Source organism: Metamycoplasma hominis ATCC 23114, assembly GCF_000085865.1.
Lineage (GTDB): Bacteria > Bacillota_I > Bacilli_A > Mycoplasmatales > Metamycoplasmataceae > Metamycoplasma > Metamycoplasma hominis.
On sequence record NC_013511.1, the window covers coordinates 173015 to 230685 of the forward strand.

Annotated in this window: 47 protein-coding genes, 2 tRNA genes, 1 other RNA gene and 1 pseudogene (2 of these 51 running past the window's edge); 37 read left to right on the top strand and 14 right to left on the bottom strand. The window is 26.1% G+C overall.

Going from position 1 to position 57671, the window contains the following annotated elements:
* From fusA to MHO_RS00850, 3 genes are all read left to right on the top strand, one after another.
* On the top strand, positions 1-1621 hold the 3' portion of the coding sequence (gene fusA, locus MHO_RS00840; RefSeq protein ID WP_012855424.1) for an elongation factor G. 473 nt of this gene lie to the left of the window's left edge; only the last 1621 of its 2094 coding nucleotides appear in the window; its start codon lies beyond the left edge, outside the window; it ends in the stop codon at positions 1619-1621.
* A gap of 75 nt (positions 1622-1696) precedes the next feature.
* Positions 1697-2644 (top strand): MAGa3780 family membrane protein, encoded by a 948-nt coding sequence (locus MHO_RS05280; protein ID WP_012855425.1) that lies wholly within the window; start codon positions 1697-1699, stop codon positions 2642-2644.
* 11 nt (positions 2645-2655) lie between these two features.
* On the top strand, positions 2656-4134 hold the full coding sequence (locus MHO_RS00850) for a DUF1846 domain-containing protein (protein WP_012855426.1): 1479 nt from the start codon (positions 2656-2658) through the stop codon (positions 4132-4134).
* Between the two features lie 53 nt (positions 4135-4187).
* On the opposite strand, the gene MHO_RS00855 is transcribed toward MHO_RS00850, so the two are convergent.
* Complete coding sequence (locus MHO_RS00855; RefSeq protein ID WP_044329468.1) at positions 4188-4733, bottom strand: deoxycytidylate deaminase; 546 nt, start codon at positions 4731-4733, stop codon at positions 4188-4190.
* An 879-nt stretch (positions 4734-5612) separates the two neighbouring features.
* Between MHO_RS00855 and MHO_RS05285 the strand changes: the two genes are divergently transcribed.
* From MHO_RS05285 to MHO_RS00880, 5 genes are read left to right on the top strand one after another with little or no spacing between them, the layout of a single operon-like run.
* Positions 5613-8498: an OppA family ABC transporter substrate-binding lipoprotein gene (locus MHO_RS05285; protein WP_012855428.1), complete on the top strand. Its 2886-nt coding sequence runs from the start codon at positions 5613-5615 to the stop codon at positions 8496-8498.
* 15 nt (positions 8499-8513) lie between these two features.
* Positions 8514-9659, top strand: a complete 1146-nt coding sequence (locus MHO_RS05290) for an ABC transporter permease (protein ID WP_012855429.1) — start codon at positions 8514-8516, stop codon at positions 9657-9659.
* A 1-nt stretch (position 9660) separates the two neighbouring features.
* The gene (locus tag MHO_RS00870; RefSeq protein ID WP_012855430.1) at positions 9661-10935 is read left to right on the top strand and encodes an ABC transporter permease; all 1275 of its coding nucleotides are present in this window, start codon (positions 9661-9663) and stop codon (positions 10933-10935) included.
* 1 nt (position 10936) lies between these two features.
* A complete protein-coding gene (locus MHO_RS00875) occupies positions 10937-12103 on the top strand; it encodes an ABC transporter ATP-binding protein (protein ID WP_012855431.1) in 1167 nt (388 codons plus the stop codon).
* Entirely contained in the window at positions 12096-14624 is a 2529-nt protein-coding gene (locus tag MHO_RS00880; RefSeq protein ID WP_012855432.1) for an ATP-binding cassette domain-containing protein, read from the top strand. Before MHO_RS00875 ends, MHO_RS00880 begins: the two co-directional genes overlap by 8 nt.
* Before the next feature lie 68 nt (positions 14625-14692).
* On the opposite strand, the gene MHO_RS00885 is transcribed toward MHO_RS00880, so the two are convergent.
* The gene (locus tag MHO_RS00885) at positions 14693-15415 is read right to left on the bottom strand and encodes a pseudouridine synthase (RefSeq protein WP_012855433.1); all 723 of its coding nucleotides are present in this window, start codon (positions 15413-15415) and stop codon (positions 14693-14695) included.
* 107 nt (positions 15416-15522) lie between these two features.
* Here MHO_RS00885 and MHO_RS00890 point away from each other — a divergent pair, with 107 nt between their 5' ends.
* From MHO_RS00890 to MHO_RS05310, 5 genes and pseudogenes are all read left to right on the top strand, one after another.
* Positions 15523-15861, top strand: a complete 339-nt coding sequence (locus MHO_RS00890) for a hypothetical protein (protein WP_012855434.1) — start codon at positions 15523-15525, stop codon at positions 15859-15861.
* A gap of 14 nt (positions 15862-15875) precedes the next feature.
* Positions 15876-17006, top strand: a pseudogene (locus tag MHO_RS05295) (MHO_1580 family protein).
* Between the two features lie 2 nt (positions 17007-17008).
* A complete protein-coding gene (locus MHO_RS05305) occupies positions 17009-17611 on the top strand; it encodes an MHO_1590 family protein (protein ID WP_012855436.1) in 603 nt (200 codons plus the stop codon).
* Between the two features lie 8 nt (positions 17612-17619).
* A complete protein-coding gene (locus MHO_RS00910; RefSeq protein ID WP_020002664.1) occupies positions 17620-17844 on the top strand; it encodes an acyl carrier protein in 225 nt (74 codons plus the stop codon).
* A 32-nt stretch (positions 17845-17876) separates the two neighbouring features.
* Positions 17877-17952 (top strand) — tRNA-Trp (locus tag MHO_RS05310).
* Between the two features lie 105 nt (positions 17953-18057).
* Here MHO_RS05310 and MHO_RS00920 read toward each other — a convergent pair.
* A tRNA-Thr gene (locus MHO_RS00920) sits at positions 18058-18132 on the bottom strand.
* Positions 18133-18241: 109 nt separating this feature from the next.
* On the opposite strand from MHO_RS00920, the gene prfA reads away from it, so the two are divergent.
* The 4 genes from prfA to topA all read left to right on the top strand — a co-directional run bounded on the left by prfA (position 18242) and on the right by topA (position 23202).
* The gene (gene prfA, locus MHO_RS00925; RefSeq protein WP_012855437.1) at positions 18242-19321 is read left to right on the top strand and encodes a peptide chain release factor 1; all 1080 of its coding nucleotides are present in this window, start codon (positions 18242-18244) and stop codon (positions 19319-19321) included.
* On the top strand, positions 19321-20028 hold the full coding sequence (gene prmC / locus MHO_RS05315) for a peptide chain release factor N(5)-glutamine methyltransferase (RefSeq protein WP_012855438.1): 708 nt from the start codon (positions 19321-19323) through the stop codon (positions 20026-20028). Before prfA ends, prmC begins: the two co-directional genes overlap by 1 nt.
* A gap of 34 nt (positions 20029-20062) precedes the next feature.
* Positions 20063-21196, top strand: coding sequence for a molecular chaperone DnaJ (gene dnaJ / locus MHO_RS00935; protein ID WP_012855439.1), 1134 nt, complete (start codon positions 20063-20065; stop codon positions 21194-21196).
* Between the two features lie 167 nt (positions 21197-21363).
* A complete protein-coding gene (gene topA, locus MHO_RS00940; RefSeq protein ID WP_012855440.1) occupies positions 21364-23202 on the top strand; it encodes a type I DNA topoisomerase in 1839 nt (612 codons plus the stop codon).
* 120 nt (positions 23203-23322) lie between these two features.
* On the opposite strand, the gene MHO_RS00945 is transcribed toward topA, so the two are convergent.
* Entirely contained in the window at positions 23323-28095 is a 4773-nt protein-coding gene (locus MHO_RS00945) for an Lmp3 protein (protein ID WP_012855441.1), read from the bottom strand.
* Positions 28096-28375: 280 nt separating this feature from the next.
* Between MHO_RS00945 and MHO_RS05320 the strand changes: the two genes are divergently transcribed.
* The 6 genes from MHO_RS05320 (at position 28376) to MHO_RS00975 (ending at position 33086) form a co-directional block, all read left to right on the top strand.
* A complete protein-coding gene (locus MHO_RS05320; RefSeq protein ID WP_012855442.1) occupies positions 28376-29407 on the top strand; it encodes a hypothetical protein in 1032 nt (343 codons plus the stop codon).
* 1 nt (position 29408) lies between these two features.
* On the top strand, positions 29409-29738 hold the full coding sequence (locus MHO_RS00955; RefSeq protein ID WP_012855443.1) for a hypothetical protein: 330 nt from the start codon (positions 29409-29411) through the stop codon (positions 29736-29738).
* 70 nt (positions 29739-29808) lie between these two features.
* On the top strand, positions 29809-30492 hold the full coding sequence (gene cmk / locus MHO_RS00960) for a (d)CMP kinase (RefSeq protein WP_012855444.1): 684 nt from the start codon (positions 29809-29811) through the stop codon (positions 30490-30492).
* Entirely contained in the window at positions 30479-31804 is a 1326-nt protein-coding gene (der, locus tag MHO_RS05325) for a ribosome biogenesis GTPase Der (protein WP_012855445.1), read from the top strand. Before cmk ends, der begins: the two co-directional genes overlap by 14 nt.
* A 2-nt stretch (positions 31805-31806) precedes the next feature.
* Positions 31807-32790 (top strand): NAD(P)H-dependent glycerol-3-phosphate dehydrogenase, encoded by a 984-nt coding sequence (locus MHO_RS05330; RefSeq protein ID WP_012855446.1) that lies wholly within the window; start codon positions 31807-31809, stop codon positions 32788-32790.
* A gap of 14 nt (positions 32791-32804) precedes the next feature.
* Positions 32805-33086: an HU family DNA-binding protein gene (locus MHO_RS00975; RefSeq protein ID WP_020002655.1), complete on the top strand. Its 282-nt coding sequence runs from the start codon at positions 32805-32807 to the stop codon at positions 33084-33086.
* A gap of 25 nt (positions 33087-33111) precedes the next feature.
* Here the strand turns inward: MHO_RS00975 and recU are convergent, their stop codons facing one another.
* Genes recU through MHO_RS05340 form a run of 3 tightly spaced genes read right to left on the bottom strand, consistent with a single transcriptional unit; the run spans position 33112 to position 36587 of the window.
* A complete protein-coding gene (recU, locus tag MHO_RS00980) occupies positions 33112-33615 on the bottom strand; it encodes a Holliday junction resolvase RecU (RefSeq protein WP_012855447.1) in 504 nt (167 codons plus the stop codon).
* Positions 33616-33652: 37 nt separating this feature from the next.
* On the bottom strand, positions 33653-35752 hold the full coding sequence (locus MHO_RS05335) for a UU173 family protein (protein ID WP_012855448.1): 2100 nt from the start codon (positions 35750-35752) through the stop codon (positions 33653-33655).
* Positions 35739-36587 carry an MAGa7180 family putative nuclease gene (locus MHO_RS05340; protein ID WP_012855449.1) on the bottom strand — a complete coding sequence of 283 codons (849 nt, stop codon included), beginning with the start codon at positions 36585-36587 and terminating at the stop codon, positions 35739-35741. Before MHO_RS05340 ends, MHO_RS05335 begins: the two co-directional genes overlap by 14 nt.
* A gap of 234 nt (positions 36588-36821) precedes the next feature.
* Here MHO_RS05340 and MHO_RS00995 point away from each other — a divergent pair, with 234 nt between their 5' ends.
* From MHO_RS00995 to MHO_RS01010, 4 genes are all read left to right on the top strand, one after another.
* Entirely contained in the window at positions 36822-37619 is a 798-nt protein-coding gene (locus MHO_RS00995) for a variable surface lipoprotein (RefSeq protein ID WP_012855450.1), read from the top strand.
* A gap of 22 nt (positions 37620-37641) precedes the next feature.
* Positions 37642-38607, top strand: coding sequence for an ABC transporter permease subunit (locus tag MHO_RS01000; protein ID WP_012855451.1), 966 nt, complete (start codon positions 37642-37644; stop codon positions 38605-38607).
* The gene (locus MHO_RS05345) at positions 38591-39781 is read left to right on the top strand and encodes an ABC transporter permease subunit (protein WP_012855452.1); all 1191 of its coding nucleotides are present in this window, start codon (positions 38591-38593) and stop codon (positions 39779-39781) included. Before MHO_RS01000 ends, MHO_RS05345 begins: the two co-directional genes overlap by 17 nt.
* 95 nt (positions 39782-39876) lie before the next feature.
* Entirely contained in the window at positions 39877-41040 is a 1164-nt protein-coding gene (locus tag MHO_RS01010; RefSeq protein ID WP_012855453.1) for an iron-containing alcohol dehydrogenase, read from the top strand.
* Between the two features lie 52 nt (positions 41041-41092).
* Here MHO_RS01010 and MHO_RS01015 read toward each other — a convergent pair whose 3' ends face one another.
* The 3 genes from MHO_RS01015 to efp are packed head-to-tail and all read right to left on the bottom strand — an operon-like array spanning position 41093 to position 43751.
* Positions 41093-42889 (bottom strand): transketolase family protein, encoded by a 1797-nt coding sequence (locus MHO_RS01015; protein WP_012855454.1) that lies wholly within the window; start codon positions 42887-42889, stop codon positions 41093-41095.
* Positions 42879-43190 (bottom strand): MMB_0454 family protein, encoded by a 312-nt coding sequence (locus MHO_RS01020; RefSeq protein ID WP_012855455.1) that lies wholly within the window; start codon positions 43188-43190, stop codon positions 42879-42881. The genes MHO_RS01015 and MHO_RS01020 overlap by 11 nt, the downstream gene beginning before the upstream one ends.
* 3 nt (positions 43191-43193) lie before the next feature.
* Entirely contained in the window at positions 43194-43751 is a 558-nt protein-coding gene (gene efp, locus MHO_RS01025; protein ID WP_012855456.1) for an elongation factor P, read from the bottom strand.
* Between the two features lie 132 nt (positions 43752-43883).
* On the opposite strand from efp, the gene nadE reads away from it, so the two are divergent.
* Positions 43884-44648: an NAD(+) synthase gene (nadE, locus tag MHO_RS01030; RefSeq protein ID WP_012855457.1), complete on the top strand. Its 765-nt coding sequence runs from the start codon at positions 43884-43886 to the stop codon at positions 44646-44648.
* A gap of 58 nt (positions 44649-44706) precedes the next feature.
* On the opposite strand, the gene MHO_RS05350 is transcribed toward nadE, so the two are convergent.
* From MHO_RS05350 to MHO_RS01045, 4 genes are all read right to left on the bottom strand, one after another.
* Positions 44707-45837 (bottom strand): MHO_1580 family protein, encoded by a 1131-nt coding sequence (locus tag MHO_RS05350; protein WP_012855458.1) that lies wholly within the window; start codon positions 45835-45837, stop codon positions 44707-44709.
* Positions 45825-46016: a hypothetical protein gene (locus MHO_RS05355; RefSeq protein WP_044329478.1), complete on the bottom strand. Its 192-nt coding sequence runs from the start codon at positions 46014-46016 to the stop codon at positions 45825-45827. The genes MHO_RS05350 and MHO_RS05355 overlap by 13 nt, the downstream gene beginning before the upstream one ends.
* Before the next feature lie 90 nt (positions 46017-46106).
* Positions 46107-46454 (bottom strand): hypothetical protein, encoded by a 348-nt coding sequence (locus tag MHO_RS01040; protein WP_012855459.1) that lies wholly within the window; start codon positions 46452-46454, stop codon positions 46107-46109.
* A 141-nt stretch (positions 46455-46595) separates the two neighbouring features.
* A complete protein-coding gene (locus MHO_RS01045) occupies positions 46596-47144 on the bottom strand; it encodes an inorganic diphosphatase (protein ID WP_012855460.1) in 549 nt (182 codons plus the stop codon).
* A gap of 128 nt (positions 47145-47272) precedes the next feature.
* On the opposite strand from MHO_RS01045, the gene ruvA reads away from it, so the two are divergent.
* The 9 genes from ruvA to ssrA all read left to right on the top strand — a co-directional run.
* Positions 47273-47893 (top strand): Holliday junction branch migration protein RuvA, encoded by a 621-nt coding sequence (gene ruvA / locus MHO_RS05360; RefSeq protein ID WP_012855461.1) that lies wholly within the window; start codon positions 47273-47275, stop codon positions 47891-47893.
* Complete coding sequence (gene ruvB / locus MHO_RS01055) at positions 47868-48821, top strand: Holliday junction branch migration DNA helicase RuvB (protein ID WP_012855462.1); 954 nt, start codon at positions 47868-47870, stop codon at positions 48819-48821. The genes ruvA and ruvB overlap by 26 nt, the downstream gene beginning before the upstream one ends.
* Before the next feature lie 59 nt (positions 48822-48880).
* Positions 48881-51577, top strand: coding sequence for a protein translocase subunit SecDF (secDF, locus tag MHO_RS05365; RefSeq protein ID WP_012855463.1), 2697 nt, complete (start codon positions 48881-48883; stop codon positions 51575-51577).
* A gap of 14 nt (positions 51578-51591) precedes the next feature.
* Positions 51592-52869, top strand: coding sequence for a histidine--tRNA ligase (gene hisS, locus MHO_RS01065; RefSeq protein ID WP_012855464.1), 1278 nt, complete (start codon positions 51592-51594; stop codon positions 52867-52869).
* Positions 52853-54547, top strand: coding sequence for an aspartate--tRNA ligase (aspS, locus tag MHO_RS05370; RefSeq protein WP_012855465.1), 1695 nt, complete (start codon positions 52853-52855; stop codon positions 54545-54547). The genes hisS and aspS overlap by 17 nt, the downstream gene beginning before the upstream one ends.
* A gap of 91 nt (positions 54548-54638) precedes the next feature.
* Positions 54639-54890, top strand: coding sequence for a preprotein translocase subunit SecG (gene secG, locus MHO_RS01075; protein WP_012855466.1), 252 nt, complete (start codon positions 54639-54641; stop codon positions 54888-54890).
* Between the two features lie 15 nt (positions 54891-54905).
* On the top strand, positions 54906-57059 hold the full coding sequence (gene rnr / locus MHO_RS05375; protein WP_012855467.1) for a ribonuclease R: 2154 nt from the start codon (positions 54906-54908) through the stop codon (positions 57057-57059).
* Between the two features lie 68 nt (positions 57060-57127).
* On the top strand, positions 57128-57559 hold the full coding sequence (gene smpB, locus MHO_RS05380) for an SsrA-binding protein SmpB (RefSeq protein WP_012855468.1): 432 nt from the start codon (positions 57128-57130) through the stop codon (positions 57557-57559).
* Positions 57560-57671: a transfer-messenger RNA gene (gene ssrA / locus MHO_RS03000) on the top strand (it continues 259 nt past the right edge of the window).

Below are 57671 nucleotides of genomic sequence, written 5' to 3' on the forward strand. Positions count from 1 at the left end.
TGCTCACGCTATTCAATTAAATATTGGTGAAGAAAACCATTTTGTTGGAATCATTGATTTAGTTGAAATGAAAGCATATTCATATGATGGCGAAGTTGATGAAAACGCTAAAGAAATTGCTATTCCAGAACATTTAAAAGATGAAGCTCATATTATGAGGGCTGAATTAGCTGAATCACTTGTTGATTATGATGAAGAACTTATGACTTTATTATTAGAAGAAAAAGAAGTTCCAGTTGACATTTTAAAAAGAGCAATTAGAACTGCTACAATTTCTTCTGAATATTTCCCAGTTGTTTGCGGAACATCATTTAAAAACAAAGGTGTTAAGTTAATGCTTGATGCAATTGTTGATTATTTACCAAGTCCTTTAGATATTCCTCCAATGAAGGCATATAAAGGCGAATCAGAAATTCATATCCCTGCCTCAGATGACGAATTTTTCTCAGCTTTAGCATTCAAAGTTATGAATGACCCATTTGTTGGAAACCTAACATACTTTAGAGTTTACTCAGGAATTGTTTCAAAAGGTTCTTATGTATTCAACTCAACAAAAGGTGAAAAAGAAAGACTAAGTAGAATTCTATTGATGCATGCTAATAGTCGTACAGACATTGACGAAGTTAGAACAGGAGATATTGCTGCAGCAGTTGGTTTAAAAGTAACAACTACTGGAGATACATTGATTGATGAAAAACAAAAAGATGTTGTATTGGAAAATATGAATTTCCCTGAACCAGTTATATCTCAAGCTATTGAACCAAAGACCAAAGATGCTTCTGAAAAATTATCATTAGCATTGCAAAGATTGGCTGCTGAAGACCCAACATTTAAATACTACACCGATGAAGAAACAGGACAAACAATTATTGCAGGTATGGGTGAACTTCACCTTGACATTATTGTTGACCGTCTAAGACGTGAATTTAAAGTTGAAGTAACAGTTGGCGCACCACAAGTTTCATATCGTGAAACCATTACAAAGACTGCCGATGTTGAAGGTATGCACAAAAAGCAATCTGGTGGTAAAGGTCAATATGGACACGTTTGAATTAAATATGAACCAAACCCAGATGGAGGATTTGTATTTATTGACAAAATCGTTGGTGGTAAGATTCCTAAAGAATATATAAAATCTATTGAAAAGGGACTACGCGAAAAAATGGCTATTGGTATTTTAGCAGGATACCCTATGATAGATATCAAAGCTACTTTATTTGATGGATCATACCACGAAGTTGACTCGTCTGAATTAGCATATAAAATTGCCGCTTCTAAATCACTTACAAAAGGCCGTGAAGCCTTGGGAACAGTATTACTAGAACCTATTATGGATGTTGCTGTTGTTGTTCCTGAAGACTTCTTTGGAGATGTTATGGGTGATATTTCTAGAAGAAGAGGACAAGTTAGAGATAACGAAACAAGAAACGATGGAGCTCATGTTATTAAAGCATATATTCCATTGAGTGAAATGTTTGGTTATGCAACTCAATTACGTTCAATGACTACAGGTCGTGGAACATACCAAATGTGATTCGATCACTATGAAAAATTACCACGTAATTTATCAGAAGAAATTATTAAAAAACGTGGTGGAAAATTAGTAGCTGACGAAGATTAATAATATTAAAAAAGATGCTGCATTTTGTAGTATCTTTTTTAATAACTAACTTTAAAAAATTTATATAATTGTTTTATGCCTTCAATTAAAAAAAATACTAATTTAAAAGATTATCAATTAAATAATAATAAAAAATTGCTAAAAGCAAGACACCGTCTAACTTTTTGATTTGGTGTAGTGATTTTATGTTTATTTGTTATAACTTTTGTATGTTCATGAATTAGCGATGGACATGAATTAAAAGTTGCTTTTTCTAAATTGAGTCAAGAAACTCGAGATAAATTAATCTTAGCTAATGCCTTGCCTTCTGTTTCGGGTGCAATGTTACAAGTTAGATTTACATTTACCTATATTAGTAACATTTTAATAGGTTTTGCATTAATATTTTATGGTTTACTTCCTAATTATCTATGGACAAAAAGAGGATTTTTTTTGGCAACTGTTTATATAAATATAACATTCTTTACTTTTTGAGGTTTAATAATACCTTTTGTATTCATTAATCCAAATATATGATATGAAATTCCTTGAAATTGAAAAGTTTTAACTGTTCCAGTTCATTTAATAAATCCCGTTATAGGAACAACATTTTTTATAATAAATAGACGAGAATTGGTAGTCTCTCATAAGACAATGCTTTTAAGTTCAATTTTTATGTTGGGATATTATTTATTTGCTGTCTTAATTTTTTGAATTGGTGTGCAAGTAACTAATTTATTTTTAATTGAACAATTTAATAAAAAAACAACTGGACTTGATATTTTTACAAAAACTAAGGTGGCAATCTATCCCTTTTTAAATTTAAAATATCCTCTTGGCTATCACGGCAATAATTTAGTTTATAAAATTTTATTAAATTTATTTATTCCAATATTTGGAATTATTGTATGTATATCTGTTGCTTATTTTTTAAAATTTATTTGTAAGATTCAAACGTATTCAAAAAAAGATTTTGAAAATCCTGTGTTTTTAAGAGAAAATAAGCTCTTAATAAAATCAATAAAATCACAAATTTTTAAGTAATAAGGAAAATCATGACGGCTTTTAATTTAAAAAAATATTTTGAGTTACAAACAATTGAAATTAAAAATAGAATTAAGCAATTTAACAATAAACTATATTTAGAATTTGGTGGCAAAATTTTTGACGATTTACATGCCTCAAGGGTTTTGCCTGGCTTTTTAAGTGATAGCAAATTACAATTATTGTTAAAATTAAAAAACGAAGCAGAAATTGTAGTTGTAATTTCTGCTAATGACATTGAAAACAATAAATTACGTGGTGATCTAGGAATCAAATATGAAGACGATGTATTGAGACTAATTGATAACTTTAAAAGTTACGATTTAATTGTAAATAATGTAGTTATTACCCAATATCAACCCACCTTTAGAGTTAATAAATTGCAAAATATTCTTGGCGAACATAATATCAATGTCGTTAAACACTATAAGATTGACGATTATCCTAATAATTTAGATTTAATAGTTTCAAAAAATGGATATGGTAAAAATGAAACTATAAAAACTCAAAAACCATTAATAGTAATTACTGCCCCTGGACCAGGTTCTGGAAAATTAGCAGTTGCATTAAGCGAACTTTATCATGATGCAATAAATAATATAGATTCTGGTTATGCAAAATTCGAGACATTTCCCGTTTGAAATTTAGCGGTTGATCATCCATTGAATTTAGCTTATGAAGCTGCAACAACAGATTTAAATGATCAAAACAAAATCGATCCTTATTATTTAAAAAGTCGCAATAAAATAGCAACAAATTATAATCGTGATATTCAAGCATTTCCAATTTTAAGTCAAATAATGAACAAAATTCAAAAGCGTAATATTTATGATTCACCAACATCAATGGGAGTTAATATGGTTGGATTTTGTTTTAATAATGAAGAGGAAATTAAACAAGCAGCAAATAAAGAAATAATCCGTCGCTACTATCAAAGTGCTGTTGCTTTTAAAAAAGGTATGATTTCTAAATCAGTATTAATAAGAAATGCAAACTTAATATCTAAAAATAATATTAATTTTTCAATTAGACCTTGCATTGAAATTGCTAACAAATTAGCAAATCAATTGAATATGAATATCACAACCTTTACCTTAAATGGCAATATAAATATTATAGGTAAAACATCAGCGCTTCTTGGCTCATCATCAGCTGCGCTATTAAATGCCTTAAAATATTTAGCAAATATTCCTAAAGAAATCCATTTGCTATCAAAAGAAGCAATTGAATTAGTTCAAAATCTTAAAGTAAATGTTTTTAAAAGCAAAAATCCCCGCTTACACATGAATGAAACTTTAATAATTTTAGCAATGTCTGCTAAGAGCAACCAATATGCAAAATTAGCCTATGATCAATTAAAAAATTTGGCAGGTATCGAAGCACATTGCAGCGCAATACTTTCTATGCAAGATATTGAAACATACAATCATTTAAATATTAACATTACCCAAGAACCAAAATACGATAATGACACCCTATATCATAAATAGAATATTTAAAAAACATCAAGTTGTATTGTTAACCGCTTGATGTTTTTTAAATATTATTTTATATGAAAATCTAAATCAAAATCGTTTTCTATTGCTTTACATTCGATATTAAATGCAGCAAAAATTTTATTTGAAGCTTTAAAATCATCTGAATCAGGCTTATATGCAACTGCATAAACAACTTTAGAAATCTTAGATTGGACAATTAGCTTAGCACAGTGGTAGCATGGTGAATGTGTTACGTATAATATAGATCCTGGTATAATCTTTGAATTTGTAATATTTGCATTTATTATTGCATTTGCTTCGGCATGGACAACGTAAGTATATTTGGAATTTAAGACATCGTTTTGGGTCGTAGGTCTATTCCAAGTGAATAAATCATCATTGTTAACTTCTTTATTTAAATAACTTGTTGGCATGCCATTATATCCTAGCGATATTACATAATTATCTGGACTTACAATACAAGCTCCCACCTTAGTTAAAGGATCTTTCGAACGTAATGCACTTAATTTGGCAAGTGACATAAAATAAATATCCCATTTTAAATTATCTTTATGGTTGTTAAAAATTAATTTTCTTGTTTTATTATTCATAATAAAATATTTTAACATAATAAAGACAAAAACAGGCCCCTCAAGTCCTGTTTTTAATTATTCAGTGAAATAAGCTATAAGCTCTGTTAAGACATTAACTATGTTAATCCAATTTACTTGAAATTGAATTGCTATAATTATAATAAAAAATTAAAAAAATTTTTATTTTTTGTAATATTTTGTTTTTAATGGCTAATTAATGCAAAAAATACACCTTAATGTTAAAAAAAGTATACAAATTTAAAAATAAAAACTTAAATTGTTGTAAAATAAGTCTATAAAAAAAAGAAGGAAAAAGAAAACATGAATCAGAGTTTGAAAAACCAAAGAAACTTAAAGAATATGTTTAAACCAGCTATGTCTGGCTTTTTCGCTATATCAATTATTAGCTTTATTATGAAGAATGTTATGAATTGCGTTATGTCTAGAAACATTAACTATATTATGACAAACATCATTTGAGGAGCGAATAATGACTATCAATTTTTCAACTATAAATAATTTTTTTAACAATCAATATATTAAGACAAAAAATAATCTTAAAAACTGAATAATGGCTTTTAGAGGTTCATAGCTTCGTTTAATATTTTTATATTTTGTATTTGATAATATAAAAATATTAAAAACATAAATTTATTAAACTAGCTAATATTAATATCAAAAGCCAAATATTTCAAATATTAAGTTTATTATTCAATTATTTAATAAAATTACTAACATTTTTAATTACTTAATGACCTTTAAAATTAAAAATGTTGGTATAAATTACAATAACATTCTTTAAACAATTATTGTTTAAATATTTACAAACAAGATATTTGTATATCAACAAAGATATGCAAAGCAAATATATAAAAATTTAAAATTTTAAGGATAAAAATGAAAACTAAATCAAAATTATGATTACTTGGTCTTGGATCCTTACTAGCAGTAGGAGTACCAGGATTAGTAGCCGCTTCATGTAAAATAGATCCGGCATATGAAAAAGGCGAATTCGTATATGAATTCAACGCAGTAAACAAAGAACCTATATTTGATGCAGACGTTTCAAATTCATATGGTCCATATATAAACTCATTGCCTGCAACATATACAGGTAGTGAACTTGTTAGAAAACAAGCCTTAACTCAAACAAAAACTATAACCATAACAGAAAAAGGCACTAAAAAAACCACTACCTATTTAGTAAAACCTACTTTTGCCAAATATAGATTAGAATTAGCAGAAGCTATTGTTTTAACTGAAAAAGAAACTAATAAACAATATGTATTTGATTCAGATGAAATTCCAAGTGAATCTGAATATCCACAACCAACTAAAACTGTAACAGACGATAAAGGCAATGAATACAAGGTTTATGAAAAAACAAACGTTTTTGTTAAAACAAAAGGTGACAAGAGCGTTGAATCAAGATCAATTAATAGTGCATTCTTTTTAGACAAATTAGCTAAAGCCTCAAAATTACAATTTGTAATTAGAAAAGGTGTTAAATGAGTTGATCACAACGGAAAAGACACTGGATATGAAGTTAAAGCAAAAGACTTCTGATATTCATGACTAAGAACATATTCAAGAAACTTAGACTATCGTTTAAGCACCGGTGGATCAGAAGAACTAGATAAAGCATTGAAATCAAAATTAGCTGAAGAAAATTCACCAGTTTATGGTGAACAATGATCATTTGGTAACATATATACTTATGCATTGTTCGGTATTGATGCTAATAAATTATTTGAAAAAGATAAATTTATTCAAAAAGTATCAGCTGAAGGCAATTTAAAAAATAGAGAAGCAATTACTTTCGAATCAATTACTGGAAAAGAAAATAATGCCAACATTTCAAGCTTCTTTGAAACTCAATTTGCATCAGGAACATATGAATTTATGCCAGCTCCATCTGACTACATTGATGCATTAAATGCTAAAAATGAACAAGTTGTTTTAAAATCAAATGGCATTGCTTTATCAAAATCAGAAACAGAAGCATATCGTAACGCTTTAAATTCAATGAATAAAGAAAGCTTACAATACAAAATTGGTCAATACTGATATGGAACATCTGCTAAATCTACATTGTACTCAGGCTACTACTACAACAAAGGTATAGAAAACCAAATCCAAAAATTACCAAAGAATACACTATACTGGGATAAGAAATGAGTTGAAGATAATTCAACAATCAAAACAATCGTTTTCAACTTCCAATCAAAAGCAGTTGAACCTGCATTGTACAACCAAACATCATTTAGAAAATATAGCCAAGGAACAATTAGCCAAATCGGTTTTAGTAGTTTAACAGAACCACAAAAGAAAGAAGTTTCTTCAGAACCAGAAAAATTTGGATTGAAATTAAATGAACGTTTGAATGTTCAAACTTCAATCTTTGGATTTGTTAGAACACCATTCATTTCTTCAAAATTAGGCAAAAATTACAAATTCAATGAAAACTTTGCTAAATTAGTATATGGATCTTCACTAGAAGATCTTGACAGTGGAAAAGCAGACACTTCAGAATCATATCTATTTGGTAAAGGTTTAAGCTTCAGAACACTTCTATATGCAGCAGTAAACTGAGATACATATGCAGCCCAAGCATCTTCTGGCCAAGCAACTCACTGACTTGCAAAAGTTCCAGAAGGTTCAAATTTAGGTGGTTCAGATCAAGGCACTGCAAAATTGAACACCGTTACAGACTTTAGAGACCAAGCTAACTCACTATTTGCAATTGACAAAGATGGAAACAAAGTTGATTTCGGTGCTGAACTAGGTAAGGAATTAAGTCCTTCTGAAAACGCTAAAGCTTCAGAAACTGAATCATCAATTTCTGACAAGATGAAATCAGCAGGATTTAAAGTTCTTCAAACAAAAATGAAAGAATTACTAGATGAATTCTTTAAAGAACAAAAAATTACCGATCCTGAAAAACAAACAATTGAATTTGAAGTAGGATTTAGATATTTAAATGCTCCACAACTATACATGAATGCATGAGAAAAAGTTAAAAACGTTGTTTCTGAACTAGATCCAAGAATTAAAGTTACAGTTAAGAGCTTTGATGATCCACGTGATCCAAACTTCAACGCATATAGATTTGATCGCTTGACAGGTGAAAACTTATTAGCATGATCAGCAGACTATAACGGTGCTGCTTCAACATACGACGGACTTTCATGAGGTGCTGCATTAGTTCCAACATTGGTAAAGATTGCACACAAAAATGGCACTGAAAAAACTAAATTCAAACAAGCCTTCCCAGAAATTACTAAATTGGCTGAAAAATTGTTAGAATATGCAAATACAAACAAACCAAATTTATCATTGGATTTTGAAAAAATTGATCAAATTGACAATAGATATTTAAATTCAAACTTGCCTGCAATTTTAGCATCATATAAATTAGAAAAAGATCCTAAAACTGGAAAATATGTAATTGCTAAAAAAGATGTTAGAGGTTCAAAACCAAAACCAATCGAATTCGATTTTGGAAAAGACAATTCAGGAAAATCAATAGAACCAACCGATCTATATCAATGATCTGCAATATTCTGAGCAAGCACATTTAAGAACTTTAAAAATGAAGAAATTTCTAAGATTGTAGAAGAATTTACAACATTTGTAACCTTAGGATATACTAGTGACGTGTTTGTTGGCCGTGATAAATTTGTTAAAACTTTAATAAACAAACACTACGTTTCACCAACTCTTGCAGGATCATTAGTTGATTCATACCAAGACTGAAGAATAATCAAAGATACTAAAAAATAATTAATTCAATAAAAAATGACAAAATATATTTTACAAAGAATAGCGTTTGCTATTCTTACTCTATTTATTATCTCTATTTTCGTTTATGTGCTAGTTGCTGCATTTGGAAACAATCCAGTTAATGACTTAGCACAAGCACAATTTCAAGCAAGCAAAAAATCAGGATTAACATATACTGAAATATTGCATAAACTTGAAATTGAAAACGGATTAAGATATAAAGATAACCCGGACATTTTAGTTCCTATAATTGTTAGATACGGCAATTATATGAAAAACATTTTTACGAAGGGCGATTTTGGATTTTTATATAATCCAGCTAACAACCCAAACTCTGCTTTATATACAAATATGGTAAAACTATTCTTTACCCCCTTACAATATTCATTAATAATCACTGTTCCAACATTCTTTATTAGTTCAATATTGGGTATTGCAATAGGTGTCATTGCTGGATATAAGCGTGGAAAATGATTTGATGTGTCTTCAAATGTTTTTGTATTAATATTTGTTGCTATACCATCATTTATATTGGCTCCTATTGTAATAACTATTTCGGTGGCATTAGGAATTTCTAGCGTTGTGCCTAGACCTGGTGAACAATCATTTGGAGTAATGTTTGTTTCTTATTTACCTCCTATATTTGTTATGTCAATAACCTCATTAGCAGGTTATGTAACATATACAAGAAATCAAGTTATTACAGTATTAACATCAAATTTCGTTTTAATAGCTAAAACAAAAGGATTGAGTTCTTCACAAATTTTCTTTAAATATGTTTTAAGAAATATTTCAATTCCTTTATTTAGCTTAGTTTTTGGGTCATTTATTGGTCTACTATCAGGATCAATAATTATTGAACAATATTGACAAGTACCAGGAACATCACAAATAATAGTTAATGCCTTCCCTACAGGAGAAATTAATGTTGTTATGTTCTCTACATTATTCTTTACATTTATATCGCTAATTGCCGATATTATTATTGACGTTTCATATGCAATATTAGATCCTAAGATTAAATATTCTACTAATAGCAAGAGAAACTATTGATTATTTTTCTTGGCATATAGAGAACGTTCTAAACTTGCAAAAGATTTGTTTAAATCACAATTAATAAACAAAGCAAGTCAAAATACAACTGTTAAAGGAGATAACTAATATGAATATAAATGAAGTTAAAGCCTTTAACAAAGAATATAAAATTAATACTGAATTAGAGAAAAAATTTAAATTTGTTGCACCAGAAGATAGAATAGTAATTTCTTCTGTTGCAGGTAAGCCTAAGAAATTAGGTATAGAAATTTTAAAGAGATTTTTTACTAAACCAGTAGTATTAATAGCACTAGCAGTATTTATAATTATTTTACTGTTATCTATATTAGTTCCTGCTAATGGAATTTCTTACTATAAACCAAACGATCCAATTTCAGATAATGCATTTGTAAAGAATTTACCTCCCGCATCTTCTCCAATTGTTACTCAAGCATTAGAATCAAATGATCCCGTATTCAAATTTTATCAATTTGTCTTAAATAGGTCAGAAACCGATCCTGTATATAAGGCTAGAATGGCATTTTTCTTAAATGGCTTTCAAGCAAAGGTTAATGATATTGGGATCTATGTTGCAAAATATAATGCTTATGATTTAGTAGTTGCTAATTACATAAATGGAATTATTTCTAAGAATCAAATAACAGATGCTGAATATTTAAAAATATTTAATGAACAAAAAAACTTCTATTCTCATGTTTTATTAGGAACATCATCAATAGGCTACGATATTTGAACTACTGCATGATATGCAACATGAAGGGCAATTAAAATTGCTTTAATAGTTGTAATATTGGAAGCAATTATTGGGATATCAATAGGAGCATTTTTAGGATTCTATGCTGGAAAATTAATTGATACCATTATAATGCGTGTTATTGAAATATTCCTAGCACCTCCTACATTAATATGAATCTTATTATTTGTTTCAATTATTGGAGCAAATGAATGGTCATTAGTTTTAACGTTAACAATAGTTGGATGACCAGGATTTGTTGGAATAACTAGAATGTTCATTATTACAGTAAAAGATGAAGAATTCATCATTGCTGCAAAAGCAATTGGAGTTGGTACACCAAGAAGAATTTTCGTTCATGCATTACCAACTATAATTGGAAAAATTGCAAATAATATAGTAAGATCAGTACCAGGTGTTATTCTATGAATAGCATCACTAGCATTCCTTGGATTCTTTAAAGAAAAGAAGGATACTAACTTAGGACAAATGTTAATTGAAGCTTCACAAGAAGTTGGCTCAAATATTTGGATTATTGCTTTGCCTACAATTATTTTATTGTTTTTATCATTATCATTGAATTTCATTGCTCTAGGTGTGCATGATGCACTTGACCCACGTGTAATGAACAAAGGAAAAGGTAAGTAAAATGGCAAAAATTATTAATAAACACGACAATTTAGACAAAAACAACTCAGATACTATAAAACATCAAAAAATTAATAAAAGTACCAGAGTTTTAGATTCAATTCGTGTTGAACCTCTAAAAAATAATCAAATATTAAAAGTTAGAAATTTGCATGTTAGTTTCCCTCAAGGTCATAAGAAAAGTATCCATATTGTTAGAGGTGTTGATTTAGATGTCCATAGAGGTGAAATAATTGGCCTCGTTGGAGAATCTGGTTCTGGCAAGTCAGTAACTTCAAAAACCTTAATTAATGTTAATGAATCAGGTATTATAAGTGCTGATCAAATTCAAATTGGCAAATATGAACTAACAAATATTAAAAAACAAAAATATTGACAATATATAAGGGGACAAAAAATTGGTTATATTCCACAAGACCCCTTAACTAGTTTAAATCCAACAAGAACAGTTGGAAAGCAATTATTAGATGCATTAAATAATAATGAAGATTGAAAAAACTCAACTTATACTGAAAAGAAAAATTATTTAATTGGTTTATTAAAAACATTTGGATTGCGTTCGGCTGAAAAAATATTTTATGCATACCCTCACACTCTATCAGGGGGTATGAAACAAAGAATTGTTATTACAATGGTTGTTGCTTTAAAGCCAGAATTAATAATTGCTGATGAACCAACAACAGCATTAGACCCAACAGTTCAAGCCAGCGTTTTGGCATTATTTGAAGATATTAGACAAAAAATGGGAATTTCAATAATTTTAATAAGTCACAATATATCTGTTATTGCAAAATTTTGTGATTACATTTATGTTATGTATGCTGGTAGAATTGTTGAAAAAGGAACCAAACAAGAAATCTTTACAAATCCTGCCCACCCATATACTTGAGCATTAATTTCGGCCATACCTGAATCAAAAGATGAAAAACTATACACCATTCAAGGAACCCCTCCTGATATGGCAAATTTACCTCTTGGTGATCCATTTGTATACCGTAATGACTACGCATTAGAAATAGACTATTTAAAAGAACCTCCTCTAATTCCAATTACTGAAACCCATGCTGCCGCAACATGATTATTATCTCCTGAAGCACCAAAAATTGAAAAATCAAAAGAATTACAAAAACGTTTAGACTTATTTAAGAAGGCATTTAACAATGAATAATAAAAATTTTAAAGATAAAAAAGTTATCTTATCGATAGATAATCTAAAAAAATACTTCGTTAATCAAGGAATGATAAATAAGGCTGTTGATGGAGTTTCTTTTGATGTACATGAAGGAGAAATAGTTGGTTTAATTGGAGAATCAGGTTCAGGTAAAACAACCGTTGGTTCAACAATACTTAGACTATATGATGATTACAATGGATTTGTAAGATTAGAAGACAAAATAATTTCAGGTAAGCGCATTAGTGAATCCTTAAATCGTTTTTTAAGAAAAAATGTACAAATGATTTTCCAAGATCCTCATGCTTCATTAAATAGTCAACAAAATATTTATTCAATTTTAAAAGAACCTTTATTAGTTAATGGAGTAATGAAGGACAAAATTAAAGATATTTTTAAAGATTGATTAAATGTTAAAAAGAATTTTAAATACACATTTCAAATCGAAGCAATGAGATTGGAATTACAAAATTATTTAGAAATTAACAAATTAGCTGAACCTTTATTTAAAAAGTGAACAGAAAACCTAAATAAGCTAGAATTCAATTTTGACATTTCTAGAGAAGATAACTTTAGCTTATTCTTTGGATATTTAGAAGAAAAGCAAAACGTTGAAAGCATTATTATTAATAATATGTATGCAAATGTTGATAGGTTAATTAAATTTTATTATGAAACACAACGTAAATATCGTAATAAAGAATTACCTGGCCCACAAATTGCTTTAAATGAAAAAGAAGAAAAATTAAAATACATTAAATGTTTAAGCAAGACTTCAAAGATTGCTTATGAAGCTTCACTTGAATTAAAAGAAGTTAAAAAACAAATATTTAATTTAAGACATAAAATTGAAAAAATATCTTCTGAAAGCAAGAATACATTTGCAAACTATATTCATGAATCAAAAAATGAAAAGAGTTTAATTGACATAGCAAGATTAATGTCATGTGATTTAGACTTTTATTCATATAATTTAAAAAGTGAATTGTTGATGAATAAAAGGGGTCAAGTATTAGCAAAAATAAAACCATTTAATAAATTCCTAGGATTTAATAATATAAAGAAGTTAATTAATGAACTAGATGAATATATTAATGAATTTTATAAAACAAAATTAGCCCCATTGCCATATTCAAAAACATTGAAATCTGACATTAAAAATGTTTTAGAAAAAGACTTTGATTTTAAATTCGATGAATATACTAAAATATCAGAATTAGAAAAACAAAAGTTAGATTCAGAATTAAAACAATTACTATCAAGAGAAGTTGAAATTAAAAAAGTAATAAAAGAAAATCCAAATCCTGAAATTACTTCAGAACAACTTCAAGAAGCCAAAAACGATCTAGAATTAGGAAAACAAGCATATCTTGAAGGCAGATCTAAATATTTAATTTCATATAAAGCTGAACTTGAAAGCTTGTATAAAAATCTTGAAGAACAAAAGAAATTCTATCTTGAATTGCGCAAGCAACAAGATTATTGCAATAACAAATATAAAGAATTGAAACAAAAATTCTTTGAATATGTTGAACAATTACGTCAAAAAGAAAAAGATAAGATTTTATTAAAAATAGCTGAATTAAAACAAAATCAAGACAAATCAAACAAAGATAAAAAGTCATTAGCAAAATTACAAAGCAAATTAAAATCAATTAAGGTTCAATACAATACAATATTAAAAATGTACCATTCAGATATTTCATTAAAAGAAGATACATTGAAATCATTTGATATTGAAAGAAAATATCTTGATAAAGATATAAATAATATTTATGTTTTATTAGGAATTGACCACAAGTGAGTAGAAACTAATTTAAAAACAGCTGATGCTATGGCTGGAGTTGACGCTAAACATATGAAGTGGGTATGACGTAAAAGATATTTTGATAGTAAAGTTTCATATCCTATTGCAAAATTATTAATTTCTTCAATATTGTATAAAACAATAATTTATAAAGCATTGGAAGATGTTGGATTATTAAAACAATTTGCTTATCGTTATCCTCATGAATTTAGTGGGGGTCAATTGCAAAGAATTGTTATTGCAAGAGCATTGATAGTTGAACCTCAAGTTATTGTGGCCGATGAACCTATTGCCTCACTAGATATATCAATTCAAGCACAAGTTGTTAACTTGCTAAAAGAATTATGTATTAAAAAGAACATCGGTCTTATATTCATAGCACACGACCTTTCAATGATTGAATATGTTGCTGATGAAGTTCAAATAATGCACCTTGGAAAAATTGTTGAAAGTGGAAAAACCGAAGCAATATATGCAAATCCAATTCACCCATATACAATAAACTTATTTAAAGCTATTCCTAAAATTTCTAATGCTAATGAAAAATTCCAAAATGTTTCATTTGCTTTAGATTACTTAGATGAACAAAAATTCCCTAATGTTCCTGAAACATTTAAAGTTGGCGAAGATCACTATGTTTATGGAACTGCTAGTCAACTTAAACAATGAACACATAATGCAAAATTAGAGAAAGAACATAAAGAATTATAAAAATAATTTACCATTAAACTAAATAAAAAAATTAGACTCTTGACTAAAAACTTAAGAGTCTAATTTTTTTATTTCTTTATATAAGCTAATAATTTATTAATTTCGCTTGAAGTTAAATTTCTATATTGACCTATTTTTAAATTACTATCATCAATGCATCCAAAAGATTTTCTATGTAATTTTTTAACATAATTATTTACTAACAAAAATAAATTTTTAACGTGATGGTTTCTGCCTTCATATAGCAGAACTTCATATTTAAAAGCACTTAATTTTGTAACTTTTTGTTTTGAAATTTTGCCATTTAATAATACGTGATTTGAATTTAATAAGTTTAATTCACCATCAAGCATTTCACGTTCTAATGTAGCAATATAAATTCTAGGAATTTCAGAAGAAGGATGGCTTAATAAATTAGCAAATTCTCCATCGTTTGTGATTAATATAATTCCTGTTGTATTAAAGTCTAATCTTCCTATTGAAAATAAGCGTTCTTTTGCTTTGAGATATTCGTAAATTGTTTTTCTATTTTGAGGATCACTTGCTGTACAAATTGTATTCATGGGTTTATTTAAAACAATGTATTTAAAATTATTTGCAATATTATTATTTAATTTGATAATTCTATTGTTTATTTTAATTTCGTCATTTATAGTTACACATTCGCCTAATTTTGCAATTTTATTATTTATTAAAATCTTCCCCGATAAAATTAATTCTTCTGCTTTTCTTCTAGAACAAATGCCTTGCTCACTTAAAATTTTTTGAATTCGTTTTGCTTTTTCTTCCATTTTTAAAACCTTACTAAAAAGATATTTATATATAAATATATCTATTGTCGAGTGCTAAAATTATAACTTTTTTTTGAATTTATTTTTTAATTGGAGTTGGAGGAAAAATGGAATATTTACAAAATATAGACTTAAGCAAAATAAGATCGCTTTGTTTACAAAAAAAGCGGGAATTTATCTTTAATTATTGCCTTTTTGAGCAGTTAAAAGATAAACAATTAAAACAAAAAAAATCACAAACAATCGATTATGAAGAAGATGATGATATTTCAAAATTAGAAAAATTTATTAAATTATTAAATTCTGATAATCAAAAAATATTTTTTAATAATTTTATTTATAACAATCCTGAATCTGAATGATATTTGGTATATTGATCAAAGAATGCATATTACAAAAAACTTAATTATATAGTTAATTTATTTATTGATTTTATTAACCAATAATGTTTCCTATCGTTATGCAGGCAATCAATGATCAAGAACCAACAAAATGGATTGAAAACATAAATGCTTATACAACCAAACAATTATATTTAGATAAATGAACAAATTCATTTCAAAAGGTTGATTTTAAATTACAAAGGTTAATTGAAAATAATAAATTTATAATTGAATTTAAATATTTGAATTACGACCAAGAAATAGATGATATAGATGTTAAATGTTCGATTAACAATCAATTATTAAAACTCCAAAAAGTCTTTGATTCAGATAAACATGAATATACATATACTCTTATTTCTGAATTTAATGAGGCAACAAAAACTAAAAAAGTTCGGGACATAAAAAATATTAATTTTGAAATTTTTTATAAGGTAAAAGGCTTATTGTATCAAGTAGAAAGATATACATATGAGATATATAGCAATAACAATTCAAACAGAGAACTAGTTTCAAATAAAAATGGCGTCGAATATGATTTATGAACTAATTTAAGAATTCTATCATTAGCAGATAGAGACATTCCAACAGATATGGAACATTATTCATTTGTTGAACAAGTTAAATACAAATTTATGCCAACTACTCTGGTGTTGGGAAAACATAATAAAAAATTATTTGATGTTGAAATATCAAAAAAAGAAATTTCTAACAAAAGTGGCATAATAAGCGATTTTTCTCAACTAATTCAAAGCGATATTAATGGTTTTAATGTATCTATTGATATTGATAAACAATTTATAAAAGGCAACTTGAATGCAAAAATTAATGATTTCAGTAAAAATGAGCATAAGCAAATTTCAATAGATTCTTATTCATATTATGACAAGGTTTCTAAGGCAATAATAGCAAATAATGATAGTATTGGCGCAGCTAAAGGCTTATTGTTGCCTCTTAATTATTAAGGAAATTATTCTTATTTACTAAATATTAATTTTGGTGAGGATTTGAAAGGTTTTAAAATTAGATACAATCAAGAAATTTCAAAACCATTTTTTAATGAAAAAAGTGGCTTAGTAAAATTAAATGTAAATAATATATTTAAACAACAAAATTTCATAAAATGAAGTGTCGTAAAAGCAGAGGATATAAGAAGTTTGATTAATAATTCCAATACTCTAGAAGAATTAATGAAGGGAGGGAAATAACGTTGATTGCAAAAAAGAAAAAAATAATTTTCGGTTTATCTCTTGGATTAGCTTGTGCCGTTGGCGCTGGTGCATTAGTTGGAGTTTATTTTTTAGCATCTTCTAATTCAAATAAAAAAGCTAATAATCTAGACAATAAAAAGGTTAACAAAAAAGATTCAACAAATAACAATAGTGACAACAAAAACATTAATTCTGGCAATGAAAATGAAAAAGATAACACTATTGATGGCCAAAACGAAGATAGTAAAATTGAAGATTCTAATGAAGATGGCCAAGCGAATGATGACGATAAAAAGCTTAAACCAGAAACAAAGCCAAAGCCAATTATAAAAACAGAGATTAATTGAAGAGAAATATTTCCTGATGTTAAAACTTCAGATTATTACAATCAATTAAATTTTAAAGATGGCCAAGGATTTATTGACAAAGAAATGATTACTTATATAATAAAGGATATTTTAAATAGGATGACTATTTTAGATGGCAATGTTTCTTATGCTTATAAACAAGAGAATGATCAAAATTTATATATTGCTTTTAAATGAGAAAATAAAAGTCAAAAATCTAATATAACTTATAAATTTAGTGTTAATAGAATATAATTAATTTTATGGAATCTGAAAAAATTATAATTAATGCTATTAAAAAACTAACTAAAACAAAATTTAATAAAGAAACTTTTATTCGTGATTTAAATATTGATAGTTTAGATTTGGTTATACTTGTTAGTGATTTAGAAGAGGCTTACAATATAAAAATAAGTGATGAAGAATTGCTTTCATTAAAGACCATAAATGATATTATTGAATTATTTGATAAAAAAACGAATAAATAAAGCAAAAATAATGTAAAATTATATTGCTTTATATGGGTATAGTTCAATCGGCAGAACAACGGGCTTCAACCCCGTGTGTTGTGAGTTCAAGTCTTACTACCCATGCCATATCAGAAATGATTAATAAAAGTAGCAAAATTTTGCTACTTTTTTTAATTTAAATTATAAAAAAAGTAGGGATTTTAAATCCCTACACGACATAAAAAAATGATATGGTGCCGTCAATTGGAATTGAACCAACGACCCCTTCCTTACCATGGAAGTGCTCTGCCCCTGAGCTATGACGGCATTAAAAGCAAAATTATTATAACAAAAAAACTAAGTTTTTGCTTATAATAATAAAAATAAGTTATTAATGTTATTAATAAATTAATTTAAATTTAATTATAGAGGCTATATGGAAAAGACAATGTACGATTCACTACTTTCAATTAAAAATCAATACGATGAATTAACTGAAAAATTAAACGACCCTAATATTTATAATGATATAAAAGCATATACAAGAATAGCAAAAGAAAAATCTGAGTTGCAAGAGATTTATGATGCTTTTAAAAAATACCAAAACATTGAAGAATTATATTTCTTGTCAAAAGAAATTTTAACAAACGAAAAAGATCAAGAATTAATTGAACTTGCAAAAAACGACATTGACAATCAAATGAATCAATTGCAAGAAATAGAAGAAGAAATTAAAGAACTTTTATTGCCACAAGATGAAAATGACAAACGTGATGTTATTATGGAAATAAGAGGTGCAGCTGGTGGTGATGAAGCAAATATCTTTTCTGGTGATTTATTTAAAATGTATCAAAAATATGCAGAAATTAAAGGTTTTAAAATCAAGATAATTGATTCTACATATGGCGCAGCTGGTGGATATAGCCAAATTGTTTTTAGTATAAAAGGCGAAAAAGTTTTTTCACAACTAAAATTTGAACGTGGTGTACATAGAGTTCAACGTGTTCCTGCAACTGAAACTCAAGGACGTGTTCATACATCAACTGCAACTGTAACTGTATTGCCAGAAGTTGATGAAGACGTAAAAATTGAAATAAGACCAGAAGATATAGAAGTCAATGTGTTTAGAAGTTCTGGCGCTGGCGGACAATCTGTTAATACAACGGACTCTGCAGTAAGAATTACTCATAAGCCTACAGGATTGGTTGTAACATCACAAGATGAAAGAAGCCAAATTCAAAATAAAGAAACAGCCTTAAAAGTTTTAAAAAGTAGATTGTATGAACTAGAATTAAGAAAACGTGAAGAAGCAGAAAGTGGACTTAGAAAACTAGCTGGAACAGGGGATAGATCAGAAAAAATTAGAACATATAACTACCCTCAAGATAGAATTACAGATCATAGAATTGGATTTTCAACTTCATTAAAAGTAGTTATGGAAGGCGAATTAGACAAAATTATTGAAGCATTAATAGCTGATGAAAAGGCTAAAAAAATCATTGAAGCGGGAAATTAATGATAGATAAAGAAATTCTACTACGCGAAAAAGAAAGATATAATTTACCCCTATATATTTCAAAAAAAGAATTAAGAATGCTAAAAAAAGATATTCCTGTGCAAAAAATAATTGGATACCAGGAATTTCAAAATGTAATTTTAAATTTAAAATATAAAACCTTGATTCCTAGATATGAAACAGAAGAGGTTATTTTAGCTGCATATCCATTTATAAAAAAAGAATCTAAAGTATTGGATTTGGGGTGCGGTAGTGGCCTAATAGGACTTGCAATTAAAAAAAATAAAGACGCTAATGTTACATTAAGTGATATTAGCCGTTTTGCAATCAAACAAACAAAAATAAATGCCAAATTAAATAATTTAAATGTAAATGTAATTCGTTCAAATTGATTTAATAAAATAACATCTAAATTTGATGTAATAGTTTGCAATCCTCCTTATTTAAAAAAACAAAAGAAATTAATAAAATCATTAAAATGAGAACCCAAAAGAGCCTTGTTTGCTAGAGACAACGGTTTATTTGCTTATAAAAAGATTTTAAAATCTGCGTTTAATTATTTAAACGAAAAAGGAATAATTATTTTTGAAGTCGACCCTTATTGCTCTTTATGGTTTAAAAATAAATTTCCAAATGTTCTAATATTAAAAGATATAAATAACAAAGATAGAATAGCATTGCTAGCAAAAAATGATTTAAAAAATTAGCACTCTTTTTAATTTTGTGCTAAAATTAAAAATTATGGAAAATAAACGTGATTATTATGAAGTTTTAGGCATTTCTAAAAATGCCACAGAAAAAGAAATCAAGTCGGCATATAGAAAATTAGCAATGCAATACCACCCAGATAGAAACAAAGCGCCAGATGCTGAAGAAAAATTTAAAGAAGTTTCAGAAGCATACGAAATTTTATCTGATCCTGAAAAAAGACAAAAATATGATAAATTTGGACATTCTGCATTCGATCAAAGTTCATTTGGATATTCAGAAGATGTATTTAACAATTTCTTTAATTCTTTTAGAGATATGTTTTCTGGAGGAGGCTTTGAAGTTGATTCAAGTGACGATTCAGATGATCCTTTTTCAAGTATTTTTGGTTTTGGCTCAAATAGATCTAGAAAGACAAAGGGCAGTGATTTGCAAATGAAATTGTCAATTGATTTTTTAGATTCAATATTTGGAAAAAATGTAACTGTTCAATTAAAGAAATATAGCGAATGTTCACATTGCCATGGTTCAAAAGCAGAAAGTGATAGTGATATTGTTTCATGTCCTCAATGCCATGGTAGTGGTCAAGTTCAACAAAAAATGGGTTTCTTTTCAACAATTAGTCCTTGCAACAAGTGTGGAGGCTTGGGTAAAAGCATTAAAAACACATGCCATGTATGTAGTGGAAAAGGATATGAATATAAATTAGTGAATGAAAATATTCAAATTCCTGGTGGAATTAACAATGGCGAATATATTAAATTGTCAGGATATGGTAATCCTTCTCGTAATGGAGGATCTAATGGAGATTTATATATTATCATTGCTATTAGACCACATAAATTTTATGAAAGATTTAACAATGATATTGTAGTTTCAATGCCTATTTCTGTTTTTTCAATTATTAATGAAGATACCATTAATGTTCCTACACCATACGGAAATAAAGATATAAAATTAAATAAAAACATGAAATTAGATGGAGTAATCACTTTAGATGGCTATGGTTTTCCTATTAAAAATAGTTCTAAAAAAGGCAACTTCATTATCACATTAAAACCTTATATTCCTTCGCTTAACAAAGAAGATAACAAAAAAGTTCAAGAAATATTTAGCAACTATAAAGATGTCGAATTTCAAAAATGAATAAAAGATTTTAATAATTAAATTTAAAAATGCATTTATTAATTTAAATAATTAATTGCATTTTTTTATATTCGAATAATTAAACTTGTATAATATTTAATTATTTTTTACTTTTTAATAAAAATAATAAATCAATGTATCCAAAAGAATATATTCAAAATAGCAAAATTATTTTTCAAAGGAGCAATATGGAAAATAAAATTATGATTGTTGAATCGCCAAATAAAGTTAATACTATTCAAAAGATAGTAGGTGATAACATAAAGGTATTGTCAAGTATTGGCCATATTTTAAAAATGTCAACATCAGGCATTGGAGGATTAGGTATAGATTTTGAAAATTGAGAACCTAAGATGGTAATTGATCCAAGCAAGAGAAAAATTGTATCCGAATTAAAAGAAGCAGCTAAAAATGCTAGTGAAGTTTTAATTGCAACTGACCCGGATCGCGAAGGCGAAGCAATTGCAAATAATTTAGTAAATACTCTAAAAGTGCAAGATAAATATAAAAGAGTAAAATACAATGAAATCACTCCAGATGCCATTAATTATGCAATTGAAAACCCTTTAACAATTGATGAAAATTTAGTAAATGCTCAAAAAGCAAGAAGAATATTAGATAGGATTATTGGTTTTAAATTGTCTCAATTAATCCAAAGAAAAGTAAAAAATACTCCAACTAATCCATCTGCTGGTCGTGTTCAATCTATTGCTTTAAAACTAGTAGTTGATAAAGAAGAAGAAATTGCAAAATTTATTCCAACATTATATTCAAAAATTGAAGCACATACTGCCGACGAACAAATTGCAAATTTCGTATATAGAGATAATTTAGATTTTGTTGGCGAAAATGAATGAATTAAAAGAGAAAAAGTAGATGATATATTAGCTCAATTAAATCAAAATAAATCATTGAAGGTAATAGACTTTAAAAAATCGATTCGTTCAGAGGCAATGGTTGTTCCATTTAAACAATCTATTTTATATAAAGAATCTCAATATAGTTCGGCAACGGTTCAAATTGCTGCACAAAAATTATTTGAAATGGGGTTAATTTCTTATCCTAGAACAGATTCAACTAGACTTTCATCAATATTTATTGAAAAATCCCAAAAATTTATTGCCCAAAAATACGGAAAAGAATATATAGCAACTGAAATAAAAGGATTTTCTGGTGATCAAGATGCCCATGAAGCAATAAGACCAACAGACATTTCACTGCTTGCAACCGAAGCTCAACAAAAATTTAATTTAAGTAACGAAGAAACAAATGTATATAAATTAATCTATGAAAAGACATTAATGGCTTTGATGGCTACACCAAAACGAGAAATATATCAATACGAATTAAAAAATGGCCAATATAATTTCAAAATGTCATATAGTAAAATAATTTTCGATGGATATTATAAAATTTTTGATAAAAAACAAGAATCTATTATTCCTAATTATAAAGTTGGAGATATTATTAAAGTTTTAGAATTTGTTAAATTAGACAAAGAAACTAAGGCTCCTGCAAGATATAATGATGGTTCATTAATTAAGATGCTTGATGATATAAAAGTAGGAAGACCATCAACATTTGCAACGACAGTTAAAATTATAAAAGATAGACTATTTGTTGAAACTAAAAATAATAGTTTATATCCTACAGATTATGGAAAACTAGTTTTAGAAAAATTAATTCAAGGTTTTCCAACTACAATTAATGAAGAATATACAGCAAGCGTTGAAAACCAACTTGATTTAATTTCAGAAGGATTATCAGATTATAAAGTCTTATTGAAAGATTTTTGAAATAATTTTAATTTGCAACTTCAAAATGTAAATGAAACAATGGAAACAGATTTCTTGCCTCAAGAAATTTTGCAAGAAAAATGTCCTCTTTGTGGACATGACTTACTTTATAGATATACTAAATCAAAACACCAAAAATTTATTGGATGTTCTAACTTTTCAAGTTGCAGATATATAAGAAATATCGACAATGAAAAGCCTAAATTTTTTAAAAGAAGATATAATAAATAATTTTTATTTTTAAACATTGCGCAAAATTTTATTCTTGCCTAAATAATAACAAATGTATTAAAAAATTAGATTTTATTATAAATCTAATTTTTTATTATTTATCTTTATTAAGAAATTATTTTAATTTATTCCCGAAATTTTATCAATGATTATAGGATTATAATTTTGGCCCTTGTTATTGCTTCCTAATTTGTATTCTAGGCTAAGTGGTTTTTTGTAATTTTCTCCTTTTGTTGAAATAATAAGATTATATTCATATTTTAAGTTTATTGATACAATACCTACAAATCTATATCTATTTTTTGAACCATCCCATTTTGCTAATCCTTTGAAATTTTTTTGTCATCTACCCGGAACATTTTCGGTGCTGAATTTAAATGTAACATATTCATGGCCCTTAAAAATTTTGTCTTTATTTCTTAAGTCTAAATCGTTAGCATCTGCTCTTCCGGTTTTTGAATAAATATCAATATCGTAAACATTTAATGTTTTATTAATGGTTCCGTATCGTTCATCATCCTTTTTATGATCATTAAATAAATTTTTACATTTATTTTCAAAACTAGTTTGAGCAGTTCTAACAAATGCAGCATCTAATATATCATCAAATGCACTTCACTTTACAGCTGGCCCTTCTAATTCATTTTGTTTATTAATTTCTTCAAGATATTTTGGATCGTTATAATTTGGATTACCATCAGGTTTTAATGGTGCATTACCTTTGTTGTAGAACGTATTATAAAAATCTTCAAAATGATTCATATTCATTTTTTCTAGTTGATCAAAAACTTTTTGATCAACTAAATTATTTCTTAAATTATCAAAAAATTCATTTTTTTCTGTTTGATTATTTTGTGTTGATGTATCACCGAAAAATTTATATGCAACATTCAAAATTCCTTCATATCTCGAAATTAAAGCTTTGTCTAAAAAAATTATTTTGTTAATGCATTCATCTTTTGCTTTATCGTCAGCATTTTTATTAATTAATTCTTTTTCTATTTCGTTTATGAAACCTTGAAAAATTGCCTTTATATCTTTGTTTTTGTTTGAAAGACTACCTGAGGTACCAATGTCTTTGGTATCTAAGAATTTTAACTTTTCTTCAACTTTTTGTTTTTGGGAATTGAATTTTTTAATATTATTTATTATTTTTTCAAACTCGTTTTTAGCAGGTTCTAATTGTTTTTTAGCATTTTCTATATCTTGAATTTTTGAATTTTTATTTATGCTTGAAACACCATTTATTTTATTTTCAATTTTTGTTCTAATTGAATTATATTTTTGATCCTTCAAATCTTTATTAATAAAACTTTGCAATTCATTTTTTATTTGTTCAAATTGAGAAAATTCATTACGTTTCTTTTCTTGAATTTTAGTTTCTATTATTTTTTTAATATCATTTATTTTTTGGGTTGCTTGTTTAATTTCTTCATTTTTTGAAGCATCAGATATATTTTTATAATGATCTAAAATTGTATCTGCTTCTGTAGTTCCTACTTTTTTAGCATCATCAGTTTTTATCAAATCTTCTAATTGTTTTTTGCTGTTGTAAAAATCAGTAATACCTTTTTTTGTAATCTTTGCATTATTTAATTCATCTTGCAACGATTTATTTGCATCTTGAATTTCTTTTTTATTATTAGAAAAAGTTATTGAATTTTTTTCAGCTTTTTTATCTTTTAAGTTTTTAACTATATTTTGATAATTCTTTTTAGTTTGAGGATCATTTTCAATTTGTTTTATGAATTCATCAATGTCTTTTCTTGTTTGTTCTAATTCTTTAAATTTAGCATCTTTATCTTTATTGAATGTTTCTAATTTTTTAGTAATTTCAGTAACTTTGGCATCTAATGAAGATTTAGCAGATTGCATTGAAGCAGTATTGTTTGAAGCAACTGCTTGATTAGCTTTTTGAACTTCTTTTTCTAATTCAGTTTTTGCTTGTTGAATTGTATTATCTTTGTCAGTTAATTTTGCTAATAATGTATTTGCACTAGAAATTGATTTATTTAATTGTTCTTTAGTTGATCTTGCTAAATTATCAGCTTGATCTTTGTCAGTGTTTGCTTTTGCTAAAGCTTGTTTTAATTCAGTGTTTGCTGTTTCAATATCTGATTTGTTTGAAGAATTAGTTACTGAATTTTTAGAATCTCTTTTTGAAGTTAATTCTGAAATTAATGTTGAATAATTTGGATTAGTTTTATTTGTATTTATAAATTCATCAATGTCTTTTCTTGTTTGTTCTAATTCTTTAAATTTAACATCTTTATCTTTATTGAAAGTTTCTAATTTTTTAGTAATTTCAGTAACTTTGGCATCTAATGAAGATTTAGCAGATTGCATTGAAGCAGTATTGTTTGAAGCAACTGCTTGATTAGCTTTTTGAACTTCTTTTTCTAATTCAGTTTTTGCTTGTTGAATTGTATTATCTTTGTCAGTTAATTTTGCTAATAATGTATTTGCACTAGAAATTGAGTTATTTAATTGTTCTTTAGTTGATTTTGCTAAATTATCAGCTTGAGCTTTGTCAGTGTTTGCTTTTGCTAAAGCTTGTTTTAATTCAGTGTTTGCTGTTTCAATATCTGATTTGTTTGAAGAATTAGTTACTGAATTTTTAGAATCTCTTTTTGAAGTTAATTCTGAAATTAATGTTGAATAATTTGGATTAGTTTTATTTGTATTTATAAATTCATCAATGTCTTTTCTTGTTTTTTCTAATTCTTTAAATTTAACATCTTTATCTTTATTGAAAGTTTCTAATTTTTTAGTAATTTCAGTAACTTTGGCATCTAGAGATTCTTTTGCTGATTGCATAGATGTTGGATTATTTAAATTAAGCTCTTGACTTGCACTTTGAATTTCTTGACTTAATTCAGTTTTTGCTTTTTGAATGTCTTTGTCTGAATCAACTAATTTATTTAATAATTGGTTTGCATTAGTAATTGAATCGCTTAATTGTTCTTTAATTGATTTATTTGCTTCATCAATTTGATCTTTTGCTACTTTTGCCTTATCAAGGGCTTGTTTTAATTCGTCATTTGCAGCAATAATTTCTGATTTATTTGAAGATTTAGTTACTGATTTCTTATCATCTTTTGCATTGGTTAAATCCTTAACTAAAGTTGCATAATTTGGATTATTTTTAACGTCATCTGTTAAGAAATTGTCAATATCTTTTCTTGTTTGTTCTAATTCTTTAAATTTAGCATCTTTATCTTTATTGAACTCAGTTAATTGATTTTGAATTTTAGTAACTTTGTCATCTAATGAAGATTTAGCAGATTGCATTGAAGCATTGTCATTTTGGTTAACTGCTTTATTTGCATTGGTAATTTCTGCATTTAATGATTCTTTAGCTTTTACAATTTCACTATCATTATCATTTAATTGAGGCAATAATGTGTTTGCTTTGTCAATTAATGCATTCAATTGTTCTTTAATTGATTTATTTGCTTCATCAACTTGATCTTTTGCTTTATTAGCATCTGCTAATGCTTGTATCAATGCTTCATTTGCAGCAATAATGTCTGATTTATTTGAAGAATTAGTTACTGATTTTTTAGCATCTTTTGCATTGGTTAAATCCTTAACTAAAGTTGCATAATTTGGATTATTTTTAACTTCATCTGTTAAGAAATTTTCAATATTCTTTCTTGTTTGTTCTAATTCATTGAATTTTGCTTCTTTTTCTTGATTGAATTTATTTAAGATTTCTTTATATTCAATAAGTTTAGTATTCAATAAATCATTGGCTGATTCCATTGATTCTTTATCTTTTGAAAGTGATTGTTCTGCTTTAGAAATTTCATTATCTAAATTAGATTTTAAATCAACTATTTTTTGGTCATTGTCAATTAATAACTTTTTAAATTCTTTGGCATTATTTATAGTTTCTTTAAGAGTATCTTTTATATTTTGACCATCTAATTTTTCTTTTTCAAGGCCTGCTTCTTCTTTTGCCTTTATTAAAGCATTTTGTCCAGCTTTTATTTCTTTAATTGTTGAATTTTTATTTATTCCATTTAAACTATTTATTTTATCTAAAGCCTTTTGTTTTATTGATTGATATTTTGCATCATTTAATTTTGTATTAATAAAATCTTGTAAGTCTTTTTTAATATTTTCAAATTCTTGAAGTTCTTGTTGTTTGGTATTTAAAATTTTTGATGTTAAAGAAGAAGTTGCTTTTTCAACTTCAATAATTTTATTTTTTATATCTTCAATTGATGATGTTTCGTTTATATTTGTTTCAATAAAAACTTTTTGTTCTTTTGTAAAATCTACTTCTTTTGTATCTTCTAAATCAAGAACTCTTTTTAATTCTTGTTTTTTTTCATTAAAAATTTTTGATTGTAATTCTCTTTCGGCATTTATTTTATTTAGAAGTTCTTTTTTTGCATTTTCAAGATTTTCATTTGTCTTTTTAATTTTATCTATTGGCAAAGAATCATCTATTTGATTTTCATTTAATGCTTTTTTAGCATCAGAAGAATCGACGTTTTGACCGTCATTTGAATTAATTAAGTTTTGTAAATCTAATCTTAATTTATTTAATTTATTTAATTCTTCTAATCTTTGTTTTTCATCTTTTTGTAGATTTTCTAATATTTTTTTACTAAAAATTTCTATTTCATCAATAAGTTTTGATGTGTTTGAATGATTTTTAAATGCTGTACTATTAAATTTTTTATCTTGTCTTGCAATAAAATCATTTGCTTTCTTTTGACCTTCATTATCTAGTTTCTTAATTAGATTAAGTAATCTAGATTTTGCTTCGTTATACTTTTTCGTGGAGTTATTGCTTATTGAACACATAGCAGCAATGGCTGATGTTGATGCAGCAGCACAAACGATTGAAATTGACATTAAAATGTTTATTCTTTTTTTCATAATTTTTCATTATCCTTTCAAAAGCTATATTTAAATAATATAAATAATAATTATTATTATATTTTAATAGCTAAAGAATTTGAAATTAAACAATTAATTAGTATTTTTTTAAACCATTAAGTGCATTAAATTTGTTTTGCAGAAATATTTTAAATTAAGGAATATTTTTTATCTTTTTGACTACTAAAAATATGTAAAAAATATCGTTTTAATTTTTGAAATAAAAAAATACTTATAAAAGCATAATAAAATAATGGTTTTAATATAAAATTAAGTAAATATGAAAAATCATTCTAATACTAGACGAAAGCATAGATCATTGGCGCCCTTATATTATACCCTTGGTTCAATTGCAGCTGCTGCTACAATTGCGGGGGCTATATATTTTGTAGTAAAAAACGGTAGAAGAGTTAGCAAGCAATATTGAAGTGTAGAAAAATTTTTGCAAATTAGTAAAAATATAAAACTTGATCCGGTTGTAATCAATTCAGCTTCTGCAAAAGAAATTTATGAAAATTTTATTCATGAAAAACAAAAAGTAGATGCGTTAAGAAATAAATATATTAATCAACACCCAGAGTTGAAACCATATTTGAATAATAATACTAGAACGGCATTTGATTTTAAATTTAAAGGTCCTAAAAAGTCCGAAATTAAAAAATTACTAAAAGATATGCCTGAAGAATTTGATGCTCATAATTTCATTTTTTCAAAAATTTTAACAAATCAAACATTTACTGAAATGAAATTCTTAAAAATGAGATTTTCTAATTTGGAATTAGACACATCTGACAAAGAATCAAATAAACTAAAAGTAACATATGAAGTTTATTTGAATTATGAATATGCAACGGGAAGCTTCGAACTTAATAACGTTAAGGGTACTTCACAATCTAAATATTATTTTAAAGGAAATCAAACTGTCAAGGTAATTAGTGATTCTGAAAAGTGAAATTTGAATTCTAAATTTGCTAATAATCTAGAAAAAAATTTAGACGATGCTAGAAAGATTATAAGAATTGGAATAGTTAAGAATGATCCAAAGTGAACACAATCAAATGAATTTAGAGAAATGATTTTCAAATGATTTAAAAGAATTTTTATAGAAAATGATGCCTTTCCTGACACATATAGCAAAGATGAATATGAAATAATGCCTTTTAATGAAACAAGTAGTGGTGATGATTATGTTAGATGAAATCCTAAGAAAGGATTAAATAATCTAACAATTAAGTTTTTTTATGTGAATAAAAAAAATCCAGATATTAAATCGCCCGGTAGGATTAAGATTTTTACTATATTAAAGGTTTAGAATGGAAACAATTAATAAAGATCTAGAGGCAAAATTAAAAACGTTTCAAAAGCAAAATTATAAATTGCAAAAAATTTGTCAATATTTTAAAATAGATTTAAAAAAACTTAATTTAAATGAATTTTTAGATTTTAATAAAAATAGTGAAAACCCTTTATTGGATTTAAAACAAATCAAACAAATTATTGCAGAAAATCAAGGTGATTCCAATATCCTTGAAGTTTTAAACATGATTAAAGAACTAGAAAGTATTAATAAAGAAAAAACTACAAATGATGAAACTTATAAACAAGATCAAATTTTAAAAAAAATTTTAAGTAATTTAGAGTAATGTGTCTATAATTAGTATTAATTTAGTTATATGCATCAACACGTCACAAATGTAAAGAAAGTAGGTTATTATGAAAACACAAAAGCGTATTAATATTGCAATTGATGGACCTTCTGGTGTTGGCAAAACTATTATGTCAACAATGCTAGCAAAAACATTAGGTTATAAATTTTTAAGTAGTGGTAGTTTTTATAGAGTTGTTGCCTACAATGCATTACAAAATAGACTAGATTTAAATGATGAAGAATCTATTAATAATGCATGAAATATAGAAGATATTCATGTAACAGAAGACGATAAAATTATTTTTAGAGGTCAAGATGTTAGTAAATTAATTAGGCAAGAAGAAGTTTCTATGGCCGCATCAGCAATAGCAAAATTTCCCTTAATAAGGGCAAAGGTTAATAAGTTTATTCAATCATTTGGTCTTAAACACAAAGGAATTATTGTTGATGGTAGAGATGCAACATATAGAATCTTACCGCAGGCAGAGGTTAAATTCTTTTTGTGAGCTACACCTGAAGTAAGAGCAAATAGAAGAGTTGCCCAAGATTTAGAATTGGGTTTGAAGGCCGACTATAATGAAGTATTAGAAGATATAAAAATAAGAGATTATAATGACACAAACAGAAAATTTGATCCATTAAAAATTAGCGAAGGCAGCATTGTTATTGACACTTCAAATATGAGCATTCAAGAAAATTTTGACGTAATGTATAAAGAAGTGCGAAAGAGGCTTGATGATGAGAAATAATATTGTTGCAATAATTGGAAAACCTAATGTCGGTAAAAGTACCTTATTTAATAAAATCATAAACAAAAGAAAATCCATTGTTTATGATACGCCCGGGGTTACTAGAGATAGATTATATGAGGATGCAATTTGAACTGGCAAAAAATTTAGAGTAGTTGATACAGGTGGTATAACTATTGAAGATGAAGATTTTAAAAAGCAAATTAAACTTCAAGCACAAATAGCTATTGATGAAGCAAATGTAATTGTTTTTTTAATAGATGGTAAAGAACCGCTTACAGTTGAAGATTATTATGTTGCTAGTTTATTAAGAAAAAGCAATAAACATGTTTTGTTGGCAGTAAATAAACTTGAAGGTTCAAACGTTAATTATTATGATAATTCAATTTACTCGCTTGGTTTTGATGAAATATTTCCAATTTCAGCAATTCATGGTGATGGAATTGGAAACTTGTTGGATAAAATCATAGAAAAATTAAATTTTAGTGATAAAGATGTTGAATCATATTTTAAATTGGCATTGCTTGGAAAAACCAATGTTGGTAAAAGTACATTGCTTAATACTTTGGCTAATGAAGAACGTTCAATTGTTAGCAATGTCGAAGGTACAACGCGAGACTCTGTTTCGTCTCTAATAAAAATTAATGGTGAAATCTTTGAGGTCGTAGATACAGCAGGTATTAAAAGAAAAAGCAAACTAACTGAAAGTGTTGAACATTATGCTTTAATGAGAGCAAATCAATCAATTGAAGATGCAAATTTATGTCTATTGGTTTTAGATGCAACTGAAGAAGTTAGCCATTTTTCTCAAAATGTAATCGGCATAGCCTATGAATTAAAAAAACCATTAATTTTGATTGTAAATAAATGAGATTTAATTGAAAAAGATACAAACACAATGGAAAAATATAAAAAAGACTTGTTGAAAAAAGTTAAATTTGTTGATTGATCTCCTATTGTGTTTATATCAGCCAAAGATAATTTAAGAATAAATAAACTAAGAGATACTATTATTCAAGTCAAGAATAATATTTCAAGAAAAATCAATACAAATCAATTAAATGACTTAATGGCTACTGCTCAAATGATAAGACCTGCTTCATCAATAAACGGCAGAAGATTATCCATTACATTTGCAAGACAAATAGATGGATCAATTCCAACATTTTTATTGTTTGTAAATAATGTTGATTTAGCCCATTTCACTTATCTAAGATATATTGAAAATCAAATAAGAGAAAATTATGATTTCTCTGGAACTCCTATAGAGCTAGTTTTAAGAAATAAAAACAAAAAAGAAGAGAGAGAATAACAATGGCAAATATTTCGATTTTTGGAAGTGGCGCTATGGGTACTGCTGTGGCAACTATCTTAGCAAATAATGGTCATAATATTACAATATATGGCATAGATGATAGTGAGTTAAATGATCTAAAAAATGGTAGAAATACAAAATATTTTGAAGATGTAAATTTACCAAAATTTAAAGTTACAAAAGATAAAAAACAAGCGGTTGAAGATTGCAATTATATAGTTTTTGCAATTCCAACTAAGGCTTTGCCTGAAACATATAAAGAAGTAATTAAATTAATAAAAAAACAAGTCATAATAATAAATGTATCTAAAGGCTTTTGAAAAGATTCAAATAAATCTTGCCACGAAATAATGAAACAAGAAGCCCAAACCAATTCATTAATAAGTGGTGTAGTTTCATTAATTGGGCCATCTTTTGCAATAGACATAATTAATAAAAATATAACTGCCGTTGACGCTGTTTCTAATAATGATAAACTAAATAAAAAAGTCCAAAAATTATTTTCAAATGATTATTTTAGAGTTTATACGCAAAAAGATGTGGCAGGAGCAGAATCAGGATCAATTTTTAAGAATATTTTAGCGATTGCTAGCGGTATGGTTGCTGGGCTTGGATATAGCACAAATAGCCAAATAGCCTTAATCACTCGAGGATTTAATGAACTAAAAAAATTTGTTTTAGCTCGTGGGGGTAAGCTGAAAACGATTTTTGGATTGTCGTGCCTGGGTGATTTAATGCTAACAGCATTGTCGGATAAATCACGAAATTACACATTTGGAAAAAATTTTTATAACAAAAATTTTGATAGTTCAAAATTAACAGTGGAAGGTCTTAGATCAATAGAAATTGTTTACGATGAATATATAAAAACAAAACTATTGGATTTGCCTATTGTAAATTCACTTTATCAAATAATATACAAGAATGCTAACCCTAATGAAATAATAATTAATTTAATGAAAAGAAAGCTAAAATCAGAATAACATAAGGAATAACAATGAACAAGAAAGAACTACTAAGTAAAACTAGCAATGAAACAGGATTTGCACATGTATTAATCGAATCTGCATTTGATGAAATAATCAGAATAATTGCCGACGAAATAGAGGCAGGAAGAGAAGTTACAATTTCGGGATTTGGAAACTTTTCTTCTAAATTTATAAAAGGCAAGGAAAAGGTTCACAACATTACTAAAGAAATTATTAATGTTCCAGATAGATTGGATCCACGTTTCAAATTCTCAACAGCTTTTAAAAAACGTATTAACAGCAAAAATTAATTTAAACGCCCTTTATATGGCGTTTTTATTTTAAAATGTTCAAAAAATCTAATATTCCAGGAAAAATAAGCTTTATTTCTTTACCTAATGATTTTATTGTCTCGAAAAAAATATATGATTTTTTTTCTTCAAATAGGCATTTTTTAAAATTAGCATGTTCAATCAATAAAAACTCGTTTTGAAATTTAAAATAAATTATTCAAAACGCAATTCCTTGATGCAATACAACTTTATTTAAATATTCAATTTGATGTTTTTTAATATTCTTTTTTTCAAAATTTTTTTGTTCAGTGCTTTTAACTTCAAATGCTAAAAATCTTCCTTTTCAAACTCCATAATAATCTACTGTGCTTTTTGAATAGATACTTGCATCGTTTAAAAGCAATTTATTTTTTTCTAATTTAACATTTTTAAATTTAATATCCAAATTTTTTTTATGAATTAAAGCAATTCCATTTTTAAAATAATACTCGTTAGTGTTATTTATTATAGATTCTAAAAGCATACCTCTATTATTTTTATTTTTCATATAAAAATTACAACATATTTATGCCTTGATTTTTTCGCTATTTTTTCGCTTTTAAGTCTTTATATGTTTCGAAGTTTTTAAAATAAATATTTTTTGATTTTAATAAATATTCAACTAAGTCAAATGCCATAATCATTGCCAAAACATCATTATGGCAATATCTTTTCAATTGAGCTTCTTTGACTGTCCATTCATTATCTCTTATTTTGTTTAAGGCCCTTAGTGTCGCTATTTGTAAGGCCATTCCACCATTTTTTACATCAAGTTCGTGATATGGAAAAATTTTATGTTTTAAATTTAATTTATTTTCATTTACAAAAAGCTCAATCTTTTTTATTGAATAAACATTTTTTATTTGTCCTAAATTTACAATAGAGCTTTTTATATTGCAATCCATTGCTGGTCTAAAAAATAAATTTTCTATATCAATAATCTTGCTTAATATAAATTGAGATTTTTCTTTTAAAATGTCAAATTCATTTTGGCTAATAAATCCATCATCTTTGTAATATTCCAAAATTTCTTGCATTTCTTTTATTCTAGATGCTTCATATGTGTCGTTATATACGACATAATAATCTGCTTTCTCATCATATAAATCATTTATTACTTTCATAATTGTTTTGTAGTTGTAATTTAAAGGGTCATAAACAAAATCATTTGAACTATATATTTCACCGTTTTGAGTTTTTATTATAGATGTTTGACTTATTAATTGATTTCATGCTAGAGAGTGGTTAATCATTGGAACGGGCAAGGTAACGCCTTCGAAATCAAACCAAACTATTTTTTTATTAAATTCTTTTAATAATAAATATTCAGGGCATTTATCCTTGTTTAAAATATCGGGTGAAATTGAAATTAAATTGTTTTCATAAAAATCTAAAATTTCTTTGGTTTCAATTGAATTATCAGTTAATGATTTAACTTTTAATTTTAATAATTCCTTTTGACAAATAATGTATTTAGGAATAACCTTTTTAACTAATAATTGGTAGAATTTGATTCCTAAATTTAAATTATCTTTTAAGTCATCCATTGTTATATTGCAATCTAGTTCGTGTATTTCTTTATTACTATCAAAGTTTTCAACAATTTTTAAGAAATCAGAAAAATTGCAAGTGTATTTACTTATCTTGCTTTTTGCATCGTTATCTTCAATTTCAAAACGACTATTAAAATTAAATGCATTATTTAAATTTAATTCATTTTTTACATAATCAATTATTTTGTCATTTTTTATTTTTTTATTATCTTCATTAAGCAGAGGATTTTTATCAAAAATAGCATTAATTTCAGTTTCTGATAAATTCTTTTTTTTATCAAATGTTGCTTTTGATTTTTTATAATTGCAATATTCAGTTTTTATTATTTTTAATTCATTTTTTTTCGAGTTTTTTCTTGTTTGATATCAAGGTTTCACAATGAAAATTTTATTGATTTCGATCCCTGAGGATGAAAGAACGGAATAATCATAATATGCTCTTAATAAATCCTTTAGGCTAGTTTTTGATGAATATACAATATTTCCCATTTCTTTAGTTTTACTATCGTAGTAAAAAGGCTTTGATATGCATTTTTTATATTCAAAAACAGGATTTATTATTAGCGAATTTTGCATTAAAAATTCTTTTGTTTGTAAAATTTTTTCATCGGTTGAAGATTTTTTAGAAATTATATTTACTTTATTTGAAGAATTTTTTGTTAAAAAATTTATAATTTGTTCCTCGACAAGGGCTATTCCACTATCAACCATTTGAAATTGAAAAAAATTATCCAATATTTTGTTAAATAATTCTAGTTTACCATCTGAATTAATTTTTTCAAACAGTGTTGAATCATTTTGCATATCCTGTTGAATTTTTTTTATTTTTTCGATAGTATTTAGCTTTAAAAAGTCTTTGTTTTTAGTAGAGTTATTTTCAAAGTATTGATTAAAATTTTTGTCAAGAATGTTTTCAATATCATCATTTGCAAATTCCAACATTTCATAACCGTTGTCTTCTTGGTTGTCGCTTTCGTAAACCTCACTAAAATCATTCAATAATTCTTCTTCTCAATTATTAAAGGCAAAGTAAGGTCTGGCGGTATTTAGAATCAAAAAATTTTTATAATTAAAGTATTTAGGCTTGTTCATATTCGGGAACAGCCTTTCCTTGATCTACTCAATATAAATATAAATTTTTCCATTCTTCTTGGTTATTACATTCAAGGAATTTTAATAAATCTTGGTCAATTTGTTCATTTCATTTTGGACTTATTCCAATTTGAGTGTATTTCTTATATCATTGCATACAATAATTAATATCATCTTGGACTTGTTCGTTGTTTAAGATATATGTTCAATTCTTTATTATTCTTTTAGTTATGTCTACGTCGTTTGGATTTAAATAATCTTCTTCTTTTAAAAAACAAGCAACGATACTAAATGAAGTTGCTCCAATCAAGTATGTGTATAATTGAGCTTGCTTTATATAGCCAGGATTAACTCCATATTTTATTCAATTTTCATAATTTTTTTCCCCGACAGTTTTAATTTCGATAATTAAATGTCTTTCGGGACTATAGCCATCAGGCAACCCTCCAAATAGCTCGTTATCTTTAAAATAATCATAATTATATTGATTGGCTTCATATCTAAGCAATTTGGAATTTAATTTTTTTTCAATAATTTTTACTATTTTTGGTTCTAATGCAATACCTGCATCAACATATTTCCTGTTCAATATTGGTTTTCTAAAACCGCATATATTACAAAATGCTTCAAATTGGCTGTCAAATGAGCTCAATCCCATTATAGCTCCCAACGCCGAACCGGTCATTTTTTTAAATCCTCCAAAAGTACCAGGTTTTTTTTCTTGCATAGATTTTAAGATTTTTGGATCTACTATTAAAGTCTTATTTTTATAATCCAAAGTGTAATTTTTATTGTTAAAAAATGTTCTTTTAGGAATTATTATTTTTTTTTCCATATTATTGCCCTTCTTAATTAATTACTATTAATGTAATGAATATTTAAATTATATATTTTCAATAGTTAAAAACTAACAAAATGGGAAAAAATAGTGAAAATATAGTTTTATCAAAAAAAATAAACAATTAATGTTTAATTTAAAGTAAATAAAAAATGTTTTTTTTATTAATGTTCTAACACTTAAAATTTAATTAGTATATAATTTTTTTTGTAAATAATGAAAAGAGGAATGATGAAAAAATACACTAAAATTTTATTAACATTAGGAGCTATTTCTACTTCTATTGTTGCTGTTCCATTAGTAGCAGCAGGATGCAATGATCCAAAGAATAAGAAAAACCCAAACAATAATGATCAAAGTCAAGATAGCCAAATTGAGTTTCAAGAAGGCTTGGGGTTAAAAATTGCAAAAATTGCCAAAGATCAAGAAAATGTTAAAGTTGATGAATTTGTAAAAGAAGCAAAGAGTGCAAAGACTCTAGATCAAATAAAAGCATTATTTACTAAATATAAAATTGCTTATGATTTAAGTGAAATTCCAGATGAAGCAAAATATGAAGTTGCTGCTGGTACACACGGTCATGCCGATGAAGGACTAGTACACTTAGATATTATTCAAACAGTGAATGAAAAGCAAAATAATAATAGATTTGAAATTAAAGGTTTTAAAATGGAAACTGTTGAAGACACAGTCCAATTGGGAGGATATAAGTTATCAACAAAAATCCTAGATAATAAAAAAGATTTTTCTTTGCAAGAAATAAAGAAACAAATTATTGACGCTCAAGAAAAAGGCTTTAATTCTTTACTTGAAAAATTAAAAGAATTTGTTAATATTGAAGTTGATGAAAATAATAAAACGAAACAATTTGAATTTAATAAAGAAAAGATTGAATTAATTAGTCAATCTGGTCAAATTGTTTTTAAAGGAATTTCTATTATTGATATTAGTAAAAAAGTAAATGAAGTCGGATATAAAACCGAAAGCAAAACTGATTTTATAATTCAAGGCTTGAACAAAGTTGAATAATTAGTTTATAATTAAGGCAATAATGAAAAACAATATTTTAATTTTATTTAAGCACATTATTGTTTACTTTTTTGTCTTGTTTGTCATTGTTAGTATTATCTTTTTTGTTATTAACTCATTGATTGAACCACAGATAAAAAAGAATATTGCAGTTTATTCACAGATAAATTCAAGCCCATGAATTAGATATGGCGAATTTTTGAATAATTTGTTTTCATTTAGAGGTGGCAAGATTTATTCAAAAGAGCTTGCAGCAACTAATTTGTCAATAATTACATTGTATTTTATGCAATTTAAATGAACAATCTTATTTACTGTAATTATTTTTATTTTTTCTTTGATTATTGGAAATTTACTAGGAATTTGAAGTGCATATAAATTTAATAAAGCACCCGATTTTGTCGTAAATATAATTGTTAGTGCTTTAGCTACAATACCTTTAATAGTTCTTGCAATATTAGCATTAGGAACATCAATTTTTCTAGGATATCCAAGTCAATTTATAAATAATGGAAGTTTAACTTTTACCTCTATAATTACACCAATTATTATTACGGCATTTGGCACAATTAGTTTATTTCATGCAAGATCAAGAAAAATAACAAAAGAAACTCTTTCTTCTAATTATTATTTGTTTGGTATTTCACTAGGAAATTCAAAAACTAAATTATTTAAACAAAACATTATTAAAAATTTAATTATTGCTGAATTACAAGTCATTTTGCCTTTTTATATATTGCTTTTTAGTACTTCATTAATAATTGAGAGAATTTTTTCAATACCAGGACAAAGTATTTTTATTTCTTATGTATTTACAAAAGCAGAATTAAATTGCATAATGTTTTATTTTAGTTTTAATTTTTTTGCTTTATTGATTGCTAGATTCATAAATGAAATAATTCTAAATTATTTGAATCCTGCTCAAGCTATTGAAAAGCGTATAAGATGGATTAAAAGAAAAAGGTTAGATTATGAATGAACTAGATAATAAAAAAGAACTTTTTCAATTTGCTAAAAAAAGACAACAAATTCACAATTACCCTATATTTCAAAGCGAAACAAAATTATTTTGGAAGAGATTCTTTAATAAAAAGAGCAACATCGTAATATTTAGTTTTTTATTAGCATTCATTTTACTAACATTAATATTGCTATGTTTTGTAAAATTTTCTCCAATACATTCGATTGATAATAAAAGCGATTTTGTCAATAATTTACCTCCCTATTATTCTCAAATTATTACAAGAAATTTTGAAAGAGGATATCAACTTGATTTGATAAGATCTATTGAAAATCAAGAGTCAATTAGGGCTGCTAAATTAGGTATTAAACCAATATTTAGAATCTTGTATGATTCAGCAAGAGATAGCGGGGGAAGTTTAACTGTAAATACTGATATTGTTGCTTTAACATATAATCCCTACGATTTAATAAAGGCAATAAATTTGAATCAAAATTCAATAAATATCAATATCTTAAATAAAGTTTTACTCGGAACAACAGAAAGCGGAATTGATATTTATTCAAGGATATTTTGTGCATTTGCATTAACAACCTCAATTATATTATTGGCAATATTTATTAATATTTTTATTGGGTTTTCTCTAGCAGCATTTTATGTTTTTAATCGTTACAAATGATATGGAATTGTTATCGATAAAATTGCTGTTACACTTAATGCAATACCTGAAATAATTTGAATATTTTTGTTGTGTATATTTTTGGGAACAAATTGATATGGTATTCTAATTGCTTTCATATTGATTAGTTGAATAAGTTTTTATGAGCTTTCAAAAAACGAAATTCTTAATTTAATTCAAAAAGAATACATAAAAGCAGCTAAAATAATAGGTTTAAATAATTTTCAAATTACTTATAGACATTTATTTAAAAATGTCCTACCTTCATTAATTATTTTAATTGCTGATCGTCTTGCAATAAATATTCTAATTGTTGCATCTCTTGCCTTTCTAGATTTCTTAACTGCTGAAAGTAATTTAAACATAGGAACAATTTTTAAAGAAGCATTATCTTCAATAAAAGTAAATCCTCAATACTTGATAATTGTTGCTGTTTATATTACTATATTCTGTATTTTACTTAAACTTTTTTCAATAGGTCTTTCAATGACATATGATCCTAAGATTTCTAAAAATTATTAATAGAATTTAATTAGTTTTATAAAATTATTGTTATATATCGCTAATTATTTAATAATATAACGAAGCTAGATTTCTATAAGGAGTTTGAATTAGTTATGTTGAATTTTATTTATAAAAACGATTGTAAAATCATATTTGGAAAAGATTCAATTCAAAATTTAGAAGAAGAATTGAAATCTTTAAAAGTAAAGAAAATTTTAATTGTTTATAGTGGAAAATATATTTTTGAACTAAAAATATATGACGAAATAATTAAGGCATGCAAAAAATTAAATATAGAATTTATTGAAAATGGTAATGTTGTTCCTAACCCAAGAATTGAATTAGTAAGAAAATTAGTATTAGAAACAAAGGCTCAAAATGTTGATTTTATACTTGCCATCGGTGGCGGTTCGGTAATCGACACCGCCAAAGCAATAGCAGTTGGAGCGAAAAGCGATGTTGATGTTTGGAAATTTTATACATATGAAGATAAACCAAATTGCGCATTACCTATCGGAGTTATTTCGACAATTGCATCTAGCGGTTCCGAATCGTCAAATTGCTCAATTTTGTCAAATGAGAATCACAAACTTGGCATAGAATATGATTTTATTATTCCAAAATTTGCAATAATTGATCCTTGATATACAAAAAGTCTCCCTATGTATCAAATTTCATGTGGCATATCTGATATTAGTTCTCATCTAATTGAAAGATATTATACAAATATAGAACATGTTGATGCAACAGATTACATGATTGAAGGACTTTTAAAGGCATTGATGATAAATGCTAAATTATTAATGGAAGATCCAAATGATATGAATGCAAGGTCAGAAGTATTTTTAATTTCTATTTTTGCACACAATAATATGTTAGATTCTGGTAGAGTTGCTGATTGAGCTTCGCATAGAATTGAACATGAATTAAGCAATTTTTATGGCATAACTCATGGTGAAGGTATGGCGATTGTCATGGTTGCATATGCAAAATATATGGCAATTGAAAAACCTAAAAAATTAGCTCAATTAGCCGAAAGAGTTTTTAATGTTGACAAGGGTTTGAGCCAAAAAGAAAAGGCTAATTTATTGTCAAAAAAATTAGATGAATTTTATAGAACAATAAAAATGAGAACTAGATTATCAGAATTAGGAGTAAGTTGCGAAAAGTTTCGTGAAATGGCATTAAGTGCAACTAAAAACGACAGTCAAACCATTGGTCATTATAAACCCCTTTTATCAAAAGAAATAATTGAAATTCTAAAGATTGCAAAGTAATAATTAATTTTTTTTATTTTATAAAAAAACATGCCTTTTTTTAAAGCATGTTTTATTTTTTTACTATTGAAGTTAAAACTTTTTCTACAATATACTCTTCATCATTTTTTTCAAGGTTGCAAAATTTATTTAATGCAATGTTATATTTAGCAATTTTTTCATGAGATAATGCCTCATAAGATTCAATTAGTATTGAATTATTTCTATCGTAGTTCAGGCTTTCAATGTTTCCAATATTTGATATTGAAATAATAGAACTATTTAACCTTCTAGCAATAAGCTCTGCTATTCTAAGATCAGATCCTGCTGCTATAATATTTGTTGTTTGACTAATTTTTCTAATGTAATATGGGCCATCTTCAAATTCAACTTTTGAAGTATCCTTTATTTCTTTAATTTCTTTATTTTCTAAATAAATTATTGATGACTTTTTTGTGTGATTAAAATGAAATTCAAATGCTCCTTTTAATTCATTGAAATCGCAAGGCCTCAATAAATTTATATGGTCATATGAATATAATATTTTAAGCTCATTGCTTAGGCTAAAATTATTTCTATTATTGATTAATAGTATAAGAATTTTTGCATTTGAATATTTTAAGACTTGTAATGTTGGCAATAAATAACCTAAATAATTAATATCTACAATAACAATTGCTTCTATGCTTGAATGCAAACCTAATCCCATTGCCATATTAATCATTGTAAATTCTCTATTGCCTAAGAAAATTCCTCTTCCAAGATTGTTACTTGCAAAAATCCCATTTAACGATTTAATATTTTGAAAATAAGAAATATTATTTGATAATACTAGTAAATTTTTGTATTTATCACATAAATTATTTATTATTTTTAAAGCATTTTCAATGTATGTTTTTTCTTTAAATTCTTCAACATCGTTAATATTTTCACGAATATTGTTTTTTAAAAAGATTTGCAAATTATTTGAATTACTAAATGTTTTTATTTTGTTTTCTATTTTTTGCAATCTGTTTTCATAAAACTCAACAACCTCAGAATACAAATCACTCAAATTTGTTTTTTGAAAAGAGGTTTTGTCTTTGAATTCTTCTAATTTTTCATGAGTTATTGAATTATCAAAGTTCTTTTTAAATAATTGTTCGCTTTGAGGACTTAAAATTTTAATAAACACAGGTTGATTAATTTTTTGTGCTTTTTTTATTGCTTTTATTATTGAACGACATTGACCATTTGACACTTCAATGTATTTGAAATTCATCGACTCAACTTTTTTTGCTATATTTTCTGGATTAATACTTTTACTATCTACTGTGTATTCAATTTCATTTGCATCATAGATAACAATTAATTGCCTTAAATTATGAGTTCCAGCATATGCTAGTGCTTCTTGAGTAGATCCTTCTTGAAGTTCACGTTCAGTTACATATCAATAAGTAAAGTGATTAATATTCTTATCTAACCTATTTAAATAATTTTGAGCGATTGTGTTTCCTAATGCAAAACCGCCTGATATTCCTAAAAATATTTCGCCGCTTTTAATTCAATCTAATGTTCAATTCGAATATGAAATGTTTTGATTTCTATTGCTTATTAAGTTAAGGTATTCATTTTCACTAATTAAACTATATAATCTCAAAATTTCATAAAAAAGTGGCAATATGTTGGGATTAAAAAAAACAAATCTATCCCTATTGACATCAGAATTATTTTTTCTATTTATATTGAAAAAATAGCCAAAAATAGCATGAAATATTTTTGCCCCACTCATGATTGAAGAAAAATCACTATATTTTCAACTAAATGCCATATTTAAGGAATTGATTTTTATATTGTCAATAGCTATTTGATCAATTTTTTTATTTTTCATCTTCATAACCTTGGAATATTAAATTAATATTGTTTGGTTTGGCATTTATTAATGAAAAAACTTTATGTTCAATCTTAAATATTAGTTTTTTTGTTTCATATGCAAAACTAGTTTTGTTTATTAATTTGTAACTTAGATTAATAAAAACATTTGTTTTAGTGCGATTTGGTTTAATTTCTATTTTTCCAATTAATTTTATATTTTTATTTGAACTAAAAATATTGTTTAATTCTTCATATATTGCATCTTGTTCAACAAAATAACGAAAGTTCATTTTTGTATTAACTTCAATTGCTCACATATTTTACGCTCTTCCAGTGTATTTACCAGTTTCGGTTGAAATAGTAACTATTTCACCTTCTTTTATAAATAATGGTGTTTCAACAACATAGCCGGTTTCTAGAGTAACCTTTTTTTGTGCTGCTTGAGCTGTGTTGCCTTTAACTGCATCTGGTGCTTCGACAACTTTTAAATTTACATTGGCAGGTAATTCAATGTCTAAAACCTCATTTTGAAATTTTCTTACTATTACCTTTTGTCCTTCTTTAAGAAAGTTTAATTCTCAATTAAGATGTTCCGAAGGTATTTCAATTTGTTCAAAAGTTTCTTGATCCATTAAAACTACAACGTCTCCTGCATTGTATAGATAATCCATATTTGATTTTTCAATCATTGCTGGTTCAACTTTTTCGCCACCAGTAAATGACTTAATTGTTGTTGAACCTGTTCTTAGATCTTTAACTTTTGCTTTAACATTTGCTTGGCCGCGGCCTTGTTTTGAATGCGCTGCTTCAAGCACTACATAAATATTGCCTTCTAATTTAAATGTAACTCCTGGTTTTAAATCGTTAACATTTATCATAACGTACTCCTTTAAATTTAATTAATAAGGTATTTAATCTATAAACTTAATAAATATAAATTATAATTAATTTATGGAATTTTACGTTTATTATTGTTAAATTTAATGATAATTGAAATAAGGTAGGTTAAAATGGAAGATTTATTAAGAAAAGTTCCTAAGACAAAAAAAGAATTGAAGATATATTCGGTATTAATCAATAAAATAGTTTCTTGATTAAAGCAAAAAATAAACTCCTCAAATTCCAAAGGTATAACATTAGGAATATCAGGTGGAATTGATAGTTCAACATTAGCGTTAATTTCTGAATTAGCTTTTCCAAATGGTTGCAAATTTTATTATTTAAAAACAGAAAATGATTCATATACAGAAAGCCATATTAAACTTTTGCAACTTAAATTAAAGACAAAAATTGAAATTATTAATTTAAGTTCTTGCTTTAAAAAAATAGTAAAGATTGCAAATATAATAAACCAAGGTTCAATTGCAAATACTAAATCCAGATTATTTATGACAACATTATATGGTCTTGCATTTCAAAACAAAAATCTTGTGCTTGGCACAGATAATTTTGATGAATATTATTTGGGATATTTTACAAAATATGGAGACGGTGGATGCGATTTACTGCCTTTTGCTAACATAAAAAAATCTGATGTATATGCTATGGCGAGTTTGTTGGGTGTTCCACAGGAAATTATTGATAAAAAACCTAGTGCAACATTATACAAAAATCAATATGATGAAGAAGAATTAGGATTTAAATACTCAGATTTTGAAAAATATCTATTAGATCAAACATCTGTTTCTGAGGAATTAATTAAAAAGATAAAGAATATTCACAAGCAAACTGAACACAAAAGAAAAGCAATCCCCAAGGGTCCAAAATTAAAATAATGTTCAATATAAAAATTCAAGCATCCTTACCTAAATGCTTGAATTTTTATATTGTTTTTTATGCTTTTAAATTGTTTGCTTTTGTTCAATTGCTAAAAAAATTATTTAAGTTTAATGTTTTTATTGTTGAAATGTTTAGTTTAATTAATCCTTTGTTTTCGATATTAAATAAGGGGTTGTAAATATTCAGGGTATAATCATTAATTTTTTCATTTCACAATTTAAAATTACTATTTAACTTTAAATTGATAATGCCATTAAAGTGACTTGGAATGTAAAATCCTTTTTTGATTGAATTATTATATGATTTAATTTTTAAAAAATCTTGTGTTTCTTTGCTAAAAATATATGAATCATTTAGAAAGTAATTAAAAGTATAAGAAAGGGGTCCATTTTTTTCTAAAGTATATTCTAATTTGTTAGTAATATTTAATTTATTATTTTGACTATAAAAATTAATTGAATCAAAAATTGGATTTTTTAATTCTGGATAATCATAAATAATTTTTTTGTTATGTTGGTTTGTTTCAATAAAGCTTTGCGAATATCCAATGTGATTTCAGGGCATATTTTGTTTCAGCTGATTGAATTTAAAATATGTAACAAAAAATTCTTTAACTACAGTTGCAGAAGAATTATTAACATCTTCTTTAAAACTCTTGTCAGTAAGAAAAATATCAATATTTTTTAGGGTTCTTGTTTTAAAATCTGAGTCTATATTTCTATTATCTGATAGGTTATTTGCTAAGTCATAGTTAATAAGAATATTGGCTCCGACTTTATAGCTCAAATAATCTCTAATTTTTGTATAAGCATCAATTTTTATTATCAGTTTTTTTTCTAAAAATATAGGTTTTCCATCTTCATATTTATCAATTTTAAAGTGAATATATTCATCATTTGTTTTATGATAAATCGACAAATTTAGAGATTTTTTATTTATTGAAATTTCTTTTTTTGTAGCAACTTCATAAATCAATCTATGAATTGAGAAAGTGATTGATAATTTATTGCTTTTTTCATCTCTATTTATTTTGATAAATATTGGATATTTTTTTAGCATCGTATTAGATACTAAAGTATTCGATTTTAAAGATTTTGAAGCAGATATTTTAAAAGTTACATCTTCACAAATATAGTTTTTTGCCAGGATATCATTTGCCTTTTTTTCAACAACTATTTGGTACAATCTTTCTTTTCTTCTTTAAAAATATTTTCTTTGAATTCACAAATCAATCTAGTTTTTGCTATAAAATACAAATAATAAAAGGGGATTCAATATTTATATAAATCGTGTTGCTTCTTTTCTTTGTCTATTTTATATTTTTCCATTGATCCTCCGGTGTCTAGAATTTGCCTTCTAGACATAATAATGTAACCATGAAAATTAAGGATTTTGCCAAATTTTGGGAATTGTGAAATCTCTTATTTATTACATAAATAAAGAAAATTTATTGTCTAAAAAATCAAGAATCAAGCAATTGCTAAAATTAAATAATTTAATTTACGATAATATGATGATTTAGAAAAGAAAAAGTCTGTTCACTTAATATCATCTTTAAGTTCTTTAAAATATTTAATATAAATACATTTCAAATCATCACTCAATGAAGATTCAAACAATTTTGCTGTTTTTAAAACATTCTTTTGAATTAAAAATTTAAGTGAAATTAAATTCTCTTTATTAAAAATTTCGGGAATTTTATTTATATCTATTTTAATTTTTCGTTCCCTTAACTCTTTTATTATTTCCTTAAAATAATTAAAACATTTTAAAAAGAATGCTCTGTTGCTACTACGACGCATTTTTTGCCTCCATTTAAATTGCGTTTTGTATGATTTTATATCTTTATTTTTAGTAAATAATTTCAAAAAAAGTTAAATAAAAATCTAAAAAAAAGTAAGTTATACAAAAAAAACTTACTTTTAGGTTTTGTATTTTTGATTTTATAAATATTTGTCAGGATGTTCAATTTTCATTTTTTTAATAAATTCATCTTTATCAAGAGAACCATATTTTTTCATTAATTCTTGACATTCTTTATATTCATTTTCGGCTCAAACAACATCTTCAAATCCTGTTACTAATGTAGCATTTTTACCCTTAAATTCTTTATAAGTAGAAAAGAAATTTCTTACTTGAACTAATCACATTTGATCGACATCTGCCAATGATTTAATATTATCTAATCTATAATCATCTGCGTGAACTGCAATTAATTTAGTATCTGTTTCGCCACCATCAATCATTTTCATTGCACCAATTAGTCTTGCATTTAATGATGTTCCGGGTAAAAAACTTTCTGAAGAATAAACTAATACATCCAATTCATCTCCGTCTCAATCTAGTGCATCAGATAAATAGCCATAATTTGCAGGATATTTAAAATCACCTCTTAAAATTCTGTCAACTTTGATTTTGTTGCTTTTGCGGTCATATTCATATTTAATTTTTGAATCTTTACTAATTTCAATGTTTACTTCTAAATTTTTCATATGCTTATTTTATCACTTTCATAGAAATTCCTTATTGTTTGGGAAAAAAATAAGAGTTTTCGCTTATTTTTCCCAAATGAAATAATAGTCAGAAAAATCCAATAAACTTAAAAGTATGAGGAGCAAAAATGAAAATATATTTATATGGAAAAATAATGCACGTAAACACTAACTATTTAATTTTAGATCATAATGGTGAGGGTGAATTGATATACGTGGCAGATATAAAAAGATTTAATAAGGATGATCTGAGAAAAATATTTATTTACGATGTGGTAAATGAATATAAAAAAACTACTTATGGATTTGAAAATTTTAAAGAATTAATAATTTTTGAAGATTTAATTTCATTACAAGGTTTAGGACCTAAGACAGCAATTTCTCTTCTAAATTTAGGATGAGAAAATTTAATTCAACTAATTGCAAACGAAGATAAAGATAAATTATGCGAAGCGTCTTATGTAAGTTTGAGGATTGCAAACAATATAATTTTTGCCTATAAACAAAAATATGCAAAATTTTTATCAAAATTAAGCGATGAAGATTTACTTAAAATCAAGAGCAAAAACACAAGCGACTCTTTAAGAGAAAAATTTGAATATACAATGAGAATGCTCGGTTTTAAAAAACAACAAATTTCATACGCATTAGAAAAAATGAGTATAACCGAAAATATTGAAGAATCAGTTGAAAATGCAATAAAAATAATTGGAATGAAGCAAAATGAGTCAAGAGTTCTCGATCAATAGTTTTGATGAATTTGTAGGCCAAGAAAAACTAATTTCCACTATTAAAATAATAATAGAATCTGCAAAGGTTCAAAAAAAACAAATTGATCATTTACTATTTTACGGCCCGCCAGGTTTAGGAAAAACTACACTTGCTAAAATAATTTCAAAAGAAACAAAAAGCAATATTGTTTATGTTCAAGGTCCATTAATCGAAAAAAAGAGTGATGTATTGACTATTTTTTCTTCAATAAATGATAATGACATAATTTTTATTGATGAAATTCATGGCATAAACAAAAATATTGAAGAATTATTTTATTCAGCATTAGAAGAAGGAACAATTGATGTTGCGTTGGGCGTTGATGGTGATAAAAAAATCATGAGAATGAAACTAAAAAAATTTTGTTTGATTGCTGCCACAACAAAAATCAATTTATTATCCAAACCATTAAAAGATCGTTTTGGCTATATAGGAAAATTAAGCGATTATAGCGACTTAGAAATTGCTAAGATAATTTTTAACTCTGCAACTAAAAATAAGATAAAAATTAAAAATGATGCGATTAATTTTATTGCAATTCATTCAAGGCAAACACCAAGAGTCGCTAATACTCTTTTAAAAAGAGTTAATGATTTTGCCATATATTACAAAATTGATCTAATTGACTTGGAAACCGTGAAGAAAGCCTTTTCGTATTTAGGTATTTATTTGTATGGTTTGTATTCGCCTCAAATTGAATATTTAAAAACATTACATAAAGTATTTAATGACAAATTTTCTTCGCTTGATGCGATAAGTTCAATAATTAAGGATGATAAATATACTATTTTAAATGATATTGAGCCTATATTATTGATTTATAAGTTAATTGAGAAATCACCCCGTGGTAGAAAAATTACAAACAATGGCATAGAATATTTAAAGAGTCAAAATATAATTACTTAATTACTAAGTAATTTTAATATTTTAGATAACATGCATTTTTTAGTATAATTATTAACTATATGAAGAAAACAAAAATTTTAAACAATAAATTTAGATGAGTTATTAGCATTTTTTTAATTTTAATTTTATTGATTGTGACAATTTTAGGATCGATTTTTTATTTGTTTCCGCAACTTAAAAAACAATCCAATTCAAATGTTACATTTGCTAAAATTGGGTTAAAAATAGAAAGGGAAAATCAAAAAGAAAACTCGTATAAAAAATCATATGGATTATCAGATCAAGAAATTTTGAATTTGACTAAGAATTACATAGGAAACCAAAACGGGGTTTTAAGTACTTCATATGATATTAATTTAGTATCTAAAAATTTGATTTCTGCTACTAGTTATCAAGATAAAACAGATAAGGATGTTAATAATTTAATATCCAATTTTGTTAATAAGCCTTATTTAACAGTAACTGATGGTGGCGGTAATCCATTATTTTATAAAGGTGAATATGTTTCTAGGTTTTATCCAAATCCTGATGTTCCTAGAACTCTTAAAGATTTTTTGAAAAATGGACCTCAAAACTACAATATTAGCGTAGAAAAAAATCCAGCAACAACCTACAACAAATTTGGTGCAAGACAAAAAATTCAAGTTAAATTGGATGAATATGGATGGGATAGTTTTGTGCAAATGATAAACGAGTACATGCTTGCAACAAATTTATCTTTACAACGTAATAGAAAAGCCTCGCGTGAAGAAATTATAAATAACCCAGGCAATAAAATTTACTTTTGAATGAATTTGGCAGAATTCATTCGCAGAGCAAAAACCGAGTTTCCAGATGAATGAAAGGCAGCAGGAGAAAATCCTATAAACTTTGCTTATGTTGGAAATTCTGCTTTGCCTGAAATAAAAAAGGACAAAAAAGGGAATATCATTGATATTAAATATCCTGTTTTAAAATCAAAAGAAATTAATGCAAGAAAATATTTGATATCAGCAGTCAATCCCGCAACATCTAGAATACTTTCAACCGAAAAAAATGAATCATCATTTTATTTGGCAAACGAAAATCTTGAAGGTTTAAGCGATGAATATATTGCTGCTGCAATTAACTATTCATATGCCCCATTTAAATTAACTAAAACTTACAATTATTTTTTAACTGGTAGTTCAACAAATCAAAATAGATATTTAGCAGTTTTAGCAATTTTATTTTCATTGTTTGCAGTATTTTTGATCGCAAAATATCGTTTATATGGAATCGTATCATCAATATGCTTGGCATTTATGATATTTGTGTTTTTATCAATTATTACTTCATTTAATATATATATAACGGGAGCGGTAGCATTTACTTTCTTAATTTCTACATTCTTAACATTTTTAATGATTTGGCAAATATTAAGACGTCTAGATAAAGAAGTAAATTCAGGTTCTAACGGAATAAAAGCAACAAATAAATCATTAAGGTTTGGAATAATATCAACACTTGATATTGCCTTTGCATTAATTGTGGTTTCAATATTTACTATTTTTATAAAAACTTCATATTTAAATGCGATGGGCATAATGCTATTTATTGGATTGGTTTCTGGATTGATTATTGGAGTATTGGTCAATGCGTTAATAATGTGAAATTTAATAAAAACAGAAACGTTTGATAAAAGAACAAATTGAATTGTTTGAAATAGCAAAAGAGCAAATTCTTTGATAGCAAAGATTGATTTAATCTCAAAATCAAAATATTTTAGTATAGGTTTTGCAATATTTGTAATATTAACCATTGTATTCTATGGAATATATAGCGGTGTATTTGAAAGTACAAAATTAGGAATTAATGCTAGTGAAACATTAGCAAATAATTACTTATATTCTATTCAAAAATCATCAATAAATGGTGATTGAAATAAAACTGAAGTTGATCAAATTATTAAATATTGAAAAGAATTAAATATTTCAAATGCAAATATTTTCTTTGAAAAATCAAGTTTAACTAACGACTCATATAATTTATTAATTTCTTCAGCGGACAAGATTGATTCAACTAAATTAGAAGCTTTAAAGACATTTATTAATACTAAAATTTCAGCTATAGGTAATGAATTTGATTTGAACATACACGAAATATCATTAAATGCAAATGGTGAATTAATCAATTTTGGATTTACTATTTTAATAATTGTGGTTTCATTAATAATTTGTGGAATATATAGCATTATAAGATTTGGTTTAATAGCGTTTTTTGTAATGTGAATAAACGAAATATTAGCAGTTATAAGTTCAATAGTTTGATTAATAATTTGCCATGGACAATTTAACAATGGAATTTTAGGAGCATTGATATTATCTACTGCATTTAGTGTAGTTGATTCTATCTCTAATTCTCAAACAATCAAGGAAGAATTTGGCAATAATTTAAATACAAAAAATTACATATTTGAAATTGGCCAAATAAACAATATATTTAAAAAATATGTAATAGAATCTTTGAATAAAAACATCTTCAATATATTCTTTGCAATTATTTTTGTGGCATCTACATATACGTTGATGACAGGCTTTAATGCAACAACAATATTGGTAACTTCAATGTTTATTATTTCAAATTCATTTATCAATTTATTTATATTACCAAACATTTGAAGATTGATGTATATAAAGAGATATTCAATCAAGCAAAAGAGAATTGAAACTAAATATTGAGAAACAGAAAAGATTAGCGAACAAACATTTGTTGGTATTAATGATTTTAATATCTAAAAAAGGAGGAACCAATGTTTCAAAGACTTAAAGGCACAAGAGATATATATGGGTTAGAAGAAAAGGTTTTGAATTTGATAGAAAATAAATTTTTTAAAATTATAAAAAATTACAATTTTAAAAGAATTTGCACACCGATAATTGAAGACGCTAACTTGTTTATAAGATCAGTTGGTGAAACTAGTGACATTGTTTCAAAAGAGATGTATCTGTTTAAGGATAATGGCCAAAGAGACATTGCCTTAAGACCAGAAGGAACCGCTTCAACAATAAGAGCTTTTGTAGAAAACAAAATAAATAATTTAGAACCTACTAAATTAGCCTATTTTGGACCTATGTTTAGATACGAACGCCCTCAAAAAGGTCGCTATAGACAATTTATTCAGGGAGGAGTTGAATTAATTGAAAATTCAACTATTGAGAATAATTTTGAAATAATAAAATTGGCATATGATTTTTTAAAGTCGTTAAAAATTAGTAACATTACTTTAGAAATAAATAATTTGGGCTCTTTTGAGTCAAGAAATAACTACATAGAAATATTAAAAGAATATTTTTCTAAATACAAAGAACAATTGAATGAAATTTCTTTAATTAGATTGCAAAAGAATGTTTTGAGAATCTTAGATGATAAAGAAGAAATAAAAAAAGATTTTGTAAAAAATGCTCCAAAATTAATAGATTATTTATCTTCAATTGAAAAAGAAAGATTTAAAAATTTACTAGATTTACTAGATGAATTTGAAATCAAATATGTAATAAATCCCTACTTAGTCAGGGGACTTGATTACTACAATGATGTTGTTTTTGAATTTGTTTCAAATTCAGATGCCCTTGGTTCGCAATGTACCGTTCTTGGGGGTGGAAGATATGATGGTATGATTAAAAGTTTTGGCGGACCTGATATAGGTTCTATTGGGTTTGCATTTGGAGTAGATAGATTAATGGAAATAATAATGTCAAATATTGACAATTATCCAGAGCTAAGTTTTAATGAAACGATATTAATTGCTTATTTGAATGAAGATGAAAAAAATGAAATAAGAAAAATTGCTTATGATTTGAGAAGGAATTTTCAAGTAATTTTTCCAAGTCAAAAACAATCAATTAAGAGTTTGTTTAAACTTCAATATAAATTGCAACCAAAATATTTAATTTTTAAAGAATTAAATATGAAAAAAAATGAGTTGAAAATAAAATCACTTTTAAATGAAAGAAATATAATTTATACTAATTTAGACGAATTTAAAAATATTATTAGTGAAATGAAAAGAGATGAAAACAATGAATAAAAATTATTGTGGAACATTATGTATTAATGATTTAAACAAAGAAGTAGAGCTTTGTGGATGAATTGCAAACAAAAGAAAATTTAAGCAACAAGTTTTTATTGACTTAAGAGATTCAAGTGGCGTAGTGCAATTAATATTTCAAAATGTATCAGATCCTTTATTAACTAAAGAAAGTTGTATTTATGTAAAAGGAACTGTTCAAAAGCGTTTAGAAGTTAATCCAGCATTAAAAACCGGAGAAATCGAAGTTATAGTTTCTGATTATAAAATTTTTAATTCAGCAAAGCAAATACCTTTTGAAATTAACAATTCAAAATCAACAAATGATGCAAACGAAGATATAAGATTGGAATATCGTTTTCTTGATTTAAGAGAAGAAAGAATGCTTAACAATTTAAGATTAAGACATAAATTCTTACTTTTGGTAAGAAATTTCTTCGATAAACAAGGTTATATTGAAGTGGAAACCCCAATTTTAGGTAAATCAACTCCCGAAGGAGCTAGAGATTACTTGGTTCCTACTAGAAGAAAAGGAAGATTTTTTGCATTACCTCAATCACCACAACTATTTAAGCAATTATTGATGGCTGCTGGATTTGAAAAATATTTCCAAATTGCCAGGGTTTTTAGAGATGAAGATTTAAGAAAAGATAGACAACCAGAATTCACTCAATTAGATATTGAAATGTCATTTGGAAGTCAAGAAGAAATATTTAAATTATGTGAAGATATGTGAAAGGATGTACTTTCACAATTGGGGTACAAAATTGAAACTCCATTTCCAAAAATGGACTTTTTCTATTCAATGGCTCATTATGGAAATGATAAACCAGATACAAGATTTGGATTTTTAATTGAAGATTATTCAAAACAATTTGCGGCCAAATATAATAAGAAATTTGTAAAAGCTATTGTTTTTGACAGAAATATAAATGAACATAAACAAATAATTAATGAAACTTTTAAAAAGAATAATGGACAAATATTAGACATATTCGACTTAAAAGAAGCAAACCAAAATGAATTCCAATGTCTTTTAGATAAGGCAAAAGAAGATAATATTTCAACCCCATGAGCAATAATTTCAGCTAATGATTTAGAAGAAGATGCATTGAAATCACTTGGAGCAATTAGAACAATTGCAAATGATTTATACAAATTAGCAGATCCAAATCAATTGAATTTCTTATGATTGGTAAATTGACCTATGTTTGAATATGACAGAGAAACAAAAACATATTCACCTGCTCACCATGCGTTCACACAATTTGAAGAATCTACAATGAAATATTTAGAAACTGGAGAGCTTGAAAAAGTTAGAGCTAAATCATACGATTTAGTGTTAAATGGATTTGAATTAGGATCTGGTTCTATAAGAATTTATGATCCAAAGATTCAAAAGAAAATGTTCGACGTAATTAATCTAAGTGAAAAACAACAACAAGATCGTTTCGGATTCTTTTTAAAAGCATTTGAATATGGTCTACCTCCTCACAATGGTATTGCATTTGGAGTTGAAAGAATTTTAATGATTTTAACCAAATCAGAATCAATTAGAGATGTAATTGCATTTCCTAAAAATGCTAAAGGTATTGACTTGTTGACATCAGCTCCTAGCGATGTGACAAAAGAACAATTAGATGAATATGGATTGGAACTTAAAATTAATAAAAAATAATAATATATAAATTAAAATATATGGGTAATAGTTAAATTAATAATTTGATTTTAATTATAAACAAAACAACATAAAAAAAGAAAGGGATTTTATGCATGCTGCTTCAATAGCCTTAACAGTTATATTGGTAATAATTTCATTTGCGATAATTGGAATTTCATTTATTATGGCTCCTGATTCAAATAGTTTTAGTGGAGCTTTAGTTGGTTCAAATGACCTAGACTTGTTCAAAGTATCAAAAGAAAGAGGAATTAAAAAAGTATTAAAGTGATCAATGATTACTTTAGGTATATTACTTTTTATATTCTTGATCGCTTTAAGAGTTGTAATACAAAATGGTTAGAATTTTTAAATAAAGATGACATATATAAAAAATTTTAAAAATAAGAATAACAACCCTAAAATTAATGAAGAACAAGTATTAAAATGCATAAGAGAAAGTGATGGAATTACTTTTATTGAAATTGCAAAAAAATTAAGAATTCCTGCTTTTTTGAATTTTGAATTATCAGAAATATTAAATAACTATTTATCTAAAAAATTAATTGATACGAAAAGCGATGAAAAATACATCGCTATTTATTTTCTAACTAAAGTACAAAAGGAAATATCAATAACTGCCAAAAGATTAGGATTTATTGATTTTGAAATGCAAGAAGAATCTCAAACTAAAGTATTTAGTGCCTTTCTTGCGCCTTTTCAATTAAAAGCGGTATTGGACAAAGATTTATTGCTTGCAAATATTTATTATTATTATGAAAATGGCATAAAAAAATATAAAGGCGATATTATTCAAATTTTAAATCACGCAAGAAAAACTATTGTTGGAACTATTGAAAAGAGCGCAAATAAACTGTTTTTTAATGCTTATGATGAAAAAGATAGGGCTAAATTTGAAATTATTAATGAAAAAGAATGCCCAGATATAACAAAATTGAAAAATTCATTGGTATCTTGTGAGATTTTAAAACCAAATAATAAAAAAGTTGCTATTGCATATAAAAATATAATTGGTAATATTAATGATAAAGAACATGTGATTAAAAAAATCATTGCCCAAAATGATGTAAATGTCAATTTTCCACAAAATTTATTAGAATATGTTTCCTCAATACCTTCTTTTGTTTCACAAGAAGAAATTAATTCAAGAATAAATTTAATAGATTTAATGACAGTTACAATTGACGGTCTTGACACTAAAGATTTTGATGACGCCATTTCGTGTTATAAAAATGAAAAGAATAATTGAAAGTTATTTATTCATATTGCCGATGTTTCATACTATGTTAAGGAAAACGATTTAATAGATAATGAGGCTTTATTGCGTGGCACAAGCATTTACTTACCCGATAGGGTTATACCAATGTTGCCGGTTGAATTGTCTAACGGAATTTGTTCATTAAACCCAAATGAAGTCAGAGCTTGTATAACATTGGAATTAGAAATAGACAAGCAAGGGAACAATATATCATATAAAATTTATCCTAGTGTTATAAAATCAAATTATAGATTGACTTATAATGAAGTTAATGATTTTTATAGCAATATAAAAAGTGTTCCTGATGATGTTGCAAATATGCTGTTGCATGCACGAGATCTTGCAAAAATTATTAGAAGTAAAAAAATATCCGAAGGTTATGTTGACTTTGAAATTCAAGAATCAAAAGTTATAATGGATGGAACAAAGGTTGTTGATATCAAGGTGAAAGAAGAAGGCGAAAGCGAAAAATTAATTGAAGACTTCATGGTTCGGGCAAACGAAACCGTTGCTCAAATGATGACTAATTTAAAAATTCCTTCAATTTATAGAATTCACGAAAAACCTTCACCTGAAAAACTAACTTTATTGCAAGAATTATTCAATTTTTGTGGATTTAAGGATGTAAAAGTTCCTTATGATGGAGAACCAAAATCATTTGGAGAAATGATTGCAAAATTAAAAGAACATAAATTTGATGATTTTATTAAAATGGCATTATTAAGAACAATGCAAAAAGCAATATATTCATCAAATAATATTGGCCATTTCGGTTTAGCTTCAAAAGCTTACTCACATTTTACTAGTCCAATTAGAAGATATCCAGACTTATTGCTACATAGGTTGATAAGAACTTATATTTTTGAAAAGAAAGAAATAACACCCGATTTATCAGAAACGCTAAAACAAAAAATAAGTCAAATTGCTTTAATGAATAGTGAATCTGAAAAAAATGCAATGGTTGTTGAACGAAGTGTTGTTGATGTTAGAAAATCGGAATTCTTTGAAAATTTAATTAATAAGCAATTTTTTGCAACATTAGTATCAATAGAAAAATTTGGAATGTTTTTTAACATTGACGAATATCAAACAAGTGTTTTAGTTCGTTTTGAAAATCTCACGATTCCAACTAATAAAGACAACGATTTTCAAGCATCATCTAAAAATAAAATCTATAAAGCAGGCAATAAGTATTTAATTACTATCACTTCGATAGATCACGAAAAAGGAAATGTAAATGCAACATTAGCTTAGCATTGACATTTTTTTATTAATTAATTAAAAATAATTTTAATAGTTATATTTTTTTATAAAATAATAGTATGCCCAAATTGATAATTTCAAATAAATTTATAAAATCAAATTATGAAATTGATTCCACATATGAATGTGGCATTTCGTTATTAGGTTGAGAAGTCAAGAGTTTAAGGGCAAAAAATGCAAAACTTGATAATTCTTTTTGTTCAATTAGTAATAACCTAGAATTATGAATCAATAATTTAAATATTGCTCAATATATGCAGGTAAAAGGCGATTTAAAAAGAAGTAGAAAATTGCTAATGCATAAATCAGAAATATTAAAATTAAAAAACAAGCAAGAAAAATTTTCTTTTGTTATTGTTCCGGCTTCGATATATTGAAGCAATAATCATATTAAGGTAGAAATAGCTTTAGCTAAAGCTTTAAAAAAATATGATAAGCGAGCTAAAGAAAGAGAAAACGAAATAAAGAAACAAATAAAATCAAGTTATTAAGGGGGCGTACAGGCTTCGACATACATGCAAGTTATTAAGTTGCAGTAGTTTGGCAAACTATAATGCTACTAGGCTTTTTAAGCGCAGAAGAAAAACAAAACAAACAATCATT